Below are 57,671 nucleotides of genomic sequence, written 5' to 3' on the forward strand. Positions count from 1 at the left end.
GGATTGCAGATGACGGCGCGCCATCGCTCACGAACGGGCGTGCAGCGGAGCGAGCAGGCCACCAATCAGCGTGTTGGCCACATTCGACAGGCTCGAGCGGCTCCAGCCACTGCGCGTACCGGTAGCACTCCACACGACCTGGCCCGATGCGACATCGATCAGTTCGAACGTGAGGCCAGCCACCGGCTCGCCGTCGACACCGACCTTGTAGCGCCACTCTTCGACCGCACCGGTCAGCACGTACTTGATGTGCTGATCGCGCGCCCAGCCCAGTTGCTTCTCGCCGGTGTCGCGCTGCGCGGTGTCGAACATGGCGGTGTTCGCGCCGTCGACCGGTGCCAGGCGTACATCCGCGAAGCCGTTCGCGCGCAACACGTTGGCGGCGATCGCAGAGGCGCTGCCGCCAGCGGCCGGCGTCTCGGTGAAGTTCGCCAGCGACACCACCGCAACGGAATCCTGCGACGTCAAAGCCGGCATGCCGGTCTGCCGGATCGAGCTGCATGCGCCGAGCAACAGCGCGCAGGCCGCCAACGCGGCGGACCAGCCGGCCATACGGGACCATCCTTTCGTCTTGCTCATCGAACCACTCCTCAGTTATATCGTCGTTCTTTGCCGAATTCGTAGCTTTTGCCTACGTTATCTACGTCACATGCGCGTGGCGGCAAACCCTGCCGCCCGCCCCCAAACCCGGATCAATAAAACCAGTTGTAGCGGGCGCCGATCACCGTCACCGGCGTGCCGAGCCGCGACACGCTCTGGTGCTGGAAATACAGTGCCAGGTGATCGCCGCCGAACACCGAACCCGCGAGCCCCAGGCTGATGTCAGGTCCCCAGCCCTGCACCGAATTGTGCAGGATGCCGATATCGAAGAACGGCCGCCATGCATGCGTGTACTGATCGAGCAGGTCGTTGCCGAAGCCGAAGTACAAGCCGTACTGCCAGTAGCTTTCCGGCAGGAAGTCCCCCGCGAGAGCCGGTTGCAGTGCCGCCGGTTCGAGCCGCGAGATCAGGCTGTCGGCACCGCCGCTCGCACCATAACCGCCGTGCTCGCCGACCAGACGCAACGTGTAATCGGGGTAGCCCGTGCGGATCCGGTAGGCGATTTCGCCGTTTTCCAGCAGTCCGCTACCAATGTAATCGCGTGCCTGGCTGTAGAAGCGGTCGCCTTCGATGCTGCCCGTCATCGTGAGGCGCTGGGTCGCGCGCCACGTGAAGTCGCCGACCACGTTGTCCTTCATGCCGCCGACCTGGAGGAACTGGTCCTCGTCCGCTACCTGGTTGCGGCCAGCGTGCACGCCGAACTGCAGGTCCGAGTTGCGACCCGTTTCCGCCGCGAGTTGCAGCGTGTAGAAACTGTCGAGCGCATCGCGGCGGCCCGCCGTTATGCTGGCCGCGGAGTCGACCGTTTGCCGCTGCAGGAAGAAGCTGAGCGAGCGGTCGACAGATGGCACGTTGACGAGTTGGGTCACATCCGTCGAGTGCTGGAAGTTCTGCAATTCCGTCACGCCGATCAGGTAGTGATCGGCGATTTTCCGGCTTCCGGCCAGCGTCTGCGCGACGTAGTCGAGCGGATGTTCGACGTTGTTCACGACGCTCGCATCGATCGATTGCGGCCAGTCGAGCGTGGTCTCGGTGAGGTGCGTATGGATGTCGGTGTTGTCGGGAGCGCCCTCGAGCCCGTTGAACGCGAGCTGCTGCGCACGGCCCTGCCGGTCGGTTGCAACCGCGGCATCGATGCGATCGTCCAGCGGTAGCCGCGAGCGCTCCTGCGCGAGCAGTTGTTCCATCGCGGCGGTATCGTTTTCCGCAAGCGCGATCGTGAGGCGCGCATCGGCCGGCTGAGCGAGGCGCGCCGCGTATTGCTGGGCGAGCCAGCGCTTCGCGAGAGGATTGCCTTCGTGGGACAACGCCCACGCGATGGCGACGTCCTTGGCGACTGCTTCGCGCAACCGGTTATTCTGCTGGGTGTCGATGCCGGCATCGGGTCCCGCGCCGGGCAGGCCCTTAGCGGTGCCAAGCAACGTACGGCGCGCGAACTTCACACTATCCGACGATTGGGTGCCGGCCAACAGATCGTTCAGCATGGCGGCCGAGTCGTCGCCGGTCTGGAAATCCGATGAGAGCGTCACGCGCCGGCCGCGGATGTCCGCGAGCGTTTCAGCATCCTGTCCGGACCGGCCTCGCTGCGCGGCACGTGCCGCGCCGTGCAGCTTGGCCAGCGCCGCTTCGTCCTGCTGCAATTGCTGCCACACCTTATGGCGGATCGACCAGGCAAGGTCGGGCCGGCCCGCCAGTTCCTCTGCATCGGCGTAAGTCATCAGCCACAGCGGATCGCGCGACAACGAAGCCGACTCGCGCCGCAGATAGTCAAGCGCGAGCACCGGACGGCTCAGGCGCATCTCGGCGGCTGCGTACGGTTCCCATAGCACGGCACTTCTGTCTTCTGTGCCACGCCAGCGTTTCAAGGTCGCATCCAGCTCCGCGTCGGTGCCATAGTCGATCAGGGTCCACAGATAGGCCGCACGCAGGTCCGCAGTCGCGCCAGGCAGATCGACGGCGTGCTTCAGATCGTCGAGCGCCTTCGCGGGCTGATCGGTCAGCCGGTAGTATTCGGCTCGCACCCCGAGCACGCCCGGGGACGCGAGCGCTTCCTTGCGTTCCTGCGCTGTGAGGCTCGCCAGCAACGCGGCCACACGGTCGAGCGCCTGCGCGTCGGTGTAGTAGTAGATCGCGTTTTGCAGCGCACGCGGTGTTTGATCGCGGCGGTACTGCAATTCGGCAATCCGTGCTGCATCGATCGGATACGGATCGAAGAAATACGTCATGTCACCGAGGTCTTCCGGCGTCGTGTCGCCACCGGCGAGAAGATGGCGGTACGCTTCGTTCGCATCGGCGTCATGCTGCAACAGTCGCGCGAGTTCGGCGTAGTTTCGCCAGTAGTCCGTATCGCTGTCTTTCGCGGTGCTGCGTGCGCTTTGCAGTGCCGCGAACGAGGCACGGTAGTCACCCTCGCGATACAGCACGCTCGCCGTACGCAGCGCCGCGCCCGCGTTGCCGGGGTCGCGCACCTGCACGGCGCGGTACGCTGCGAGCGCCTGATCGTCGTGGCCAGCGCGTTCGGCGAGCGCGCCGATACGCTGATCGACGGCGTCGGCGTTGCGCCCGCGCGGCAAACCGCGCAGAAACGCGAGGCCGTCATCCGGCCGACCAAGCCGCTCGTAGGTCGCGATCACGTTGTCGACCAGCTTCAGATCGTCGGGCGATGCCTGTGCCTGATGAACGAGGGCCGCAAGATAAGCATCGTCGTCGTCGAGCATCGGCGCGATGCGCAGCACGTTTTGCCAACCAACCGGATCGTTCGACAGTTTTGCGTAGTCGAGCCAGGAATTCAGCGCGAGCATCGGGTTGCGGTCCCACTCCGCGGTCTGCGCCAGGCGCTTCGTCCACAGAACCGAGCGCGGATCGCGCTGCACCTGCTGCTGGGCGATTTTCTCGGCATTCGCGAGATCACCTGATTCGACGAACGACTGAAACACGAGGTCGGCTACCTTCGGGTCCTTGGCGTTACCCTGCGCGACGACTTCGGAGGTCGGCCTGGCTGCCGCAGCCGGCGCGGCCGCCACGGCCGCCGAGGCCAGCGCCAGCGCCGGCGCCGGGTTCGAAGCGCTGCTCGCGGCGACCCGGATCACGTGCACACCGGCTCTGCTATCTAGCGACCGCACATGCGGCGTGCCCCACCACTCGGTCGCTTCGCGCATGCTCACCGTCGCGAAACCATGGCGCGACGCAAGCGGACCATCCATATAGGCATACGCCGGCTGTGACGGCTGCACTTGCGGCTGCGCCTGCGCGTAGCGCGCGAGCATCTTCGCGTATTGATCGACGCGATCGGGCCGGTTGGCGGCGCGCGCGAGATTGAGCAACACGACGAGGGTAGCCGGATCGGTATCAAGCGCGCCGAGATGGGCATCGGCTGCCGCGAGTGCGTCGCTTAACAGATTGCCTGACTGCAACGTGCGAATCCCCGCAATGAAACAGCGCCGCTGCTCTTCCCGCGTCTTCGCCACGGCCTGCTGGCGGAACCAGGCGTCGGCCGCGGCGTGATAGTCACCCGTCTCCAAAGCGTACCGTGTGATCTGCGTATCCCAGCGCTCGCGGCCTTCAGGATCGCCCGCCGAAAGCCGCGTGTAGAGTTGCAGCGCCACATCGGGCAAGCCAACCGCAGCGCTGCGCTGTGCCAGCCATTCGAGATCCTTCGGCGCCCACGGCAAGCGTGCGGCCTGCGTCAACTGCTCGCGCAGACTCGCGAGCGCGGGGCCGCGGCGAGGATCGTCCTCGGGAATCGCAAACGTGCGCTGCTCGGCGATCGACAGCCGCAGCATCATCGCAGCCAGGCGCATGTGGCTCGAACCGAGCGCCTCCATCCGCGCGGCCACCTGCTCGGCATCGTCAGTACGGCCAAGCGACGCGTACTGCGCACCTAGCAGCGTGAGGAATTCCTCGTTCTTCGGCTGGACCTTCGACCAGGCTTCGAGGTAGGCGGCACTCAGATCACTCGGCGCCCCCACCGAGGCCACCCGCTTCTCCAGCCCACCGCGCGGCGCCGATGCGAGCATCGTCAGCGGCACCACGGCAGCGAGCACCAGGACGAGCCATGTCGGGGCGATACGTGGACGCTCATCCCGCACAGTTGACCTCGACCGGTTGATAGTTCATCTGCAAGGCCGCACTCGCGGGCGTTTCGAAACGCAGGGACGCGCCGCTACGCTGTATGGCCAGTGGCCGGCCGGCAACCTGGACACTGCACGTGCCAGCGTTTGCGAGTTGGACAAACGGCTGGTAATAACCACCAAACTCAAATGCAACACCGTGCGATGTACGTCTGAATTGACGGACATAACCGTTGGCCACGGCGATGTACGGCAGTTGTGCATTCGCCGTCTGCGCCGCGTTGGCCTGTGTGAGCGCCACTGCCGCGGCACCGTCGGCGAAGTGGATGTACGTGCCATCGGAACCCACGTAGTAGCCGGTGACACCTGCCGATGCGCGCAGATCCGGCACGCTGCCCGGGGGCGCACGCAGTTCGCGCACTTCGCCGTCGCCGCGCACTATCCAGTTCGATCCGGCGCTGCCCGCAACGCCAGCCGGCGCGACCGCACGGGCAACCGCGAAGGAACGCCAGTCAAGCACCTTGTGCGTGTAATCGGTGATCCGTACCGGCAGCACCGGCTCTTTCAGCACTGCCGAGAAAATCTGGTCGAGCGCATGCAGCGACGCGACCTTGGTGCCGCTGTACATGTGGTAGTAGATGTCGATCGGCTTGAAGCGCAACGGTTTGTCGGTCAGGTCGAAGGTTTCCAGTACCCGGGTAAAGCCGTAGAACGGGCCGAGCCAGTCGTTGGTGTAAACGTTCTCGTCCTGATTCGGCGCATACACCTGATAGGCACCCGGCCCTTTGTCGACACCGATTGGCGCGATATTGGTCCAACTGTTCGCGCTCTTTGTGATGACCGTGTCCCCGCCATTGATGTTGTCGATGCCCGCCGCGTAGACTTTGCGCACCACGATCGCGGGCGGCTCGCAGTTGCCGGGCCACTGCAGGATGACCGTCTTCTTGCCGGGCGGCGCGAGGCGCGAGTTGATGTAGTCGATCGAGCCATTGATCTCGCGATCGATATTGAACTTGTAGTTCGGGATGTTGAGCGAGAACGCCGTGTCGCCGCCGCCGCGATCGATCCGCTCACCCGTCGTCGCATCGACGTCCTCCCACTCGAACGGGTGAGAATAGGTGTGCGTGCCGATGTCGACGTACGGCAGTGCGAACATTTTGCGTGCTATTTCTTCGAGACGCGGCGAGATCTGCGGATACAGGCCCTTCGCGCCCACTTCGCCTTCAATGACCGACAGGGTCATCGGAATCTTGTAGCGCGTGAAGATCTGTTGATACAGCGCTTCGCCCGAATAGTCTGGCCCGGGGAATTCCACGCGTGACGCGAAGCCGTCGCCGTCCACGTGCGTCATGAAGAGGCGCCGGCCGTTTTCAGTCGTCACGTTCGGAGCGGGCATCTGCTGCAGGCGCAGCGCTGCCGTGAGAAACGACATGGGCTGGATCGCCCAGCGTTCCTGACCGATACCGTTCAACGACACGATCGTGTACGGGTTCATCGCGAAGCCGCCCCACGGCGTGATGGCGACTTCGTCGAGCGTAGCGTTACCCGAGCGCACGCGCAGCAGCGAACGGCTCGCGGCGCCCACCTGAATACCGGTCAGGTCGCGCGGCCCCGGTTTGGGGTCGATCTCGAAGCCGATCATCGGATCTCGCGAGACGATCTGCACCGCGTCGTTGAAGGGGCCGGCAACGGCCAGCAGATCGAGCGCCGTGCCGTCGTCCTGCTCGGCGTCGAAACCAAACTGCCCCATAAATGCGACCGGGACATGCGCCGCCATGCGCGCCTCCACCCAATTGCGCCATGCGTTGCTGTCACGCAGATCGTCACCTTGGAACCAGGCGACGACCCCGGCATACCGATCCGGCGTGATGTCGTTCGGCAACTGGCCGTTGGCGTCGGCGTACTCGACGTCGTACCCAAGATAGTTGAGCGGCGTCGCGAGATCGCGCACGCCCGGCGTTTCGTCTAGCGGCAGACCCGCAGCCGGGTCTTGCACCACCAGAATCTTGCGCGGCAGCACTTCGATCGCCCCCACGCCGACGATATCGCGGGCAGCGTCCGTCACATACGGCACCACGCCCGTCGCCACCACCGTGGCCGCTGTCGCGCGGGCGCAGGCGCGCTCGGTGCGCGGGCAATATTCGAGCGAAACGACCGGCACACCGGTCTGCTGCGTGAATGCGCGGTCGGCGGCGAGACGGCTCGCGCGGGTGGCGTCCGGCACGTCAGCGGGCAGCGTACCGGTCTCGTTGAGACCCCGCACGAGCGAATCGCCCACGACCGCGTACAACGCTTTTGCATGCGGCTGCGCCGTCCGTAGCGCATCCGGGCCCGCGACGACGAGGCGTGCATCAGGATGCGTGGCGCGAATGGCCTCGGCGGCCGCGATCGCCGCCGGCGTGTCGAGCAGGAAACCGCGATAACCGTGCTGCCACAACGGCGCGAGGCTTTGTGCAAAAGCCTCGGACGTCACACCGGAGTCGGCTGGACGCGTGCGGGCAATCCATACGGTATGCGGCAACGGATGCGCCGCCGGATCGAAGCCGCGCGCCGGATCGACCACGACGGCATCGAATGCCTGTAGCAGGTCGACCGGCGGATTAGCGCCGTAGAAGAACGCCAGATTCGGCTGCGCCGGGTGGCCAACGCCCGCGGGCGCATCTCCGGCGTGCGCGGGCTGCCAGGGCGCGAGGCTCGTCGCCAGCACCAACAACACGATCGGCACGGCCGTGCGCCAACCCGGCGCGCTTTTCGCAAGCGTGCCGCCAGTCCGTGCCGATATTGAGCAATTTGGCTTTTTAACCGGAGCGAATATCCGGGTAATCCCCCATGCCAAAGACTCAATAATCGCGTGCCCTGTAATCTGCTTATTGAGTGGCGCCACCCCCAGGGCCTCCACTCGACCGCCGAAAATCGGCGCAATCCTTGTTAGCATCTGATTTCTTATGATCGCTTTGGATGTTTTATTGGCAACCGGCGATGCACGGCCCACCCCGATGGGCCAAATTTACCGATTCGATTCAAAAACCCTGCCGATACCGACCGGCAGCATTCCAGATACGGGAAAAGCAAATGGCTGGATTCACGCTGTTGCAGACAGGATGGATCAAGGTGCGCGAGACACAGGCCGAGACTGAGATTCGGCGCGCATTTTAGCGCGTCCTTTGCGGAAGAAAAGCGGTATTTTTGCAACACATCCCCTCCCAACATCAGTCAGATCAAGGAGTTAGCGGTGAATTGCGAGAACAAGCGGGCACAATGGACCCCGCAAACGTTTTACGTACGTCAAATCGGAAGCTACGCGAACTTCGCATTTGACGATCTTTGACAGTTGAAATCCGGCGTGCACCAACGCACGGTTGTTCTATTTATTTTGTGTTACGAATATGACGCAAACGTTATCGCATGACTTCGCAAAGTGCAAACTATTCCTTTAAGGCGCTATATCTAGTCGGGAATTGCGGTTTTTTCGAAGGTCTTTTCGGTGTCTTTTCTGTGACTTTCCCGCGTGTTCTCCGACGCCATTTCCCCATCACCTTGGCACCATTGCGGTGCTATTCAAAATCGTTATTTAGTGGGATTGCGGCCGTCAGCACAACCCACAGGTCGCGCGGAAAATGCGCAATGCATAATGCGCCCCCATGAAGCGGTCCGGTCAAGCGCCAGCGCCGCGGCCCAAGCGAAACTGCGCTGCGGCGAATCTCCAACAGCCCATCGCAAAATCCGCGTCGCCCACATTCAGGCAGCGCCCAAACCGCACACCAGTCGATAGAATGCGCGATTGATAGCGTGACCCAACATTTCGAATCCCTTCATCCAGCTTTCGCCGCCTATCTCACCACTCCAGTCAAGCGTCGCATGAAGAGCAGCATCATGAGTCTGGCGGTCACCCGCCAACATCGCGTGGCGGCGTACGCCGTGGCGGGCTTCATTCTGTGTGTGGTACTGGCGACACTGCCGGTCGCCGCCCTCGCCGAGCCGCATATCGCGGCGTTCCTGCCGCTGTTCGCGATGGCCGTGTTCGCCACCGAGGGCCTTACCGCCTATCTGCTGTGGACGCAATTCGTGATCACGCGCGGGCCCTTCCTCGCCGCGCTGGCTGGCGCCTATGCCTACACCTCGGTCACCGTGGCGATCCAGTTACTGGTGTTTCCCGGTGTGTTTTCCGCGAGCGGCCTGCTCGGCACCGGAGCGCAGGGCGCCGTGTGGATCTGGGCTTTCTGGCATTGCGGCTCGCCGTTACTGATCCTCGCGGCGCTATTCGTGCGCCGCCGCTTCCCTGTGCCGGTAGCGCAGGCGAAGACGCGCCTTGTTGGCCTCATATTGGTGGGCGGTCCGGTCTGCCTGTCGCTGTTCCTTTGCTCGCTGGCTATTCACGGTGAAGCGTTGCTGCCGAAGCTGATGGACGCTCAGACCTACCAGCGGCTGATGTACAGCCCGTCGGGCCGCGGCATCGCTATCGTCAGCGCCTTCACGCTCATTTACCTCGTCGTGACCACGAGGCTGCGGACACTGCTCGACCTCTGGCTGGGCGTGGCGCTCTTCGCCGGCCTCGGCGATATCGTCGTGACGCTGGTAGCGAACTCGCGCTACAGCATGGGCTGGTATCTGGCGCGGCTCGAGTCGGTGCTGGCATCGAGCACGGTGCTGGGCGTACTGATCTGGGAGATCAGCCATCTGTACCGCGAACTGCACGCGGCCAACGCGCGGCTGAGCGAATACGCATCGCGCGACGGACTGACCGGTATCTTCAACCGGCGCTACTTTGAGGAGCGCTACCCCGCATCGCTCGCTGCGGCTAACGCAGAGCAACGCACGCTATCGATCCTGATGGTGGACATCGATCACTTCAAACGCTTTAACGACACGCTCGGCCATCTGCGTGGCGACGAATGCCTCGTTGCCGTGGCCGGCGCATTGCAGGCGAGTCTGCGGCGCGGGGCCGATTTCGTCGCACGCTTTGGCGGCGAAGAGTTCGTCGTCGTGCTGCCGGACTGTGAGCTCGAAATGGCCGCGCGTCTCGCCGAGACCCTGCATGCGGCGGTCGCGCGGCTCGCCGTCGCGGCGCCCTTCACCGATGCGGGCAGCGTGAGCGTCTCGATCGGCGTCGCCACGTTCTACCCGGGCGCGCCGATTCCGGCCGCCGAGCTCCTCGCCCAGGCCGACGCCGCGCTATATCGCGCCAAGGAAGCTGGGCGCAATCGCGTCACCGCCTGGCAAGGTGCGGCGCTTACGCTGCGTTCAGTGCACGCTCATTAGCTGTGCGACACATCGCGCCTGTCTCTCTCACCGCTCAATCGAAACCTTCTTGATCTCAAAGCGCGTCAAACCATCCTCATCGTGCGCAACCTTCACCATTGGGCACAGGAGTTGCTCCTCCAGGAAACGGCGGCACACACGCGCTGGACCTGCATCGATGCAGGCGCATAGCGACTAACGGTGGCTCGCCGTATCACTCATTCCAGCTATCCACCGAGGAGAGGCCCATGCTTCGCTACGCTGCAATTTTCTTCATCATCGCCATCATCGCCGCGGTGTTCGGCTTCGGTGGCATCGCCGCCGGTGCGGCCGAAATCGCCAAGGTCCTGTTCTTCATCTTTATCGTGATCTTCCTCGTGACCTTGCTGATGGGCGTGGTGAGACGCTGACAGTCGGCTCGCCTCGTCGGCCGCGTTGCAACGCGACGGCGAAAAAGCCGCTGTCGCGCCGCCGCATATTGCAATAGTTGCCGCTTCCTCTTGCAATAGTTGCGGCCCGGATCACGCGAGGCGAGCCCGCATCAAGGCGTCGCCGCTGCCGGATTCAGTTCCATATGCAGCACCACCAGCCAGCGCCGCGGACAATCGGCGGCGATTCGCGGCCCCGGCTGTCCGTCTCGCGTGGCTGCGACGAAGCCCTTCTCCTTCGCAAAGCCAAACGCGCGGCGCGCATCGGCCTGCAGCCACATCGAAATCAGGCCGCACGTCACAAAGCCGAACACGGAAATGATCTGCGGCGACAGGCCCGCATCAATCTGCCGCGCGAGCACGGTGAATGCAGTGGTCAGAATCTGGCTCGCTGCAATCGCAATCAGCACGACCTTGAGCATGCCTCGGAACATCATCCCTGGTCTTGGGCGCACCATCTGTTTCTTCAGTCCTTCTACTCGTTTGTTTGAGGGGTCTCGCATCGATCGCTGACGCCTTACGCTGCGCGGGCAATCTGCCGGCGCGGCAGTTCGAGGCGCTGTGACCATGTTGCGAGAGGTCCGTGCGGCCACGGCGGGCTTGCTGAGAATTGCGCTGTCGTAGCGTTTGCCGTCAAAGCGCATGAAGTCGACGATGCGAAAGCCGTGACCGCGATAGAACGCAATCAGATGCGCGGCGGGCTGTGGAGTGTCGAGAGCGAGTTCCGCGTAGCCGCGCGTGGCGGCCCAGTGATCTGCGAACGCCAGCAGCAAGGTGCCGATGCCGCGCGCCTGCCAGGCCGGCTCGACGCCGAACTGGCGCATGCTGGCGACTTCGCCGTGCCGGTACAGGTCGCAGGACGACTCCTGATCCGGCGCATACAGAGTCATCGTGCCGACGATGCGGCCGTCGCACACGGCCACGTAACAGTCGCCGCGCGTGGCCCGCGAGCGGGTGACAGCGGCGCTCTGATCGACGCAGGTGCAGTTGAGCCCCATCGCACCCAGCCGCGCGAACGCCCGGTGCAGCATGGTTGTGAGCGCATCGAACGAATCGCGCGCCGGGTCGAAGCGCCGCAGTTCGATGCGGCCGAGGCCACGCCGTACGTACTCAATCCGTTTGGGCTGTTGCAGGGCTGCGCGTTTGTTCACCTTGACCATCCAGATTCATCAGGTTGATCGAAGTGTAGGTTTGGCCGGTCATCGCCCGCAAGAAAAAATCTCGTAAAAACTGCGTGTGACGTATCGGATCACGTCGCCTAAAGCCCTGTGCGATAGATATTCAACTCATCGCCGAGGGACGTGCGCAGGGCTTGCACGGCCACCGCCCCTTACGCGTAATACTCAGCCTCATACAAGCGCTTACCGGCCTGGTCCTTCCCGGCGAGGATCGGTGCAAACTCGATCGGCCAGTCGACGCCAATATCCGGGTCGCTCCAGAGCAGGCTGCGTTCGTGCTCCGGATACCAGTAGTCCGTGGCCTTGCACAGGCACTCGGCGGTATCCGACATCACGACGAAGCCGTGTGCGAACCCCGGCGGCACCCACATCTGCCTGCGGTTGACGGCGCTCAGATGGACGCCGATCCATTTGCCGAAGTTATGCGAACTGAGGCGAATGTCCACCGCCACATCGAACACCTCACCCACCACGACCCGCACGAGTTTGCCCTGCGGGTGCTGGATCTGATAATGGAGCCCGCGCAATACGCCGCGCCGTGAACGCAAATGATCGTCCTGGACAAATTCGACATCCGCGGCCACGCCGCTCGCGAACTCATCGGCGTTGAAAGTCTCGAAGACGCTGCCCAGTTCGTCGCAGAACAGGTCCGACTCGACAATCTTGACTTCCGGAAGCGCGGTTTCTGTGACTTTCATGCTCATGCCACCGGACCGCGGACAACAACCTGCTGGATCAATACCCAGATGGCCGCGCGGCCGTCAAATGAAAACATCATGGAGACAAGCGGAACCCTGATCGATCTCACGGATGTTCTCCCTTATTAAGCATGCGCACACCGCGCCTAACAAGGTAACGCGCCTGTTTTCGTGGGGACCGCCATCTCCTAGCCGATATCGGCTCCGCGCGGATCTGGACAATGCTTTTCGCTACCGTGAGACATGACAAAAGACACTACGGCATGAGTGGCGTGATGGTGGCGATGGCTTCGCGCGTGCACCCCAAGGATTGTTGCTTCTATTCGTAAGTACCCGTCCGGCTGCGTGCGCGGTATTCGGTCGGTGAGAGCGCCATGCATTTGCGGAAGATCTTCGCCAGCCGGTCGCCGTTGCCGGTGCCGCTGCGCCGTGCAATCTTGTCCACGGGCAGTTCCGTTTCCCTGAGGAAGTTGCAGGCAATGCGCAAACGGACCTGCAGCAGATAATCCGACGGCGTGACCTGCATCTCGTGCTTGAAGCGCCGCAGAAAATTGCGCTCGCTCATCGCCGCCGCATGCGCTGCATCCGCCACCGAAACACGGCGGTCGCAGTTGTCCTCCATCCAGCGGGCCGCCGCACGGATCTTCTCGCCTACGCTCATCGTGCCGCCTTCGGCCATCCGCGGCATCAACGCCGCGCCCATGCCGGGCATCACGCGGTCAGCGACGTTGCGGGCAACATCCAGCCCAAGATCGCGCTTGATGAACATCAACGCTCGCTTGTTCGAGTCATGGCGATCGTTATCTTCGCTGAGTCCACCATTGCTCGGGACAGGCACCTGATGCGGACTCATGTGTGCAACGTCGCCGTGTTCGGCGATGTCAGCGGCCGCGAGGACTATTCGGCCTTCAGCGATGGGTTCGATGTTGCGGGTTCGGGCGCGCACTGAGTGCAGCCAGTTGAGCAGACGTTCGTCGCGTGCCGCCGCGTTGGCGCCGCATCCGCCCGCCACGAACAGCATATCGAAGCCGATGCTGTAGCGCCCGTCGACACTATCTGTCCACATCCGCGCGGACGATGAGCTGGAGACGCTGCCGCCGTCTATCGACAGAAACTGCACCTCATAAGGGGGGGCGTCGCCGTCATGCGCGGTGGCAATCTCGTTGGCCGTCTGGAACATTTCAGCCACGATGCCTGCGCCCAGCAAACCGAATCGATCGAACAACAGGATGCCTACGCGGCGCGCTACACATCTCACGTTGACGTTAGGCTTGTGCAACCATGTAGTTCTCTCGATGTCAACGGACATAGGTGGCATGATCTTCCCCTACGATGTTATGCATTGCGGGCGGAGTCTCCCGATTGTCCAGCCTTTTAATATCATCGCACTGCATCATATCTACGCCGAAAATCGCCATTGACGACAGTGACCGAAATACGCGCGATGTTGGCGGATTGCGTCGCTATATATAGATTCGCAAATTGGCAATTTCGTGCGAATGTACAACAGCTTCGCTAATCGCGACTTTTGATCCGTTTGATGTCCCATCGCGTCCGCCAGAGCAAACAGGCGCGGACGTGCGTGAAACATCAGACGAATCGGCGGTCTACTGAATGAAAACAAAGCGGTACGGCAGGCGAAATCACCGGAAGCCGGTATGTTGCGCTGCGTGTGACAAGTCGTCGGGAGGATCGTCGTATGACGGCCCGATCTGAACTTTATACCGCGTCGCAACAAGCAGATGTCGTACCAGCGTGATACAGCGGGGGTTTCGGACTGCCGCCTGTGGCGAAGCCTGTCCCAAACGCCAAGAAACGTTTCAAACGTGAACTTGACTCGACGGTCGGCGCATAACTGAGCCCACATCGTGAACGCGTCTGGTATTGATTACTTTTCTGAAAACCTTCGGAATGGCGTGTTTAGGGGCTGAAATAAAATTTGTTTCAAAACGCTACAGAGATTACCGACGCCGAAAACGTTTCAATGTTGAAAACAACATGCCGATTCAATACATCTGATTTATTTGTCGCTTCGCATTTCCAGCAGGCCACGCATACGTAATCTGTTATGAACGCGGTAGCAGCACAGCACCCACGCGCCTCCGAAGAGCAAGCACAGGTGAATCAGCTAGTTCGCATAACGTATTACTTTCGAACGCCCGCACACATCCCACTGTTTAAGATCGCACACCGCGCCCCAGTCTGGCCCCGCTTGCCCCCGCGCACCTTAAAGAATGTTTCATCAAACAATCGCCCTCTTTCAGCCTTCGCTCCGTACAGTCGTTCCATAATTTCCCCATCGTGATAGGTATGAGGAGTCAGGACATGGCAATGAGCATCGAGATGATGAACGAGTACGGCACCCATGCAGTGCGGATCGCCGTCGACGAGGCCACCGTTTTGCTCGGAGCGCAGGAAGTCGACGCAGTGATCGAACGCCTGAGTCTGATCCGTGCGGCGATGCGCCCCGAAGTGCCGAAGGAGCCCTCACGCACGCATCAGTACGTGATCGAGATGAATCCGTGCTGGCACACCGAAAAGCATCCACTCTATGACGGCGCCGTCCTGTTCATGCGTCATACGGGTTTGGGCTGGGCGGGATTCGCGCTGCCCACGCCCAGTCTCGCCAAGCTAAACGAAGCGTTGTCGAAGCATCTGGAAACGTTGGAGCAGGAAGAAGCGCACGCGTTGATGAATTAGGCCACGCTGCTTTGCTGGATGTCTGCCGGATTCACGCCGCGTCGCGCAACAGATTCTTTCGCGATTCGTGAACTGTCATGCTCATGCCGTGTTTTGTTCCGGTTTGCGCAGCAGTGTCTTTCAGAGTTCGCGCTCACCGCATGCACGCAACGCCCTATACTGGGTTGTCCGCGTAACTGCGGTCTTTTTCAAGATCTCCTTAGCAGCGCGGCTTAGTCCGCGCTCTTTTTTTGCCTGTCGCTTTTGCAAGGCGACCCGCGCATGGCGCCACCGGCGCGCGCAATGTATCCGCGCAGTTCATGAACATTGCACAAAATTAAAAAAGACTTAATCAAGCTGGCAGTCCCGTTTTACTTGCGAGCGCCCATGATGCACGCATCGTCCTTTCCTAGTCTCAGACCATGAACCAGCTACAAGCGATGCGTGTCTTTACACGCGTAGTCGATCTCGCCAGCTTCAATCTGGCCGCGAGACAACTGGGCATGTCGGCTGCCGCCGTCACGCGCAGTGTCAGCATGCTCGAGGCACACCTGAACATGCGCCTGCTCAATCGCACGACGCGCAGCCTGTCGCTCACCGAAGTCGGCAAGGAGTATCTGGACGGCTGCCGCACGATCATCGAGAAGCTCGATGAGATGGAATCGAACCTCGTGCAGACCACGCGCGACCCACGCGGCACGCTGCGCATCGCCACGCCGATGACCTTTGCCACCTCCGGACTCGGCAACCTGCTCGCGTCGTATCGCACGCTGCATCCACGCGTCGATTTCGACGTCACCACCTACGATACACATATAGACATGGTCGAAGGCGGCTTCGACGTGTGCTTCTCCGACGACCGGCGTCTCGCCAGTTCGTCGCTCGTGAGCCGCACGCTAACGAGCATGGAAGAAGTGACGGTGGCTTCGCCCACCTATCTGGCGCGCCACGGCACGCCACGCGACCCGGCCGCGTTGAATCGGCACGGCCTGCTGACCGTATCGGACGGCAGTTCGCGCACCTGGGAATTTGCGGACGCCAACGGTGTCTACCGCGTCAACACCGGCAGCGCGCTGACGGCCACCAGCAGCGCGATGGTGCGAGTCGCCGCGCTCAACCATATGGGCATCGCACTGCTACCGCTGCCGTCGGTCAGCGACGACCTTGCCCAAGGCACGCTCGTGCCGGTGCTCGAACAGTTCGAGGTCAACGGTGGCCCGCGGCATGTGTCGATCCTCTACTCCGGCCGCAACTATCTGTCTATGAAGGTGCGCAGCTTCATCGACTTCGCGGTAAGCCAGTATCGCGCCCCGGACAAGCCAGTCGCGCTGCGGGTGGTGGCTTGATGGACAAGAACCAGGGCAATCGCGAACCATGCCTAAGATACTGACGATCGAAGACGATGAACTGATCGCCGACGACATCGTACGCACCCTCACTTCAAGTGGCTTCTCTGTCGACGTGGCGCGCACCGGCCGCGAAGGCATGGCCAAGGTCATGGCAGGCGAATACGACGTCGTCACGCTGGACCGCATGCTGCCGGACCTCGACGGCCTGACCATCGTCGCCACCATGCGCGGTGTCGGCATGGAGACCCCCGTTCTGGTGATGAGCGCAATGTCCGATGTGGATCACCGCATTCAGGGGCTACGCGCGGGCGGCGACGACTATCTGACCAAGCCGTTCTCGCCCGACGAGATGTTTGCGCGCGTCGAAGTCCTCCTGCGCCGCCGTCCACGCAACGCAAAAGCCGAGACGCTGTTACGCACTGGCGTGCTGGAGCTCGACCTCGTGCGACGCCGGGTCACCCACGGCAAGCGCGAACTCGAATTGCAGCCCACCGAATTTCGTGTGCTCGAATTCATGATGCGGCACGCGGGCCAGGTGCTGACACGCACGATGATTTTCGAAGCGGTATGGGGCTGCCGTTTCGATCCCGGCACCAATCTGATCGACGTGCATGTGGGGCGTCTCCGTAAGAAAGTCGACGTGGCCGGCGAGCGGCCGCTGATCCGCACGATTCGCGGTTCCGGTTATCTGTTTGGCTGACGCACAGGCGTCACGCATACCTCACCTCCCCTACTCAAGCGCCCGTGCTGAATGCAGCACGCGGCGCTTTTTGGCGTTTACGCCGTCCGGCGGCCGGCGATTCGCCGCTCCCGCGACGCGACGCTCGCGATCTTAAACATCTAAAACTTGTTTCATTTTTTTAGAGACTGCCTGTTAGGGCCTGCTCCCCAGAATACCGTCATCGGGCAATCCATCCCTTGTGCTGGTGCTTGTCCTTACCGACTAACGCGTTCTCAGCATCACGTGTTTCCAAACGGAGCAGCTTTCGATGTTAAAAATTGTCCGGCTAGCCTTAACGCGGCCTTACACGTTCATCGTGCTAGCGTTGCTGATCCTCGTGATCGGCCCGCTATCCGCACTGCGCACGCCGACCGACATCTTCCCCGACATCCGCATCCCCGTGATCAGCGTTGTGTGGAACTACGCCGGACTGCAACCGGACGACATGGCCGGACGCATCGTCACCTACTACGAACGCACGCTCGGCACCACCGTCAACGATGTCCAGCACATCGAATCGCAATCATTCCGCGGTTACGGCATCGTCAAGATATTCTTTCAGCCGAGCGTCGACATTCGCACCGCGACCGCACAGGTCACCTCCGTTTCGCAAACCGTGCTGAAGCAGATGCCGCCGGGCACGACGCCGCCGCAGATCCTGAACTACAGCGCGTCGACCGTACCGGTACTGCAACTGGCCCTGACCAGCAATACGCTCGATGAACAGAAGCTCGCCGACTACGCGACCAATTTCATTCGCCCGCAACTGCTGAGCGTGCCCGGCGTGGCGATTCCGACTGCGTACGGCGGCAAGACCCGCGAAGTGCAGATCGACCTCGATCCGCAAGCGCTGCAGGAAAAGAAGCTCTCCGCACAGGACGTGGCGAACGCGCTCGCGCAGCAGAACCAGATCATTCCGGCGGGTACCGAAAAAATCGGCCGCTTCGAATACAACATCAAACTGAATAACAGTCCGCTCGCGCTGCAGGAGCTGAACGCACTGCCGATCAAGACGGTGGACGGCGCAACCATTTATATTCGCGACGTGGCCCACGTGCGCGACGGCTATCCGCCACAGACCAACATCGTGCGCGTCGACGGCCACCGTGCAGTGTTGATGAGTATCCTGAAGAACGGCTCCGCCTCGACGCTCGACATCATCGCGGGCATCAAGGCGAAACTGCCGCTCATTGAAGAGACGCTGCCACCCGGCCTCAAGATCGTCACGATGGGCGACCAGTCGACCTTCGTAAAGGGCGCCGTCAGCGGCGTCGCGCGCGAAGGTGTCATCGCCGCCGCGCTGACCTCGTTGATGATCCTGCTGTTCCTCGGCAGCTGGCGCTCCACGCTGATCATCGCGGCGTCAATTCCGCTCGCCGTGCTGACGGCGATCGCCGGCCTCTCGGCAATGGGCGAAACGCTCAATGTGATGACCCTGGGCGGGCTTGCACTCGCGGTAGGGATCCTGGTCGACGACGCTACCGTGACGATCGAGAACATCAACTGGCACCTCGAGCAAGGCAAGGACGTCAGGAGCGCGATCATGGATGGCGCGGCGCAAATCGTCGGACCCGCGTTCGTTTCGCTGCTGTGCATCTGTATCGTGTTCGTGCCGATGCTGTTGCTGAACGGCATCGCGCGCTACCTGTTTGTGCCGATGGCTGAAGCAGTGATCTTCGCGATGGTCGCCTCGTTCGTGCTGTCGCGCACGTTCGTGCCGATGCTCGCCCAATATCTTTTGCGTCCGCATGCCTCGGGCGGTCATGCGTCTGGTGAACTGGCGGCCGTCATGGAACCGCACGGCCACGGCGCCCATCACCACGCGCCCCCTTCGCGCAATCCGCTGGTGCGCTTTCAACGCGGTTTCGAGCACCGGTTTGAACGGGTACGCGGCGTCTACCGGATCGTGCTCGGTCTTGCGCTTACGCATCGCAAGCGTTTTGTAGTGGGGTTTCTGATCGTGGTCGGCGCCTCGTTCCTGCTGGCGCCGTGGTTGGGCCGCAATTTCTTTCCGAGCATCGATTCGGGTGAAATCACGCTTCACGTGCGCGCGCCGATCGGCACGCGCATCGAAGACACGGCCGACGAGTTCGACCACATCGAAAACGCCGTGCGCCGCGTAGTCCCGCGGGATCAACTCGCGAGCATCATCGACAATGTAGGCTTGCCCAATAGCGGTATCAACCTGACCTATAACAATAGCGGCACTACCGGACCGCAGGACGGCGACATCATGATTTCGCTGAACGAAAATCATGCGCCGACGGCCGGGTATGTGAAGAAGCTGCGTGAACTCCTGCCGCAGGAATTCCCCGGCACCACGTTCTCGTTCCTGCCGGCCGATATTGTCAGCCAGATTCTGAACTTCGGTGCGCCCGCACCGATCGACCTGCAGGTAGCCGGCCCAAACCAGGACGCCAATCAGCGCTACGCCACTGAAGTGATGCGCAAAATGCGCCTGATTCCGGGCATCGCCGACACGCGCATCCAGCAAGACTCGACCTATCCGCAATTCACGGTGTCGGTCGACCGCTCGCGGGCCGATCAACTGGGCATCACCGAGCAGGACGTCACCAACTCCGTGGTGGCGAGCCTCTCCGGCACGAGCCAGGTGTCGCCCACGTACTGGCTCAATCCCAACAACGGGGTGTCGTATCCGATCGTGGCGCAGACGCCGCAGTACCGGATGGAGTCGCTCTCTGCGCTGAGCAATCTGCCTGTCACCGGCAAGGACGGTCAGTCGCAGATCCTGGGCGGAATCGCCACCATCGAGCGCGGCGTTGGCGATGCGGTCGTCTCGCACTACAACATCGAGCCGCTCTACGACGTCTTTGCGACGACACAAGGCCGCGACCTCGGCGCGGTGGCGTCGGATATCCAGCACATCCTGCATGCGACGGCAAAGGACGTACCGAAGGGCTCGGTCGTCACGTTGCGCGGCCAGGTGCAGACGATGAACAGCGCGTTCCTCGGGCTCTCGCTCGGTCTCGTTGGCGCGATCCTGTTGATCTACATGCTGATTGTCGTGAATTTCCACTCTTGGGCCGACGCGTTCGTCATTGTCACCGCGTTGCCCGCGGCGCTCGCCGGCATCGTCTGGATGTTGTTCACCACCCATACGCCGCTCTCGGTGCCCGCACTGACCGGCGCAATTCTCTGCATGGGCGTCGCGACCGCCAACAGCATTCTGGTGGTGAGCTTCGCCCGCGAGCGTCTCGCGGCGACCGGCAACGCGCTGGTCGCCGCGATGGAAGCCGGCTTCACGCGTTTCCGCCCGGTGCTGATGACCGCGCTGGCGATGATCATCGGCATGGCGCCGATGGCGCTCGGCCTCGGTGATGGCGGCGAACAGAATGCGCCGCTCGGGCGTGCCGTGATCGGCGGCCTGATCTGCGCAACCTTCGCCACGCTGCTGTTCGTACCGGTTGTGTTCAGTCTTGTGCACCGTCGCGATGCGGCGAAGCATCCCCCTGCCAAAGATAAAGATCACCCTACTTCCGAAACCGGAGTCGTCCATGTCCACTGATATCGAAATCAATTCGCCGAAGCGGCTACGTCATCTGAAGCTGGTCGGCATCGTGGTGCTGCTCGCCGCCGCGGGGGTCGTGACGACTGGCATCTTCACCCGCGTGCATGCCAAGCAGGAAATGACCACGTGGTCCGACGAGCAGGCTATCCCGACCGTGGCCGCTTATACGCCGAGCCTCCAGGGCGCCACGCAGTCGCTCATCCTGCCGGGCCATCTGTCGGCCTTCGTTAACGCGCCAATTTATGCCCGGGTGCCAGGCTATCTGCATGCGTGGTATGCGGATATCGGCACGCATGTGAAAGCCGGACAATTGCTCGGTGTGATCGACACGCCCGATCTCGACCAGCAATTGCTGCAGGCCAAGGCCGATCTGGACAATGCGCAGGCGAACGAAAAGCTTGCAGCGTCTACCGCCAAACGCTGGACCGAGATGCTCAAGCAGGATTCGGTCTCGCAGCAGGACACGGATGAAAAGACCAGCGACTTCACCGCCAAGCAGGCCAGCGTCGCGGCGGCCCAGGCGAACGTGAACCGGCTCGAAGCACTGGAGTCGTTCAAGCGCATCACCGCGCCGTTCGACGGCATCGTGACCGCGCGCAAGACCGACATCGGCGACCTGATCGACGCGGGCGGCGGCGATGGTCACGAACTCTTCACGGTGTCCGACGCGCGTCAGTTGCGCGTCTACGTAAGCGTGCCGCAAAGCGACGCCGCAGCCATCAAGCCCGGCATGACCGCGACGCTGACAGTACCAGAACGTCCCGGCATGAAGTTCGACGCGAAACTGGTCGACACCGACGATTCGATCACGCCGTCCTCGGGCACGCTGCTCGTGCAACTGGAGGTCGACAATCAGAACGGCATGCTGATTCCGGGCGAATACACCGAAGTACACTTCGCCATGCCGACCAATCCCCACTCGCTGCTGATTCCGGCCAGCTCGCTGATTTTCCGGCAAAGCGGCCTGCAGGTGGCGGTGGTCGGCAAGGACAATCACGCAATCCTCAAGCCCGTCACGATCGCCACCGATCTGGGCACCCAGGTCGAAATCGGCTCGGGCCTCGACGCCAACGACCCCGTGATCGACAACCCGCCTGACTCGATCGCCACGGGTGATGCGGTGCGGCTCGTGAGCAACCACGCCGCCAACGCGCCCACCACCTCGCTCGCCGAGCATCGCGACGCGGAGCGCGCTCATGGTTGAGTTTAAGTTCAAGCGTAGCCTGTGCGTCGCGTTGGCGGTCACCGCGCTGTTTAGCGGCTGCTCGTTCGCGCCGACCTATCAGGTGCCGCCCACTGCGATCCCGACGGCCTTCAAGGAGGGCGGCGCGTGGCGGCTGGCGAAACCCGCCGATCAGGTACCGCGCGACACATGGTGGCAGGTGTATCACGACCCTGTCCTCGACAAGCTCGAGGTGCAGGTGGCCGCGGCCAATCCCGATGTTGCCGCGGCCGTCGCGCGCCATGACGAGGCCGTCGACTTTCTTGCGCAGGCGCGCTCCGGCCTCTTCCCGACGATCGGCGCGGCCGCCAACATATCAAGCAACCGGCAATCCGACAACCGGCCGCTGCGTGGCTCGAATGAGCCATCGGTCTATGGATCGAATACCGTCGACGTCGGCATCAACTACGACCTCGATCTGTGGGGCCGCGTACGCAATGAAGTCAGCGCAGGCCGCGCGGCAGCACAGGCTGCCGACGCCGATCTCGCTTCCGTATGCCTGAGCCTGCAAGCGAGTCTGGCCGACGCCTACTTCAATCTGCGCGGACTCGATGAACAGCAGCAGATCCTCGCGGACACGATCACCACCTATGAGCGTGCCCTGAAGCTGACGATGAGCCGTCACACCGGCGGCATTGCCTCGGATCTCGATGTGTCGCGCGCGCAAACCCAGCTCGCATCAGCGCGCGCGGCGGCTGAGGACGTCAAGGCCCAACGCGCGTTGTATGAGCATGCGATGGCCTCGCTGACTGGCGTGCCGGCCTCGTCGTTCTCTATCACGCCGTCGACCGGGCTCGCGTATCTGCCGTCGATTCCGACCGGTGTGCCCGCCGCGCTGCTGCAGCGGCGTCCCGACATTGCAGCCGCCGAGCGGCGCGTGGCGGAAGCGAATGCGAAGATCGGCGTTGCCAAGGCGGCGTTCTTCCCGGACGTCTCATTGGGACTCGACGGCGGCTTCCAGAGCAACACGCTGTCCCCCTGGATCATGGCGCCTGACGAAATCTGGTCGATCGGTCCGAGTCTCGTGATGACGCTGTTCGACGGCGGCCGTCGTGAAGCCATGACGCAGGAGGCGCGCGCCAAGCTGGCGGAGAACGGCGCCAAGTACAAGTCGACCGTGTTGCTGGCGTTCCAGCAGGTCGAAGACAATCTGGCTCAGCTGCATCACCTGGGTGACGAAGCCACACAGGAGAACGAAGCACTTACCGACGCGCAGCGTACCTTGAACCTGTCCATGTCGCGCTACCGCGATGGGGTGGTCAGTTATCTGGATGTGGTGACCGCGCAGACCACTGAACTCAATACGCAGATCCTCGCGCTGAACGTGAATACGCGGCGTTTGCTGGCTTCGGTGGGGTTGATCGATGCGTTGGGCGGGGGGTGGTCGGCCGATCAGGCTGCGATGGCGGCAGCGCCCGCCGCGCCGGTGCAGGCGCAAGGACAGCCGGTTGCAGCAAGCAAGCTGGCCGATGCCAATTGAACATGAAGTTAACGCGAGAATAAATTTCCTTTCACGTTCATACCATCGACCCGCTATACCGCCGCGACTATCCTTCTTATCAACAGGACAGCGAATCGATTCGTACCCTGGGCCGACCAACCCGAAGTGACCTGACGAAACCATGAAAACCCGCACCTTACTCAAACGCGCTGTGCTCTACGCGCTCGCCGCAGCCACCGCCGGACTGCTCTTATCCGGCTGCGCCTCGGCAGGTCCCAACGCCGCCAACGGCTGCGTCGGGCCGCCCGACTTCTGCCAACCTTATTTCGGTTCGTGAACGTAAAAGCGCGCTCCTCAGACGGGTGAGCGCGCTCGCTTCGTTGTCCTCTACGGCATCTTAAGCGGATTCAGTCGCAATCTGATAGCCGTAACGGCTGACCGTTTCGATGTGGACGCCCGGCAGTTGCTGCGCGAGTTTGCGCCGCAGCCGCGAGACCACCAGATTGACGCTCGACGGATCGACGTCGTCCTTTTCCGGCCACGCATAACGAATCAACTGCTCGCGCGGCACCGGCGCGTTCGGTTGACGCATCAGACATTCGAGCAGCAGATACTCGCGCCGGGTCACCACCAGGCGGTGGTCGCCGTCCACCAGTTCGCGCGTCAGCGGATTAAGCGTCAACGTAGCACTCGTGGCGGCCGCGGCCGCCAGCTGCTCATGCGCGGCGCGCGAGACGGCCGTACGCCGCAGCGCCTGCATCCGTTCATGCATTTCGATGAACGAATATGGTTGCCCGAAACAGGCGTCGGCGCCTGCGCGCAGTGCCCGGGTGCGGTCCTGAGCACCGCACTGGCCCAGCACGACGACAATCGCCGCACCCGCACCGGCCTCGACGAATTGCGGCAACGCTGCCAGCAAGGCTGCATACGACGGTGGGTCGAGGGACATCACGACGATCGCGTCGAACGCTTCCTGAGTCGCGAGAAACGCACCGTCGCGCAGGTCCTCCGCGCGTTGCAGGCTGTGTGCACTCTCCTGCAAGGCCTTATAGAGCCATGCGGATTCGGGATGAGGTGCGGCGACGAACAGGATGCGCATTCAGCCACCTGTTAAAGCGGGATGAAAAGCGAAATAGTTAGCGGGACCGGTCATGCAAGCGTCCTCGACCAGCATTCTATGCTCACGCACGCGCCAGGTTCAGCGTTGCCGATGCGCAACGTAAAGTCATGCACGCGGATTACTGCCGAGACAATACTGAGCCCCAAACCCGAGCCTGCCAGGTGGCGCGTACTCTCGCCGCGATAAAAGCGTTGCAGCACGGCGTCGCGCTCATCCAGCGGGATGCCAGGCCCGTTGTCGATGACCTCAACCAGCGGCCCCGCAGGCGTTTGGCGGAGCACCATGCGCACGGCCCCGCCTGCCGGCGTGAACTTGAAAGCATTATCGAGCAGATTGCTGAATGCTTCGAACAGCAGCGCCCGGTCGCCGTGAATCGCCGGCACGGCTTCGGATTCGACCGCAAAGCTCAGGGAGCGAAGCTCGGCGAGCGGCTCATACAACTCGCCGACCTCCTCGACGAGCGCCTGCAGTTCCACCTCGGCAAAACCGCCGCGGCGCTGCAGGGTGCCGATCTCGGAGATGCGCAGCATCGCGCGAAAGCGGTCGAGCAGCGCATCGGTCTCGCTGCGGGCACGCTCCACCAGAGTCGACAGGGCCACGTCCTCGAGGTTGTCCGAGCGCTCGGCGATGTGTCCCAGCAAGGTCCGCACATGGGCAAGCGGTGTACGCAGATCGTGGGCAATGCCGTCGCAGGCGCCCTTCACCTCGTTCATCAGACGCTCGACTTCCGCCAGCATGTGATTGACCAGATGCGCCAGCATGTCGATCTCATCACGGCCGCCAATCGGCAGACGCTGGCCTAGATCGCCCTGGGCGATCTTCAGGGTCACGCGGCGAATCGCCTTCAGACGGCGCATTTGCCGCACGCTCAGGGCGAGGCCGCCCACGACCCCCGCCACGAGGCAGAGAATCCCGCCGCCGATCAAGGCGTTGATGATGGTCTCGCGAATCCGCAGGATGTGCGTGAGATCGCGCGCCAGCACGAGGGTTTCGCCGTCGCTGCGGCGCTCAGCCATCGCGCGGACTACGGGCGTGCGCTCGCCGCTTATCACCTGCAAGGTGTGATGGAGCGTCATGCCACTGCGATTGGGCGGCAGATTGGGCGGAATCGTAAGCACGTCGCCGGCGAGATGCTGGCCGTCGGCCGAGAACAGCCCATAGTAATTAGCGTGCATCCGCTCGTGCTCGAGCCGGCGATGAATCGCATCGGCCAACTCCGTATGGGGCATCGAGTCGAAGTAGATGAACTGCCAAGCCATCACGACGTCGGTCTCGTGCTCCATGTCGCCCGTCACCGCCCAGCCGATAAACCCCAGCAGCGACATCACGGAAATGGAGAAGATCACGGCATACACCGTGATCAGACGAAACGTAGTGGAATGCCAACGGCGCCCCAGAGCGGATTGCGTGGGGAAAGAGTTGTCCGTCAAGATGGTCTGCTCACGCGAGGATGTAACCCGAGCCCCGCACGGTCTGGATCATCTGCTTGACGCCGGGTGGGTCGATCTTCTTGCGCAGGCGGCCCATGTGCACGTCGATCAAGTTGGTGCCCGGATCGAAGTGGTAGCCCCACACCGCTTCGAACAGCATGGTGCGGGTAATGGTCTGGCCGGCGTGGCGCATCATGAATTCGAGCACCCGGTATTCGGTCGGCAGCAGCACGATCTCTTCACCGTCACGCTGAACCTTGCGCGAGATCAGATCGAGTTCGAGGGGGCCGACGCGCAACGTCGTTTCGAACTGGGTCGTCGGGGTTTGACTGCGGCGCAGCAGGACCTCGAGGCGCGCGGTCATTTCTTCGGGGTCGAAGGGTTTGGTCAGATAGTCGTCGCCGCCCGCGCGCAAGCCGCGCACACGTTCGTCCACATCGCCCAGCGCGCTCAGCATCAAAACCGGCGTATGAATGCCGATGCTGCGCATGGTGGTGAGGATCGTGAGCCCGTCAACGCCCGGCAGCATGCGGTCGAGTGTGATGACGTCGTACTCGTCGCTCATGGCGCGGGCCATGCCGTCGCGGCCGTTGGCCACCCAGTCCACGGTAAAGCCGCGGCTCTTCAGTTCACCGACGATTTCGTTAGCGGTGATCTCGTCATCTTCGATTGTCAGCACTCGCGACATGATGATTTCACGCGTAGCGGCGAACTCGGCCAACTTGAGCGGCGTGCGCGACTGGTTATCAGTAAAGGTACATGATGCCATATTCGGCTTGCAGGTTGAGCGGGTTGAGTTCGGCACCGGCGGCGCGCGAGGCGCCGCAGCGTGGGTGGGTTCAGCGATGTTCACAGGCTACGCGCGCGTCTGTAACTGTCACGCATCGGCTTCATTAAAAAATATTTAAGTTCGCGGACGGCGTCAGCACCGGCGGGGGCGAGCGGGCGGCGCATGGTTTAGCCGCCTGTGCCGCCACATCCTGAAGATGAACGATCCTTCATGGTTACGAGGGCGAAACGGTATCGCCCATCCACTAGCCTGTTTGCATCGGGCGGCCCGTTGCGGTTGCCCTCTTACGACCTGATCCGTGGAGGATGCAAACATGAAACTCGCAACACGTACTGTATTGATGGCCCTGCTGCTCGCAGGCAGCGCTTCTGCCATGGCTGCCCCGGGGCTCACCCCGCAGCAGTGCAATTCGTATCCGTTCACGCATACCCAGGGTCCGGTCACGCACAAGCAACTGATGGGCGAACTGGGAGAACTGGAAGCGGCGGGCTACGACCCGACCGCCAACAATGACCTCTACCCCGCCGACATCCAGGCGGCCGAGGCGAAAGTGCAGGCCGAATACCGCGCCGACTGCATGCCGGCTGCATCCATGACGAATGCGCAGGGAACAGGTACCGCAACGGCGCCGTCCATGATGGGCGCCGCGAATTCGGCCAGCTAATCGTGAATCGGGCAGGCACAACGCCTGCCCTGAAAAATATCCTGCTGCCGGCAGCAGACATTCCCGTCTCTGCTCATAGCCGGCCAAGCGCGTTCATTGCGCCTGCTGCGCCTGTGCTGCTCTCATAGTGCGCAAGCGCCGGCTTCACCACGCGCGAACTGCGCGACGCAGTCCCGCACCTGCTTCAGCTCCCCCTCCGGTTCACGCCGCATTACGTTTTTTTCCTCGTGCAGTCAACCGCCTACCTGCTTTAGAATCGAGCCGTGCAGCGCCGATTGTAAATGCGGCTTTTGATCGCGCCGTAAATCAGTATTAACGCCAGCCTGCATAACCTTACAACCGCATTCGGCATACTGTTGAACGCAAACGGATTTTTTGCCCGAATCATTCCTGGTTGTAAGCAAACTGGCGCGGCAGCCTGTGAGCGATTAGAGCGCCCCCTCTAAACACAGTATGCCCCCATCAAAAAAAGTTTGACGCGCGATTTTGAACTGATATCGTTCCGTCGCAGGAATCACAGCCGAGAAGCGCTGGCCTGTGAAAATCGTGTGACGTTCGAGCATCTTTTCGTCCGTCGCAGCCTGCGTCAAACCGAAGGGGATGCATCAAATACCGTCTATTAGTACTTCCACGCAGATAGATTACGAGCTATTTCCGCTCATCCCCGCGGATCGCTCAGGATCTATCCGAAGCGGGCATGCGCTTTGCACACAGAGACGGTATGACGCCGTCGCAACCCGGGATATGAATTGAAGGCATAAGCCTTTGGATCCGGTCGAGTGGCACGGCGACACCCCATCTGGAGTCCAAAAGAATGTTGCGCGCCCTCATCGGTGCTGAAGTAAACAATGTTTCGAAGTAGCAAGAACGCTGCAGTCACGGAAATGGGCGGCTCACGCCGGGAGGAACGAAGGTGGTTATGAAAGTTGAAGGGCAGTTTCCGGCGGGCTCGTCCCCGGTTCAGAGAACCGGGCGCCCGCGCGAGTTCGGGAAAAAGCAGCAGAACCCCGTGCGCCGCTTTGGCGGTATCGCCGCCGTTCTTCTCCTCCACATAGTGCTGATTTATGCACTGCTCAACGGCCTGGCGACCAAGGTGGTGCAGGTCATTCAGCACCCGATTGAAACCAAGATCATCGAGCCGGTGAAGCCGCCGCCCCCGCCGCCGCTGCCGACCGTGCAGCTGCCGCCACCGAAGTTCGCGCCGCCGCCGCCGCCGTTCGTGCCGCCGCCGGAGGTCAACGTGCCGACCCCGCCGCAACCCACTATTACGCATCAGGCCGCACCGGTCGTGGCCCAGCCCGCGCCGCCGCCGGCCCCGCCCGCCCCGCCGACGCCGTCCAAGCCGGTCAGCGCACAGGTTGACGTGGCGTGCCCGAACTCCGATCAGGTCCGCTCATCCGTGGTCTATCCGAAGGAAGCTCAGGAAAACAACGTCACGGGTGACGTACTCATCGAATTCGTAGTCGATCCGCAGGGCCATATTACGGATGAGCGTGTCGCTAAGTCGTCGGAAGACTCTTCTCTCGATCGCGCGGCGTTCAATGCTGTAAAGAAGTTTAGTTGCGTTTCCCAAGGCCAACCCGTCCGTGTCCAGGTTCCGTTCAGCTTTAACCTGAACTGAGCCCCACGAACTGAGCGGTACCGGTAGCGATTTATTTATTAGTCACGTTGTACAAGTTCAACGCATGAACTGGAGCAGACATGAAAAAGCGTTCTCTCGCCGCAGTGGCGGCAACCATGGTGTTCGCCGTAACCACGGCGACGACCGTTGTCGCACCGCAAATTGCTTACGCGCAAGCTAGCGACGCAACCGCAACTGCAGCCGCATCGGCTGCCGACACCACGCCGACGGCTGCACCCGCAGCTGCTCCCGCGGATCAGGCCGTGCCGCCGCCGGCACCCGCCACCTCGGAAACCGTCAGCAACCCGTACGGCCTCGGCGCCCTGTGGAAAAACGGTGACTTCGTTGCCCGCTTCGTGCTGATCCTGCTGGTGATCATGTCGATGGGTAGCTGGTACATCATGATCACGAAGTTCTTCGAGCAATACCGTGCTAATCGCCGCTTCAAGAGCGCGGACGAACAGCTGTGGACCGCTCCTTCGCTCGCGGAAGGCGCAAAGCTGCTGGACGAAGCATCGCCGTTCCGCTTCATCGCTGAAACCGCGATCGACGCCGGCGAACACCACGACGAAGCGCTGCTCGAAGCCGTTGATCGCAACACCTGGATCGACGTGTCGGTTGACCGCGCGATCACCAACGTGTCGAACCGCCTGCAAGACGGCCTCGCCTTCCTCGGTACGGTTGGCTCGACAGCACCGTTCGTTGGTCTGTTCGGTACGGTCTGGGGTATCTATCACGCACTGACGGCAATCGGTATCGCCGGCCAGGCTTCGATCGACAAGGTCGCAGGCCCGGTGGGTGAAGCGCTGATCATGACGGCAATCGGTCTGGCTGTCGCTGTTCCTGCCGTGCTGGGCTACAACTTCCTGGTTCGCCGCAACAAGTCGGTGATGGAACGTGTGCGTGGCTTCGGTGCTCAACTGCACACCGTCCTGCTGGCCGGCGGCAAGAAAGCGAAGCGTCCTGTTGCAGGTCAGAAGGCTACGCTGGTCGAACAAGCGGGGTAAATCATGGCTATGAGCGTTGGGCAAGAGGGGGATGAGGACGAAGTCATCTCCGCCATCAACACCACGCCGCTAGTCGATGTGATGCTGGTTTTGCTGATCATCTTCCTGATCACGATTCCTGTTGTTACGCATACGGTGCCGGTGAAGTTGCCGAATGAGGCAGTCCAGCCGCTGCAGACCACGCCCAAAAGTATCGTGATCGCGGTCAACCGCGATGGCGATTTCTTCTGGAACGAGAAGCACGTGGATGCAGCGACGCTGCTCACGCAGTTGAAGACGGTGTCTGTGATGCAGCCGCAACCGGAAGTCAACGTGCGTGGCGATCAGAACACGCGTTACGAGTTTATCGGCCGCGTGATCACAGCGTGCGAGCGCGCGGGTATCGCCAAGGTGTCATTTATCACTGAGCCGCCGCCGCGCGGAGGCTAAGTTGCTTTGGATGGGACCACAGTAAGTGCCAAAGCGCTAACTGTGGTCGACAGGAGCCCACTATGGGAATGAACGTATCTTCGGGCAGTGGCGGCGAACCGGATGTGATGGTCGACATCAACACCACGCCGCTCATCGACGTGATGCTGGTGTTGCTGATCATGCTGATCATCACGATTCCGATTCAGACGCACGCCATCAAGATGAACTTGCCGGTCGGCAACCCTCCCCCTCCGGCGGTGCAGCCTGAGGTGGTGCAGATCGATATCGACTTCGACGGCACGATGATGTGGAACGGCACGGTCGTACCCGACCAGGCCGCTCTCAACGCCAAACTGGCTCAGGTTGCTGCTGAGCCGGTGCAGGCCGAGATCCATCTGCTGCCGAACAAGCTGGTGCCGTACAAGGACGTCGCGGCTGTGCTGGCTTCGGCGCAACGCATCGGTGCAACGAAAATCGGGCTGATCGGCAACGAGCAGTACATGCAATAAGGATGTGGGAGTGCTAATGATCCATCAACGGTTCAAGCGTGCCGTGATTGCGGCCGCTTTCGGGGGGCTGTCTGCCCTCGTCGTGCTGCCGAACGCGTATGCCGCCGACACACTGCGTCCCGAAGTGGCCAAGCCGCTCAACGCGGCGCAGGATTCGTACCGGGCTCACAAGTATCAGGACGCGCTGGCGAAGATCGCTCAGGCGGATGCCGTGCCGAACAAGACGTCATATGAAAGCTATATGATCGAAGAGATGCGCGGCGCCGCGGCGGCTGCAGCCGGCGATTCCAGCACCGCAGCCAAGGCCTACGAGACGCTGCTGGCTTCCGGCAAGCTGACGGGCGCGGACGAGCAGCGCACCACCGCTGCCCTCGCCGGCATCTACTTTCAGGAAAAGAGCTACCCGCAGGCAATCAAGACTGCGCAGCGTTACCTGAAAGCCGGCGGCACGGATCCGGACATGCGGGTCTTGCTCATCCAGTCGTACTACCTGTCGGGCGACTGTGCCAACGTGGTGGGCCTGCTCAAGCCCACCGTGGACGCACAGGCGCGCGCCGGCCACGCGCCGGACGAGTCGCAGTTGCAGTTGCTGGGTACGTGCGCACAGAAGTCCAACGATTCGGCCACCTATCGCGGTGCGCTCGAAAAGCTGGTGGCGTACCACCCGAAGCAATCGTACTGGGACGACCTGTTCTCCGCGATTCGCAACAAGCCGGGCTACGCGTCGAGTCTCGATATCGACACCTATCGTCTGCGCCGTGCTACCGGTTCGCTGACGACAGCTGACGACTATATGCAGATGACGCAACTGGCGATCGTTGCGGGCACCACGGTTGAAGGCAAGCAGGTGATCGACCAGGGCTTCTCGTCCGGCGTGCTGGGTCACGACGCCGGTGCGGATCGCGAGAAGCGCCTGCAGGCACTGGCTGCGAAGCGTGCGACGAGCACGGTCGACAGCAACGGTGTGCCGATTCCGCCGTTTGACGCAGCGTTCAATCAGGTGTTCGCGGGTCAGGCTCAGCAGGGTCTGGCGACAATGGAAGCTTTGATTGCCAAGGGTGGCCTCGAACATCCGGATCAGGCGCAACTGCATCTGGGTGAGGCGTATTTCATCGCTGGTCAGAAGGCGAAGGCAGTTCAGGCGTTCAAGGCCGTCAAGGGCGACGATGGATCGGCTGATCTGGCGCGCTTGTGGATTCTGGTGGCGTCGAAGTAAGCGCCCCTCTCCTCTTCTGTTGCACTGCTGTATCTCGCGCCGCAAACTGGACTCTCGAAGTCTCGGTTTGCGGCGCGATTCTTTTTGTACTCTCCTCCCCCGGTTGTTCCCATCACAAGGCGTCGTTAGGCCGCCTTTACCTTGGTTCCTGCGTCGCAGTCCAACTGCCCTCCTGCGTGCCGGGTTAAACCAATCTCGGCTCAATTTCTGAATCTTGAATCATTCTTGAGTCATTCTTAGACCATTTTGACCCATTTTCGGGGCATTTCGATCTAAGATCGGTTCCACGAACAATCCTCAGGCAACGGGCCTGCCCAACCCATTTCGCGCGGCCCATCGCAACGCCATTAGCGAGTGGTGAGCCGCGTCGTCCGCCAAGGTCATCCCTCAAGGAGGCCGTCGCTGAGTTTCAGCTCCCGGCGCAAGACGCCGAGCGGCTCACCGAAACAGTGAAAGGTGACATCGCCCGCCTCGGCGAACACAACTTCGCTCGTTACCGGTTGACGCTCAGGGAAGTGACGCGTTGGATCGAAGCAGGTCGGCCGCTAACCGAATAACGTGGCGCGCGGCCAGCCTCCCGTCACCGCGAGCCGACCGCGCCGCCCCTCCCCTGCTCACTTGCTGCTGGTTTCCTGCTTCTCCATCTCGCGATCCGTGCGCGTCGGCCGCGCCGGATCCGGCTTATTACGCTCATCCGTGGCAGCATGTTCAGGCCCAGCCGGACGCCGGCGCCGCCTTTGTGTGAGCGATACCACCGCATAAAACGCCACCGGCGCGAACACCAGCCCGAGCAAGGTCGCCGCCAGCACACCGCCGAACACGCCGGTGCCGATCGATTGGCGGCTCTCGGCCCCCGCACCGCTCGACACCACCAGCGGCGCCACACCCAGCAGAAACGCCGCCGAGGTCATCACAATCGGCCGGAAGCGCGCGCCTGCTGCGTCGATCACCGCACGCGCCAACGGCAAGCCACGGGCGTGCAGATCGCGGGCAAACTGCACGATCAGAATCGCGTTCTTCGCCGACAGGCCGATCACCGTGATCATCCCCACCTTGAAGTACACGTCGTTCGGCATGCCGCGCATCAGCACAGCCGACACCGCGCCGATCACCCCAAGCGGCACCACCATCAGCACTGCGAACGGAATGGTCCAGCTTTCGTACAGCGCGGCCAGCGCCATGAACACAGCCAGCAACGACAAGCCGATCAGGAGCGGCGTCTGCTTCTCGGCGACGGTTTCCTCCCGTGCCGCATCCACCCAGTCGTACGCGACGCCCACCGGCAGTGCCGCAGCAGCGAGCCTCTCCATCTCGGCCATCGCCGCGCCCGAGCTATAGCCACGCGCTGCGCGGCCGCTCACGTCAAGCGATGGATAGCCGTTGTAGCGCGACAGCGCCACCGGCCCGACGGTCCACGTGCGTGACGCGATGGCCGACAGCGGCACCATGTTGCCCTGTGCGTTCTCCACCGACAGCGCCATCAAATCGTCGTCGGTCATGCGCGTCGATGCATCGCCTTCCACCACCACACGCCGCATGCGCCCGGACGCCGGAAAGTCGTCCACATACGTCGAGCCAAAGGTACTGCCCAGCAGATCGGAAATCTTGTCGAACGAGACGCCCAGTGCATAGGCCTTGGCCCGGTCGATCGTCAGTTCAATGCGCGGCGCATCGGGCAGATCTTCGGAGTGCACGTCCGCGAGTGCCGGATCCACCTTGGCCTTCGCAAACAGCGCCTCACGCGCGGCCTTCAGGCCGTCGAGCCCTACCCCACCGCGATCCTCGAGCCGGAACACAAAGCCGTCCGAATGGCCCACGCCCGGCACCGATGGCGGCAACTGGGCGTCCACCTGACCATCGAGAATGCTCGTGAACTCCGCGTTCAACTTGTCCTGCAAGTCCATCGCGCTGAGCTTGCGCTTGTCCCAGTCCTTCAGTTCAACGAATGCCATGCCGACGTTCTGACCCGTCCCCTGGAAGCTCCAGCCGATCAGGCTCGTCACGTGCGCGATCTCAGGGTGGCGATGCAGAATCGCCTCGACGCGCTTGATCACCGCCAGCGTGCGCGCCTGGGTCGAGCCCGCCGGCAACTGGATCATCACCTGCAATTGACCCTGATCCTCGGTGGGGAGAAAGCCGCCGGGCATCTGCCAGTAGAGCAACCCGCAGATGCCGACCAGCACCGCATACACGACGAGCACCCGCCCGATCCGCTGCACGGTGCGGGTAGTGAGCCAGCGATAGCCGCGCGACGCGCTATCGAAACCTTCGGCAAATCTTGACGCGCCACGCGCGAAGAAGCCGCGCAGGCCACGACGGGCCTCACGCTGATGCGGCGTGGTGCCAGTCGGCTTCAGCAGATTGGCGCAAAGCGCCGGCGTGAGCGAGAGGGCCATGAACGACGACACCAGCATCGAGGCGATCATCGCCACCGAGAACTGCCGGTAGATACCACCCACGCTGCCCGGGAAAAACGCCATCGGCACGAACACCGCGGTCAGCACAGCGGTCACGCCAACGATCGCGCTGCCGATCTGCGACATCGCCTTGCGGGTCGCCTCGCGCGGCGGCAAGCCCTCCTCTTCCATCACGCGGTGCACGCTCTCGACCACCACGATCGCGTCGTCGACCAGAATGCCGATCGCCAGCACGAGGCCGAACATCGTGAACACGTTGATGGACAGACCGAACGCCCACATGGCCAGAAACGCGCCCATCAGCGTGACCGGAATCACCACCGTCGGCACCAGCGTGTAACGCAGGTCGCGCAGGAACAGCCACATCACGAAGAACACCAGCACCACGGCTTCGATCAGTGTGTACACCACCTCACGAATCGCGATCTGCACAAAATGCGCGCTGTCGAAAGGGATTTCGACCTGGACGCCGGGCGGCATGCTTTTGGACAGCTCGGCAAGGCGCGCGCGAATCGCATTCGAGGTTTCCAGCGCATTGCCACGCGGTCCTAACTGAATCCCCACGGTTGCCGACGAGCGGCCGTTCAGGCGCGACCAGAACGAGTAGTCGTCACGGCCGAGCTCGACGCGCGCCACGTCGCGCAGGCGCACGGCGGAGCCGTCCGGCTTCGCCTTCAGCACGATCAGACCGAACTCTTCAGGCGATATCAGCTGACCCTTGACGCTCACCGAAGCAACCAGTTGCTGCCCCGGCACAAATGGCGCGTCGCCCAGCGTGCCGGCCGTCACCGTGGCGTTCTGCGCCATGATCGCGGCGTTCACGTCGCCGGCGGCAAGGCCATATTCGCGCAGCTTCATCGGATCGATCCAGATCCGCAACGCCTGGTCCGAGTCCCACAATTGTGCCGAGCCGACGCCGGGTGCGCGTTTCAGTTCGCGCATCACGTAGCGGTTCAGGTAATTGCTCAGTTCGGTCGAATCGCGCGTGCCGTCGGTCGAGGTCAGCGCGACCAGCATCAGAAAGGTGTTCGACGCCTTGAACACGCTGATGCCGTTCTGCACGACCTGCTGCGGCAGGCGCGGCTCGACCTGCTTCAGACGGTTCTGCACGTCGACCATCGCGATGTCGGGATTGGTGGCCGGCGAGAAGGTCGCGTCGATTTCCAGATTGCCCTGACCGTCGCTGCTGGTTTCGTAGTACAGCATACCGTCGGCGCCATCGAGACTTTCCTCGATGATGCTGCCCACGTCGCCGTCGACCACCTCAGTCGCGGCGCCCGGATAGCTCGCCGCGATCACGATGCGCGGCGGCGACAGGCGCGGATATTGGGCAACAGGAAGTTGCGGAATGGCTAGCGCGCCCGCCACGATGATGGCGAGCGCGACAATCCAGGCGAAGACCGGTCGGTCAATAAAAAATGAGGGCACTCAGGCTTCCTGTCAGTGCTGCACGAAGGACGGCGCGTCAGCGAGGCGCGCCATGTGCAAAACATCGGCCAGCACGCCGTCGCGCATCGCATAGCCGCGCGAGCGCCCCTCTTCGACAAAACCGAAACGGCGGTAGAGGGCAATGGCCGGCGCGTTATCGGTGAACACTGTCAATTCGATGCGGCGCAGGCCAAGCGAATGGTCGGCGCATTCGACGAGCGCGGCCATCAGTGCCGTACCCACGCCGCGCCCTTGCCAGGCGTCGTGCACAGACAACCCGAGGCCCGCGCTATGCGCACGGCGCGGTGGCGCAACCACCAGACCGGCATGCCCCACTACACGACCATCCAGTTCCGCACACAAGGCAATGGAATTCGCAGGCAAACCGGCGAACCATGACGCCATGGCTTCAGGCGTGCGGTACCCCACGGCCAACGTTCCGCGCCGGACACCCGGTTGACTCGTGATGTCGGCGATCGCTTCCATGTCCGACGCTTCGCATACGCGTACGATCACGCGCGGTGTTGTCCCTGCCTCTCTCTCAAACCTCTCGCTGCTCGTGTTCATTATTTTGGTCCGTTGCGAATGGCATCGGCTCACGCAACCGTGCCATGAAGTAGCAATCGATCAGCACTCCGTCGCGTAATGCGGCGCCGCGGTGCGTTGCTTCTACTTCGAAACCGTACTTCCTGTACAGCGCAATGGCCGCCTGATTGTCGGTGAACACATTGAGTTCGACGCGACGCAGACCGAGCCACTGATCGGCAAGATCAAGCATTTCTGCGATCAACGCACTGCCGACCCCGCGGCCATGCCATGCATCGTGCACGCCGACGGAGATCGTCGCCGTATGGGCACGGCGCAGCAAGCCCCGTGACAATATTCCGAAGCCGACCAGTATATCGCCGACCACTGCGGCAATGGCCACCTTGGAAGAGTCTAATTTTTCGAGCCACGCGCGCGTCTTTTCGAGGGTCGGATACGGCGCAGCCGGATTGCCATGCAACATCGCGGGCTGCAACTCCAGCGCGTGGAGCTGCGCCGCGTCCGCTACGCGTAGGGCGCGTAGCGTCAAGCTCTCAGATAGTGATGTTGTTGTTATGTTTTTGCCCATCCACTTACAGTGTCAGTTCGAACGAGCGCGCGAGTAAGCCCGGCAGATGCATGCCGCCGGTGCCGCGTTCGCCCCAGGTAGAGTCGCTCAGCAGCAATTCGGGCTGGGCGCCCAGCCGCTCCAGTTGATCGCCGAGCAGCCGGTACATGCTGTCGTCAAAACGCATAGCGTCCACCGGCGCGACGATCTGGCCGTGCTCAACCCAGAAGGTCGCAAAGCGCGTCATGCCGGTCAGGCGGCAATTCATCCGGTCCGAGAAATTCACGTACCAGAGATTGCCGATATAGAGGCCCGTATCGAGCTGCGCCAGCACATCGTCTTCGGCGAGGTCGCCGCCTTCCATCGACAACGCCACCGGTGCTTCGGAGTCCAGCGCACCGTTGGGTTGCAGACCGTACTCGCGGGCGCTGCGCGCATTGGTCAGACGCTCCACGCTGCGGCCGTCCTGAATCAGCGGCACACTCGCGCGCAGATAACCGTCTTCGTTGAAACCCGGCGTGATGCCGAGGCTCAGATCTTCGGTCAGCGTCACGCGCGGATCCAGCGCAACCTCGCCGGTGTGCAGCTTGAACAGTTCGCTGCGCGAGGTGGCCTGCGCGCGGGCGGAGAAACCGCCCCATGCAGTCACACCTAACAGTTCCTCGAGCGCGGCCGGTGCCAGATACGAACGATAGCGTCCCGGAGACAGCGCGCGCGGCGTAAGCGCGAGGATAGGCAAACGCGCAGCGGCCTGCTCGACCTTGCGGGCGAAGGTCGCGTCGCTCCAGTGGTCGCCTGCGTAGCTGGTCTTGATGGCGCGGCCGCTCGGGTCGTAGAGCGACCAGCTAAAATTGAAGTTGCTGACTTCATACCAGCCACGGCTGCCTTTCGTCGAGGCGAAGCCGCGCACAATCGTGCCGCCGGCGTAAAAGCCTACGAAATCTAGCCCCTTCGCACATTCGGCAACCGTACGCACCAGCGCCTGCGGGTCCGCCACCTTGCCGTCCCGGCGCGTCGAGCGCTCCCACTGCGAGGTGTTGAACAGCAGATGGGGATCGTCCGGCGCATCGCGCAACCCTTCGCGCAATGTGCCGAGCGCGTGACGCACGTCCTGCAGGTCGGCGTCGGCATCGCCGCACACCGTCAGCGTCGAATAGGCCTGGCGCGCGCCGTCGATCAGGCGCAGCGTCAGCTTGCCTTGTGAGACGCTGCCGATCTGCCGTACCTTGCCCGCGTTGAAGCGGATGAAATCGGACTGTTCTGCGGAGAACGAGGTCAGCGTGATTTCGCCGCCTTGCTGCGCGCACTCGATCGCATCGGCGAGCAGCAGAAAATGGCGATGCCAGTCCACCGCTGTCGCGCCCTGCAACATCAGCGAGTCGCTCATCATGCGCCTCCGAAGACGTCGATATTGCTGAACACGCAAGCAGGCGACGCATGGCCGACGCGAATGATCTGCGCCGGCTCGCCCTTGCCGCACATCGACGTGCCGAACACCTGGCGGGTGCTCGCGTTACCGACCGCAGAAAGACTGCGCCAGAAATTCGCCGAGATACCGCGATAGTTAGGCTGCTTGACGACCTGGGTGAGCTTGCCGTTCTCGATCAGTTGGCCGAACTCGCAGCCGAACTGGAACTTGTTGCGATGGTCGTCGATCGACCACGACGTGTTGGTGCGCATCAGAATTCCGTGTTCGATATTGGCGATCATCTCGTCGAGCGACTGGTCGCCCGGTTCGATATTCAGATTCGCCATCCGGTCGATAGGCGGCCGGTTCCAGTTCGACGCGCGCGAATTCGCCACGCCCGGCAGATGCGCGCGCTGCTGCGACAGCGCACCGCCCAGCGGCCGCTCCAGCAGGCCGTCGCGGATCAGGTAGTGTTTCTGCGCCGCGGTGCCGTCGTCGTCGAAGGCGTAGGACGCCGCTTCTTCGCGCAGTTCCGGATCGAACGTGACGTTTAGCAGACCTGAACCGTACTGGTAGCTGCCGAACATCTCCGGCTTCACGAAGCTCCAGCCGGCGAAATTGCGCTCGTCGCCGAGAATGCGGTCCAGCTCGAGCGGATGGCCGATCGATTCGTGGATCTGCAGCATCATCTGGTCGGGCATCAGCAGCAGATCGCGCTTGCCCGAAGGGCAATTCGGCGCGGCCAGCAATTGCAGCGCCTCGTGGGCGACACGCGCGCCGGCACCGTCGAAGCCGTAACGCGCCAGCACTTCGAGACCGCCCTGCGCGAGCGTCCCGTAGTTGCCTCCCAAGGTGCGCACCTGGGTATCACCATCGGCATGCGCGGCGACGCTCAACTGCGGCATCACGAAGCGGAAATGCTGGTCGATGCGCACGCCGTCGCCGGTAATGTAAAGCTGGTCAGTATGCGTGACCTGCACGCTCGCCGTGCGCTCGACGATGCGCGGATCGATATTGGCGGCCGCGCATTCGCGCGCCAGCCGGTCGAGCCAGTCGCGCCGGTTCGGCAACGCATGCTCGACATTCGGCGACACATAGCGGCCGCTGGTAGCAGGACGCGCGATCTCGCGATGGTCGATCAGCGACAGCGTCCCACTCGCTTTGGCGCGTGCGGTTGCAATATCGAGCGCCGCCTGCAAACCGGCTGCCGAGAGGTTGGCGCTCGCCGCATAACCGGCGCCCGCGCCAACGTATGCGATCAGCATGGCGCCGCGGTCACGCACGGTACGCAGCGGCTGCGCGACATCGTTGCGGACTTCGTGATCGTCGATCGTTTCGTCGACGATGCGCAGCGACCAGAAATCCGCGTCGCTCTTCAGCGAGCGGGCAGCTTGCGCCCACCTTTCGTCAATCATGCGATTTTCTCTTGGATATCGGATTGCGGCGCCATCATCGACGAGGCCAGCAACGACTGGGTATAAGGGTGCGACGGCGCGTGCAGCACATCCATCGTATCGCCCGCTTCGACAATACGGCCCGATTTCATCACGATCACACGATGCGCCATCGCCTTCATCACCGCGAGATCGTGGGTGATGAACAGATAGCTCAGCTTGTACTTTTTCTGCAGATTTGTCAGCAGATTCAGCACCTGCTTCTGGATCGACACGTCGAGCGCGCTGGTCGGCTCGTCGAGCACCAGCAGTTCGGGTTCGACCGCGAGCGCGCGCGCAATCGCGATACGCTGACGCTGGCCGCCGGAGAACTCGTGCGGATAGCGCAGCATCGATTCGACCGGCATACCCACTTCTTCGAGCAACGTCCCCACGCGGTTGCGCCGCGTTTTGGCGTCAATGTCGGGACGGTGCAGGGCAAGGCCCTCGCCAATAATCTGCTCGACCGTCATACGCGGCGACAGCGAGCCGAACGGATCCTGAAACACCACCTGCATGCGCGAGTACAGCGCGCGCTTGGCCTTGGCGTTTTTCAGCGACGACAGCGCCAGCCCGTCAATATCGATCGTGCCGGCGGCGGGATGCTGCAGGCCAAGCACCGTGGCCGCGAGCGTCGATTTACCCGAGCCCGATTCGCCGACGATGCCGAGCGTCTCGCCGCGGCGCAAGCTCAGGTCCACATCGTGCACCGCGCGGAAGGTCGACTTGCCGAAAATCGAACGCAAGCCTTTCGCCGATACGTGATAGTCCACGGCCAGCCCCTTGACGTCGAGAATCTGGCGCGCGCCCTCTTCAACGTCGTCGATGCTACGCTGGGGCTCGCTGTCCAAAAGACGCTTCGTATAGGGATGCTGAGGATTCGAAAACAGGGCCTGCGTCGTGTTGGTTTCAACCAGCACGCCCTTTTCCATCACCGCCACGCGCTGCGCGAAGCGCTTCACCAGATTCAGGTCATGCGTGATCAGCAGCACGGCCATGCCGCGCTCGGCCGCTTCCTGTTCCTGCAATTCGATCAGCAGATCGACGATCTGCTGGCGCACCGTGACGTCCAGCGCGGTAGTCGGTTCATCGGCCAGCAACAGACGCGGCCGGCACGCGAGCGCCATCGCGATCATCGCACGCTGGCGCTGGCCGCCGGACAACTGGTGCGGGAAGCTGTCGATGCGACGCTCTGGCTCAGGAATGCCCGTGCGGCGCAGCAGTTCGATACCACGCTCGCGAGCCGCATTCGGGCGCATGCCTTCATGCAGCCGCAGGCTTTCGGCGATCTGCTTGCCGACCGTGTAGAGCGGATTCAGTGCCGTCATCGGCTCCTGGAACACCATCGCGACATCCGCGCCACGAATTCCGCGCATCTGCTGCTCGGTCTTCTGCAGCAGGTCTTCGCCGTCGAGCAGCATGCGGCCGCTCAGTTTTGCCTCGCTCACGAGGCGCAGGATCGACAAGGCGGTCACGCTCTTGCCCGAGCCCGATTCGCCGACCAGCGCCACACGTTCGCCGCGCGCAATCGACAGACTCAGTTCCTGCACCGCGACTTTCTCGCCGAAGCGCACCGAGAAGCGGTCAATTTCCAGCAAGGGCTTGTTCAAAGGCTTATTCATTACTTGCCACCCCCAAATGCCGAGCCGCGCGTGCGTGTATCGAGCGCGTTGCGCAATGCGTCGCCCATGAAGGTCAGCAACAGCAGTGTGATCACCAGCGCCGAGAACGCCGAGATCGAAATCCACCATGCATCGAGGTTGTTCTTGCCTTCGGCCAGCAGTTCACCGAGGCTCGGCGTCGGCGGCGGGACACCGAGGCCGAGAAAGTCGAGACTGGTGAGCGACAGGATGGCCGCGCTCATGCGGAACGGCAGGAATGTGATTACCGGAGTCAGGCTGTTAGGCAACACGTGACGCCACATGATCTGCCAGTTCGACAGGCCCATCGTGCGGGCAGCCTTCACGTAGTCGAGCGAACGGTTACGCAGGAATTCGGCGCGCACGTAGTCCGACAGCACGAGCCAGCCGAACATCGACAGCAGGATGAAGAGCAGCCACAGCGTCGGCTCGAAGATCGAAGCAAAGATGATCAGCAGATACAGGTCCGGCATCGAGCTCCAGATTTCGATCAGGCGCTGCCCGATCAGGTCTGTGCGCCCGCCATAGAAACCCTGCACGGCGCCGGTCAACACGCCGATCGCCACCCCCGAGATGGTCAACGCAAACGCCATCAGCACCGACAGACGGAAGCCGTACAGCAGTCGCGACAACACATCGCGGCCGAACTGATCGGTGCCGAGCCAGTTGCTCGACGACGGTGGCGCCGGATACGGATGCGCCGCGAAGTAGTCGATCGTGTCGTAGTGGTAATGATTCGGCGGATAGACCGCGAAGTTGCCGTTACCCTGAATGCGCGAGCGAATATACGGATCGAGGTAATTGGTACCCGCCGGGAAGTCGCCGCCAAAGATCGTCTCCGGATAGTCCTTCACGATCGGAAAGTAGTAGTGCCCTTCGTAGTGGACGACCAGCGGCCGGTCGTTGGCAATGACTTCGCCGAACAGGCTGATCACGAACAGAGCGCCAAAAATCAGCAGGCTCCAGTAACCGAGACGCTGGCTCTTGAAACGCAGCCACGTGCGCCGCCACGGCGACACCGACGCGACGAGCGTGACGGCCGACGGGTCAACGGCCCAGGCGGTTGAATTGGATGCGGGGGTCGACGAGGACATAGCAGACGTCAGCAATAAGTTTGGTTACAAGACCGATCAGCGTGAACAGGAAAAGCGAACCGAGTACGACCGGGTAATCGCGGCGGATCACGGAGTCGTAAGACAGTTGGCCCATACCGTCGAGCGAGAACAGGGTTTCGATCAGCAGGTTGCCGTTCAGGAACGCGCCCACGAAAGCGGCGGGCAAACCTGTCAGCAGCGGAATCGCAGCGTTGCGCAGCACGTGCTTCCACAGCACGTCGCGCTCCGGCGCCCCTTTGGCTCTTGCGGTCAGCACGTATTGCCGGCCAATCTCCTCAAGGAACGTGTTCTTGGTCAGGATCGTGACGATGGCAAAGTTGCCGACCACCGAGGCGATGACAGGCAGCACGATGTGCCACAGGTAATCGAGAATCTTGCCGACTACGCTCAGGTCCTGGAAGTTATCCGAGGTCAGGCCGCGCATCGGAAACAGCTGCCAGAAAGTGCCGCCGCCGAATAGCATCAGCAACAACACGCCCAGCACGAAGCCCGGAATCGCGTAACCCGAGAGCACCAGCACACTGGTGACCGTGTCGAAGCGGGAGCCGTTGCGCACTGCTTTCGCAATGCCCAACGGCACCGATATCAGGTAAGTGAGAAGCACCGTCCATAAGCCGAGCGTGATAGACACCGGCAGCTTGGATTTGATCACGTCCCACACGCTGTCGTGCTGATAGTAGGACTGCCCAAGATTGAAGGTCGCGTAGTTCTTCATCATCAGGAAGTAACGCGTGAGCGGCGGCTTGTCGAAGCCAAACTGCTTCTTGATCTGCTCGAGCTGCTGCGGGTCGACGCCCTGGCTGCCGTGATAGCCGCCACCGCCCGCCCCCGCCTCTCCGCCACGGCTTTTGCCGTGGCGGAGTTGCGTCATCACCTGTTCGACCGGCCCACCCGGCACGAACTGCGTGACGACAAAGGTAAGGGTCACGACGCCGATCAAGGTCGGCACCATCAACAACAGACGTCTAAGAATGTAAGCAAGCATGGTGAACCTCAGTTTGCTGCGGACGGCGAGGAAACCGGCGTGGCCGCGCTGAGTGCGGCCTGCGGTTTCTTGTACCAGTAGTTGATGACCCAATCCTCGTACTGATACGAGTCCGGCACGATCTTCGGGAAGCCCAGCGTGGTCTTGTAGCCAATTCGCCCGTCCGGTGCGAAATATTGCGGCACCAGGTAGTACGAGTTGACGAGCACGCGATCGAGCGCACGAGTCGCCGCTTCCAGATCCTCGATCGTCGTGGCCGCGAGCACGTCGTGAATCAGTGCATCAACGGCCTTCGACTGAATCCCCGGATAGTTTTCCGAACCCACCTCGGTCGCGGCCTTGCTGCCGAAACGGCGCTCCAGTTCCGCGCCCGGAATCGTGACCGGGTTATAGATGTAGGTGGTCATGTCGTAATCGAAATTGTCGAGCCGCTTCTGGTACAGCGCGCTGTCGATTTCACGCATATGGGCCTGGATGCCGAGCATGCCGAGCGCCTGCATGTACGGCAGGATCAAGCGGTCCATGCCAGGCTCATCGTCGATGATCTCGATGGTCATCGGATTGCCATTGGCATCGCGCAGCGCGCCGTCGCGGTAATGCCAGCCAGCTTGTGCCAGCAGATCGCGAGCTTCGCGCAAATTACCGCGCAGCGAGTCGGGCGCCAGCGTCGTGGGTTGTTTCAACATAGGACCGAACGCTTCCGGCGGAATGCTGCCGCGCAGCGGCTCGAGCAATGCCAGCTCTTTCGCGCTGGGCATACCCTTTGCAGCGAACGGACTCGCGTCGAAATAGCTTTGCTCACGACGATACTGACCGTAGAACATCATCCGGTTCATCCAGTCGTAATCGAACGCCAGACTCAGCGCGTGACGCACCCGCACGTCCTTGAACATCGGCTTGCGCAGATTGATCAGGAATCCTTGCATCTGCGCCGGGCCGTCAGGGAAAGCGCCCTGCTTCAGCAAACCATTGTTGAAGTTCTTGCCGACGTATTTGCGCGCCCACTGGGTCGCGCTATATTCGACATGCACGTCGGCGTCGCCGGCCTTGAACGCTTCCAGCATCGTGTACTGGTCAAGGTAGAGCCTGAAGCGGATCTGATCGAAGCGGAACATACCGCGACGCGACGGCAGATTCGCGGCCCAGTAGTTCGGGTTGCGCCGATAGTCGATGTCCTTGTCGTTCTTGCGTTGCTCGATCAGATACGGACCGCTCGCGATCGGCGGCACGGTAGAGATCTGGTCGAACGGCGGCCGCTTGCCGTCGGGCGTCATACCCCATTTCGGCGAAAACACCGGGATGTCGCCGGCAATCAACGGCGCATCGCGCTCCGGACGCGTGAAATCGAAGCGGATCGTCAACTTGTCGATCACCGTGGCGCTCTTGATCACGGAGAACTGTGAGTTCAGGAGCGGCGATGCCTGAGGGCTTTTCAGCGTATCGATCGAATATTTGACGTCCGCGGCGGTAATCGGGTCGCCATTGGAGAAGCGCGCGGCAGGATTGATGTGGAACGTCGCGGAAGTCAGGTCGGGCGCCACCTCGACGTCGTCCGCAATCAGCGCATATTCTGAGGCGAGTTCGTCCCAGCTACGCTGCATCAGCGTGTCGAACATCAGGTTCTTGATGTCCGGCGCGGGCGCGCCACGGACCAGAAACGGATTGAGCGAGTCGTAGCTCTGCAGCTGGTCGTAGTTTTCGAAATTGAGCGTGCCGGTGTTGGGCGCGTCCGGATCCGCATAAGCGAAATGCGTAAAATTGGCGGGGTATTTGGGCTGATCGTATTGAGCGATCGCGGAAGCGGCGTGAGCCGGCGTGACGGCCAGGCCCAATGCGCCAAGCAGTGCGGCAGCGAAAACCGGCGCGGCGCGCCTGGCGGCTTGCCGTGTCGCCGATGCGCACGAGATCGTCCATGCAGCGCGCGGCAACCGAAACTTCACAAGTCTCATCATCAGTATGCGTAGGTCGCGCGCCGGCTTATGGCCAACGCACGGTTCGTCGGATCGACCAAGGCGATGCCAGCGGCCATCGTCCAGATCACTTAAGGCGTCGCATGGCGCCTTGGGTTATGGGTTAGCGTCGACCGCGGGGCCTGAACGAAACCGCCCCGTCGCCGACAACAATCCCTGCGTTCTTCTCGCGCTGGCCGGGTCGGCATGACGGCAGTGCAGGCAATGCTGGCCGCGGCGACGTACGGAGAAGCTCACAGTGTGCTACTTAAAAAAAAGAGTCGCTCCAGCGGCACAAAGAATGCCGGAGCGACCAATCGTCAACAAGCTTACAACTTATTAGAACTTATACGTTGCACCGATCTGGGCGAACACGCCAAGGTAGTTGTACACCGAAGTGTCGTAACCACTTTCGTCCAGCGTGCCGTTCGCGAAGATCGGATCATACGGAGGGGTGCGGTTGAAAATGTTGTCCACGCCGCCGTAAATCGTCCAGTGCTTGAAGCCCGAGTACGACACCATCAGGTTGAACTGGCTATACGAGCCGACTTTGTTCGGAGCCGGGGTCGGGAAAAGATTCTGCGCGTACGGACCCGTGAACTCCCACGTCAGCTGGGCATCCCACTTGTGGTAATTCCAGTCGACAGAGGTGTTGCCCTTCCAGCGCGGGAAGCTGCCGCCGAACGGTTGCGTGATGGTGAAGTTGTTGCCCGCGCCGTTGATCGGTGCGCTGCCCGGCGAGCCGAGCTTGAAGCTGTTCACGTACGCCCAGTCAGCCGCGAGGGTGAACGTACCGACCGCCGTCGGCAACGCCTGACGCAGCGTGCCCTCGAAGCCGTTCGTGTCGAGGTAGCCCAGGTTCTGGTAAGGAATCACCGCATAAATCAGGTTGCCGTTCGCGTCGGTAACCTGCGACGAAGGCGCGCCCTGACCGATCACGTTGTCAACACGAATCTTGTACCAGTCGAAGCCGACGTCGGTCGTACGCGTGGGCGACACTTCGAAGCCGATGTTCAGGTTCTTGGTGCGCTCAGGCGCCAGATTCGGGTTACCTTCTGTGATCGACGTGTAGTTCTGGCCGGTCTGCGAATCCACCTGGATACCGATCGTCTTCGACGCGCTGTCTTCAACGAACGTCGGCGCACGGAAACCGCGGCTATACGACGTGTACATCGTCAATGCCTGCACCGGCTGATAGCGCAGGGCAAAGCGCGGCGAGAACGCACCGCCGACATCGCTGTAGTGGTCGTAACGGCCCGACTGGCTGAACGTCAGGTTTCTCAGGAGCGGAATGTCGACCTGGTAGTACACGGCCGCCACGTTGCGCTGACCGTTTACCGTCTCGAGGTCAGGGCTGATGACGGTGCCTTGCGCGTACTCGTAACCCGGCTCGATTATTTCGCTCTGGTGCGTGAACTGCGCACCGAAACCGACGCCCACGTCACCCGCAGGCAGATGGAACAGGTTCGGCGTCGAAACCGTCGCGTCGACCGTATCGAGCTTCGAGATACCCAGGTTGTTGGCGTTCTGGTACAGGCCGTTCAGTCCGTTCGGCGTCGCCGCCGGATTGCCGAAGTCGAACACGCCGTTCTGGTAGATGTTGGTCAGCGCGTTCACGTTCAGCTGGCCGCCGTACGTGTTCGACACCGTGCTTTGCGAATGGCTGAGCGAGGTCGACCAGTCCCAATCGCCGTACGGCAGGCTGAACGAACCCTTCAGGCCGGTCGCCGCGCGGTAATAGTTGGCGTCCGTGGTTTCCGACACAGCGTGCGGGAAAGCGTACGTCAGCGGCGTGTCTACGCCAAACGGGTTGTACTGGTTGCTTGCCGGCACCGTGAAGTTGAACGGCGAGACCAGCTTCGTCGCCGGGTTGTAGACCAGCGCGGCGCCCTGCGGGCTGCCGACCACCGGCACACCGTCGTTCTGGGTGCTCGTGTTGTTGCTTTCCAGCAAATCCGCGTACGCCGACATGGTGTCGCTGATCTTGAAGTCAGCGTGAACCTTGACGTTGTAACGCTCCATCATCGGAGCGATGGAGGTGTCGTTCGCCGTGTTGTAGCTACAGACCGTACCTGCTGAGCCCGCGGTCAGCGAGTTGGTGGCCGCCGGGCGTGTCGTGCCGCCGCCGGCGCAGCCGCCCGTCGACAATGCGCTGCCGTCAGGCATATTCCAGTACGACGGCGAGAGCAGCGAAAAGCCGCCCGGATGGCCGGTAAAGTCCTGATTCTGCGTCGAATCGCGGTCGGCCAGCGTGGAGCCGTTGTCCTTGTAGGCGCTTGCCGCGACGGTGACGTTGAAGCGATCCGAATTCAGATCGCCAAAGCCGGCGAGTACGCCGAACTTGTAGGTGCCATTGCCCGCGCTGTTGCTCACCGAGCTGCCGAGGCCGCCGTCGAGCTGCAGACCCTGGAAGTCGTGCTTGGTGATCACGTTGACCACGCCGGCAACCGCGTCCGAGCCGTATTGCGATACGGCGCCGGTTTTGACGATTTCGATCCGGTCGATGTCGTTCAGCGGCAGCGTGTTCAGGTCGAAGAACGAATCGACGCTGTTCGAGAAGAACGCGAACGGCGCAACACGTTGGCCGTCGACCAGAACGAGAGTGTATTTTTCGCTCAGACCACGCAGCGCGATACCGGCGGCGCCCGCAGCGAAGTTGGACGTCTGGCCTTCGCTCCAGCTATTGGCGGAGTTGGCCGAGGTCTGACGCAGGAAGTCGGAGACAGTGGTCGAACCGCTGTCCTGGATATCCTTCTGCGAGACAACCTGAACCTGGTTGAACCCGACCTTGTCCGTCTGGCGGATCAGCGAGCCCGTTACCTGGAACGTCTTCAGTTGCTTGACGTTCTTGTCGTTCGTCGCTGCTGCCGTGCCCGAAGCCGCTGCCGGAGCAGCCGCAGCTGCGGTGCCCGATGCCGCCGCAGCCGGTGCTGCCGGCTGGCTTTGCGCAAACGCCGGAGCGGCGATTGCGGTCGTCAATGCTACTTCGGCCCAGATTATTCTTCTGATGGCCAACGCCAATGCCCTTTGTTTCATTTTCCCCTTCTCACTCGTCAGTAAGGCCACACACTTGTTGTGTGAAGAGAGTTCTTTTGAACCTCTCCACTTGAATTGCGGCGAGTCTCGCCACGTTCTGCCAAAGTTGCCCCGCGGTCGTATAACTCCACAAACCGAATAACGTCTAGCAGCGAGATAGACGGGGCACTTCGACTTATTTAATTTCGGACTACTAAAAACTTACTAATTTATTGTTTAATCTTTCAAATTCATTTCAGTCGTGTTGCGTACGGGCTCATGACCGAACCGTGCACTACCAGACTCGTACTGCATCTTCTAGCTACGGGTTAACCTGTAGGACTACTTATGGATAGATTCCGACCAACCCATCTCAAACACAAGGCACTGCATCTAAAACAATCTTGGTGTCCCGACCCAGACAAGCACCGTCTCTTCGCCTGCGGTGTTAGCCCATGCGTGCGGGACGGTTGATTCGTAATGCGCCGTGTCACCGGCCTGCAATATGAACGTCGTACCTTCGAGTGTGAGAGCGATCTGCCCGCTCATCACGTACAAAAATTCTTCCCCTGCATGCGTCGTAACTTCCGACGGTTGCTGACCGGCGGGCATCTTCACCAGAATCGCTTCCAGCTTGCGGTCCACCGACAGGTTCGTCAGCCTGCCAAAGAGGTTGGCCGAATCGGCAAACCCGAAAAACTTCAGGTCCTCGCCTCGACACACAGACTTGGCTTCAGTCGGCGTCTCGACGAAGTACTGAACCGTCACACCCAGCGCTTGTGCGATACCGACTAGCGACGTGATCGACGGTGTGGCCTGCCCCCGCTCCACTTGCGACAGAAACGGTTTGGAGATGCCTGCCGCTTTCGCCGTTTCATCGAGCGTGCGCTTGAGCCGTTGCCGCAACGCGCGAATCTTGCTGCCTATTGCGAGTGCGGCTGATGCCTTCTTATCAAGTGGCGGAACCATAGCAAGACAGAATCCAGTAGTCAAAATTTGTTTGATGTAAGCAAATTAAGTTTCATTGAAAGCGCGGCGTCGGACGCGAAGTCGGCTGAAAAATTGGGTGGACGTTCGCCCGTGGTGAAAACCGGATGGGGCCGGTTACCTGGGCAACGGGTAAATTCATCCAGCGTCCTGGAAGGTTGAATGCACAACTAAAGTGCGAGTGCATTCCCTTCCGGCCTGGAATCATTGAATTGACGATCGAAATTGGTGCGCACGGAGCCGGCAAAAAACTCGCCGGTTCGGCGCGGGCGCTTTGATGCGCTTGATGAATCGGACGATATCAAGACAAAATCGTCCGTCAAACTTTTTTTGATGGGAACAGACAGTGTTTAGAGCATTTCCTCCAATTACGAGGTGAACTCTAGTCACAGAAGCAGGTGTAACCCGTTCCGAGATTGAGCGGCACTGTCAACCGCAAGCCGGGAAAACCCTCGTCGCAAATTTGCGACAATGGCCCTCCCTTCGGCCTCATCCGTGTGTGCCTTCGCCAACTTGAACCGATGCGGTCAACTGGTTAGCTCCACGTTCCAGCACAGGACGCAATGCAGCCCCGGTATGGCTTTCGCGCACCCGCACCAGTCCTTCCGGATTCGTGGCCGCGACGATCGAGCCACCGCCCACACCGCCCTCCGGACCGAGGTCGATGATCCAGTCGGCTTCGGCAATCACGTCAAGGTCGTGTTCGATGACCACCACGCTGTGACCACCGTCCGCCAGGCGGTGCAGCACGCGAATCAGCCGCGCCACGTCCGCCATGTGCAGCCCGACTGTCGGCTCGTCGAGCACGTACAACGTATGCGGCGCCTTCTGTCCGCGCCGCGTGATGTCGTCACGCACCTTGCTCAACTCCGTGACGAGTTTGATACGCTGCGCTTCGCCGCCCGACAGCGTGGGCGACGGCTGCCCCAGGGTTAGGTAGCCGAGTCCCACGTCCTTCATCAATTGCAACGGATGCGCGATGTTAGTGATCGGCGCGAAAAACTCGACGGCTTCGTCGATTTCCATGGTCAGCACGTCGCCGATATTCTTGCCGCGCCAGGTGACCGCCAGCGTCTCCGGGTTGAAGCGCTGGCCGTGACAGACGTCGCACGGCACCTTCACATCCGGCAGGAAGCTCATGCCGATGGTCCGTACGCCCTGGCCTTCGCAAGCCGGGCAGCGGCCCTCCCCCGTATTGAACGAGAAGCGCGAGGCCGTGTAACCGCGGGCGCGGGCTTCAAGCGTGCCGGCGAACAGCTTGCGGATCGCATCCCATACACCTATATAGGTGGCCGGACACGACCGCGGCGTTTTGCCGATCGGCGTCTGGTCGACTTCGAGCACGCGGTCGATGCTTTCCCAGCCCGTAATCGCGTCGCAGCCTTGCCACGCGTGTGTGACGTTCAGTTGCGCGCGCGGTGCGCTGCGGGCGAGCACGCTCGAGCGGCGGTTGGTGGCCGGTTCGTCTTGCGCGGCCTTGCGGGCACGGCGGGTAGCCGGCGACGACAGCACCGAGCGCCCCACCGCATCCAGCAGGTTAGCCATTAGCACGTCGCGGGCAAGCGTGGACTTGCCTGAGCCACTCACGCCCGTCACCGCCACGAGACGCGACAGCGGCAGCCCCACGGTGACGTTGCGCAGGTTGTGCAGTTTGCCGCCGTGCACAGTCAGCCATTGTTCAGGCACCGCCGCAGCGTTTTTGGTCTTTGGCTTGACCGTGCGGCGCGGCTGCAACGGATGCACGATCGGGTTGGCGAGGAACTGCCCGGTTACCGAATCCGCTTGTGCCGAGAGATCCGCCACACTGCCCTGTGCGACCAGCGTGCCGCCTCGCTTGCCCGCGCCTGGCCCGATATCGATGATGTGATCGGCGCGCCGGATCGTGTCCTCGTCATGCTCGACCACCACCAGCGTATTGCCCTTCTCGCCGAGCTTGCGCAGCGCGTTGAGCAGAATCTGGTTGTCGCGCGGATGCAGCCCGATGGTGGGTTCGTCGAGCACGTAGCACACGCCTTGCAGGTTGCTGCCCAGTTGCGCCGCGAGCCGGATGCGTTGCGCCTCGCCGCCCGACAGGCTCGGCGCCGCGCGGTCGAGGCTCAGATAGCCGAGCCCCACTTCCTCGAGGAACTGCAGGCGGCTGCCGATCTCGCTCACCACGTCGCGAGCAATCTCCGAGTCGCGGCCCGACAGTTCCAGCGCGTCGATCCAGCGGCGCGTGTCGCTCACCGTCCATTGCGCGACATCGACGATCGGCTGCGCGTCGAACGTAACTGCGCGTGCGGTCGGATTCAGACGCGTGCCGTGGCAATCCGCACACGGCTCGTCGACCACGCCTTCCGGCTCCTGCTCTTCCGACGGCAAGCTCTGTTCACGGCCGCGGCCGTCTTCGGCGATGACCGTGTCGTCGTAGGCGGCGCGCTGTTCGCGCGTGAGCGCGAGGCCCGTGCCAACGCAGGTCGTGCACCAGCCGTGCTTGCTGTTGTACGAGAACATCCGCGGGTCCAGTTCCGGATAGCTCGTGCCGCACACCGGACAGGCGCGTTTGGTGGATAGCACCTTGACCGCGCCGAGCTTCGCCGTGGCACGGCCGCTCGTCAACGCGTTCTGCAAGCCGTCCAGCGGCGCAAGCAGGTGCATGACGCCCTTGCCGAGCTCGAGCGTTTCGTCGAGCAGGCGGCGCAGCTCCGCTTCGTTATCGGCCGAGACCACGACGTCCGCCACCGGCAGTTCGATAGTGTGTTCGCGGAACCGGTCGAGCTTGGGCCACGGGTCGACCGGCAGGAACTCACCGTCCACCCGCAGGTGGGTGTTGCCGCGCGCCTTCGCCCACTTGGCGAGGTCCGTATAGACGCCCTTGCGGTTGACCACTAGCGGCGCCAGGAAACCGACGTGTTCGCCCTTGTGATCGCGCAGCAGTTGCGCCGCGATCGACTCGACACTTTGCGCGGTCACCGGCGTGCCGTCGTGGATGCAATGCTGTAGCCCGAGCTTGACGTACAGGAGACGCAGGAAGTGCCAGACTTCCGAGGTCGTCGCCACGGTACTCTTGCGGCCGCCACGCGAGAGACGCTGCTCGATCGCCACGGTTGGCGGGATGCCGTACACCGCATCGACCTCGGGACGTCCGGCCGGTTGCACGATAGAGCGCGCATAGGCATTCAGCGATTCGAGATAACGACGCTGGCCTTCATGGAACAGGATGTCGAACGCGAGCGTCGACTTGCCTGAACCGGACACGCCGGTAATGACGTTGAACTTGCCGTGCGGAATATCCACGTCGAGCGATTTCAGATTGTGCTCACGCGCGTTGACGATGCGCACCACGTCCTCGCCTTCGACAGCACGGCGCGCCCGCGCCGCCGTCAGCGCCTTTTGCAGCGGCATGCCTTGCGATGCGGGCTCGGCGGCCGCGTTCATGGCCTCATCGTATTGGAGCAAGGCCTGGCCGGTGTAGGACTCCGCGCAGGCCTTGACCTGCTCCGGTGTACCGGCGCACAGCACCCTGCCGCCGGCGTCACCGCCTTCCGGCCCCAGGTCGATCAACCAGTCCGCCGCGCGGATCACGTCGAGGTTGTGTTCGATCACGATCAGCGAATGGCCGCCCGCTAGCAGCTTGCCGAACGCCTGCATCAGCTTGGCGATATCGTCGAAATGCAGGCCCGTGGTCGGCTCGTCGAACATGAAGAGTCTTGCCGCGGGCGCCTGTTTCGCGCTGCGGGACGTGCTGGCCTGGGCCGTTTCCGCGAGGAAGCCCGCCAGCTTCAGGCGCTGCGCTTCACCACCGGACAAGGTTGGCACCGGCTGGCCGAGTTTCACGTATTCGAGGCCCACGTCGACGATCGGCTTGAGCACGCGCAGCACTTCCGCATCCGCAGCGAAGTACTGGATGGCTTCACTGACCGTCAGTTCAAGCACGTCGGCAATGCTCAACGCACGCGCCGGCGTGCCGCGTTCGATCTTCACTTCGAGCAGTTCAGCGCGGTAGCGCCGGCCATCGCAATCCGGGCAGCGCAAATAGACGTCGCTCAGGAACTGCATCTCGATGTGCTCGAAGCCCGAGCCGCCGCAGGTCGGGCAGCGGCCATCGCCCGAGTTGAAGCTGAACATGCCCGGACCGTAGCCGCGCTGCTGCGCGAGCGGCACCTTGGAAAACAGTTTGCGGATCTCGTCGAACGCGCCGACGTAGCTCGCCGGATTCGAGCGCGCGGTCTTGCCGATCGGCGACTGGTCGACGAACACCACTTCGTTCACCTGTTCCGCGCCGACGAGACGCCGGAACGCACCGGGAGATTCAGTCGCGACGCCGAGATGGCGCGCCAGTGCCGGATAGAGCACGTCCTGCACCAGCGTCGACTTGCCCGAGCCCGAAACGCCGGTGACGCAGACGAGACGCTGCAGCGGGATCTCGACAGTCACGTCCTGCAGATTGTGCTCGCTCGCGCCTTCGAGCACGATGCGCGGCGTGTCCTTCTTCACTGGCCGGCTCGACCAGTGCGAGACGTCGGCCACATGGCGGTGGCCACCGAGATATTCGCCGGTGAGCGTGCCGGATGAGCGGATGTCCTCAGGCGCGCCGTCATAAATGATCGTGCCGCCACGTTCGCCAGGCCCCGGACCCATGTCGATCAGGCGGTCCGCCGCGAGCATCACCGAGGGATCGTGTTCGACGACTACCAGCGTATTACCCGCATCGCGCAGGCGGTGCATCGCTTCGACGATCCGGTTCAGGTCGCGCGGATGCAGCCCGATGCTCGGCTCGTCGAGCACGAACAGCGTCTTGGTCAGCGAGGTGCCGAGCGCCGTGGTGAGGTTGATCCGCTGCACCTCGCCACCTGACAACGTACGGCTTTGCCGATCCAGTGTCAGATAGCCGAGCCCGACATCGCACAGATACTTCAGGCGCGTGCGCACCTCGGCCAGCAGCAGCTTCAACGCGTCGTCGAGCAGCGCGCTTGGCAGGCTCAGGTCGTCGAAGAAGCGCCGGATCCGCTCGATGGGCAGCAGCATCAGATCGTGCACAGTCAGGCCCGCCAGCGCTTCAAGCTGCGCGCGGTTCCAGTCCACGCCGCGCGGCAAGAAACGCAGCGCCGGATCCAGCACGGCGTCTGCATTGGACTTGGTGCCGAGGCGCCACAGCAGCGATTCGGTCTTCAGACGCGCGCCGCCGCAGGTCTCGCACGGCGTGTAGCTGCGGTACTTCGACAGCAGCACGCGAATGTGCATTTTGTACGCTTTCGATTCGAGGTATTCGAAGAAGCGCTTCACTCCATACCAATGGGTCTGCCACTTGCCGTTCCAGTCGGGCGAGCCGTTGATGACCCAGTCGCGCTGCGCCTGCGTCAGCTCGGACCATGCCGTATCGCGCGGAATGCCGGCCTTCGCCGCATAGCGCATCAGGTCGTCCTGGCACTCTTTCCAGGCGGGCGTCTGCATAGGCTTGATGGCGCCGCCGCGCAAGGTCTTGCGCGCGTCCGGAATCACGAGACCGAGATCGACGCCGATGACACGCCCAAAGCCGCGGCAGACCTCACACGCGCCATAGGCGGAATTGAACGAGAACAGCGCGGGCTGCGGATCGGCGTAGCGCAGGTCGCTGTCCGGGTTGTGCAAGCCGGTGGAGAAGCGCCAGATCTGCGGCTCGGCAGACTCTTCCGCCGCTTGCGGCAACACGTAGACATTGACGCGGCCGCCGCCGCGCTTCAAGGAAGCTTCAATGGCTTCGACCGCGCGGCCCTTCTCGACCGCGCTCAGGCGAAAACGGTCCGCCACCACGTCGAGCAGCTTGCGCGGGCCGGTGGGCGACTGGACCTCGCGCTGCGCCTGCACGCGCGTGTAGCCGCTCGCGGACAGCCACTGCTCGACCTCTTCCTCTGTCGCGGATTCCGGCAGTTCAACCGGAAACGTGACCACGAGGCGCGGGTCGTCCTGCACGGTGCGCGCCACCAGGTCGGCGTAGATCGTCTCCGGCGAGTCGTGCCGCACGGCCTGCGCGGTCTTGCGGTCGAACAGTTCGGCCGCCCGCGCGTAGAGCAGCTTCAGATGATCGTTGAGTTCGGTCATCGTGCCGACCGTGGAGCGCGAACTGCGCACCGGATTGGTCTGGTCGATCGCGATGGCGGGCGGCACGCCGTCGACGCGGTCCACCTGCGGGCGGTCCATGCGGTCGAGGAACTGGCGCGCGTAGGCGCTGAAGGTTTCGACGTAGCGCCGCTGCCCTTCCGCGTACAGCGTGTCGAACACCAGGCTGGATTTGCCGGACCCCGACGGGCCGGTTACGACCGTCATCTCGCCTGTGTGCAGGTCGAGATCGAGGTTCTTGAGGTTGTGCTGACGCGCTCCGCGAATGCGGATTTTTCCTGTAGATGACAATTTGTCCGACCGTCTGAATGAGTAGGCCACATCTTACGGCCGCTTCGCGACCGACGTGATTCACCGCGCCCGACCATACGGATCAATCGCCGCAGGGCGGATTTGAAGGGAATACTATACTGTATATTTATACAGTTTTCCATCGACGGTGCGAGCGCGGGATGTAGGAGCGGCGCAAGTGGCGCCTGCTTGTGCTGTCAGGGGGACGGCCGGGAATGCAACGTAAGGCACCGATAGTTTCGGAAAGCCCTATCAAGTCAAGGACTTGCTACGATGCGCGCGATAGATACGGGGGACCACAACAATGAGTCGCGTTATCAAGGTGCTATTGCTGGCGGGGCTGCTCAATCTGCAAGGGTGTGCGTCGTCGGTCGAGTCGTTTGCGACGGGGGCCGTAATCGGCGCGGTGGCCGGTGTGACCGCGCTGACCTGCGCGGTCGTGTGTCACTGACCAGCCGCGCGCAAGCCACTAAAACGCCTCCGCCCTCGCCGCCTGCGCCGTAGCCGGCTTTTTCCGCTCGAGTGTCGTGATGCAGATCAGCGAGATCGCGGCAAGCACGCTATAAAAAACCGCCAACGGCCACCACTGGCCCGGATAACGATGGGCGAGAATCGTGCCGATCAACGGAGTGAGGCCACCCGCCAGCGCGGCGCACAACTGATACGACAGCGAGATTGCTGAGTAGCGCACCCGCACCGCAAACGCGTTCGCCATAAAGCCGGCCATCACCGCATACGAACTGGACATGCACATGACGGCGAGCGCAATGCCGATCACGATCGCCACCGGCCGCCCGCTCGAGACCAGCGCGAACATCGGATAAGGCGAGAGCATGGCCAACGCCGCCGCACCCTTCAAAAATCTTCCGGTACCGATGCGCTGCGCAAACCACCCGGAACCCAGTTGCGTGAACAACTGAATGAACGCAACCACGAACAGGCAATCGAGGATCAGCGCGCGGTCCAGACCAAGCGTCTGCGTCGTGTAGTTCAGCATGAAGGTGTTGACGAACCACGCGCCCGCCACGCCGATCACGTTCGCACCCAGACACAGCAGCAGCGTGCGCCACGCATCGCGCACCACTTCGGCAGCCGGCAACGCCGCGACACGGCGTTGTTCCTTGAGCGCCGTGAATTCCGGCGACTCGCCGACGCCCATGCGAATCAGCAAGCCGACGATCAACAGCACCGCGCTGGCGAGAAACGGCAGCCGCCAACCCCAGGTCATGAACGCGACCTTGTCCATCGAGGCAACCGCGCGAAACGCGATCAGCGACAGGATCAGCCCCGCAGGGCTGCCCAGTTGCGCAAACGACGCGAAGAACGTCCGCCGGCCCTGCGGCGCGTGCTCGCTCGCCATCAGCACGGCGCCGCCCCATTCGCCGCCAATTGCGATGCCCTGCGCGACCCGTAGCAGGACGAGCAACACCGGCGCCAGCACGCCCGCGCTCGCGTAGGTCGGTAAGAAGCCGATGCCTACCGTGCCGACACCCATGATCGCCAGTGTCGCCACCAGCGCCATCTTGCGGCCGATGCGGTCGCCGAGGTGACCGAACAGCAACCCACCGAATGGTCGCGCGAAAAAGCCCACCGCGAAGGTACCGAACGAGGCCAGGGTGCTGAAGAACGGCTCGCTGCCCGGGAAAAACAGCTTGCCGAAAATCAGCGCGGAGGCCGTCGCGTAGATGTAAAAGTCGTACCACTCGATCGTGGTGCCGACGAAGGCCGCGGCAGCGGCGCGCGCAGGCTGCGTGCCAGTAGGATGGTCTTGTGGCTGGGGGGTCATGTCTGTCTCCGTGATCGTTATTTAGGTACTGCCCGTCGTTTGACGTATTCGACGCCTTCGACGTAGATGGCGCCTTCGACGCATCTGGCGCGGCCTCTGGGTGCCGTCGCCAATCATCGTCCGTG

General features: G+C 62.4%; 38 protein-coding genes. 16 read left to right on the forward strand and 22 right to left on the reverse strand.

Annotated elements, in window-relative coordinates:
* Window positions 1-27: 27 nt before the first annotated feature.
* From P3T40_RS32265 to P3T40_RS32275, 3 genes are all read right to left on the reverse strand, one after another.
* Window positions 28-579, reverse strand: coding sequence for a penicillin-binding protein activator LpoB (locus tag P3T40_RS32265; RefSeq protein WP_429271776.1), 552 nt, complete (start codon window positions 577-579; stop codon window positions 28-30).
* A 113-nt stretch (window positions 580-692) separates the two neighbouring features.
* A complete protein-coding gene (locus P3T40_RS32270; RefSeq protein ID WP_429271777.1) occupies window positions 693-4,688 on the reverse strand; it encodes a tetratricopeptide repeat protein in 3,996 nt (1,331 codons plus the stop codon).
* Window positions 4,678-7,395: a sugar ABC transporter gene (locus tag P3T40_RS32275; RefSeq protein WP_429271778.1), complete on the reverse strand. Its 2,718-nt coding sequence runs from the start codon at window positions 7,393-7,395 to the stop codon at window positions 4,678-4,680. Before P3T40_RS32275 ends, P3T40_RS32270 begins: the two co-directional genes overlap by 11 nt.
* A gap of 1,133 nt (window positions 7,396-8,528) precedes the next feature.
* On the opposite strand from P3T40_RS32275, the gene P3T40_RS32280 reads away from it, so the two are divergent.
* Both P3T40_RS32280 and P3T40_RS32285 read left to right on the forward strand, forming a co-directional pair.
* Window positions 8,529-9,929: a sensor domain-containing diguanylate cyclase gene (locus P3T40_RS32280; RefSeq protein ID WP_429271779.1), complete on the forward strand. Its 1,401-nt coding sequence runs from the start codon at window positions 8,529-8,531 to the stop codon at window positions 9,927-9,929.
* A 227-nt stretch (window positions 9,930-10,156) separates the two neighbouring features.
* On the forward strand, window positions 10,157-10,318 hold the full coding sequence (locus tag P3T40_RS32285) for a DUF1328 family protein (RefSeq protein WP_074265082.1): 162 nt from the start codon (window positions 10,157-10,159) through the stop codon (window positions 10,316-10,318).
* 131 nt (window positions 10,319-10,449) lie between these two features.
* Here P3T40_RS32285 and P3T40_RS32290 read toward each other — a convergent pair whose 3' ends face one another.
* From P3T40_RS32290 to P3T40_RS32300, 3 genes are all read right to left on the reverse strand, one after another.
* Entirely contained in the window at window positions 10,450-11,487 is a 1,038-nt protein-coding gene (locus P3T40_RS32290; RefSeq protein WP_429271780.1) for a GNAT family N-acetyltransferase, read from the reverse strand.
* A 179-nt stretch (window positions 11,488-11,666) separates the two neighbouring features.
* The gene (gene rfbC, locus P3T40_RS32295; RefSeq protein WP_429271781.1) at window positions 11,667-12,218 is read right to left on the reverse strand and encodes a dTDP-4-dehydrorhamnose 3,5-epimerase; all 552 of its coding nucleotides are present in this window, start codon (window positions 12,216-12,218) and stop codon (window positions 11,667-11,669) included.
* 313 nt (window positions 12,219-12,531) lie between these two features.
* A complete protein-coding gene (locus tag P3T40_RS32300; RefSeq protein WP_429271782.1) occupies window positions 12,532-13,530 on the reverse strand; it encodes a helix-turn-helix domain-containing protein in 999 nt (332 codons plus the stop codon).
* Between the two features lie 1,013 nt (window positions 13,531-14,543).
* Here P3T40_RS32300 and P3T40_RS32305 point away from each other — a divergent pair.
* The 7 genes from P3T40_RS32305 to P3T40_RS32335 all read left to right on the forward strand — a co-directional run bounded on the left by P3T40_RS32305 (window position 14,544) and on the right by P3T40_RS32335 (window position 23,490).
* Window positions 14,544-14,912, forward strand: a complete 369-nt coding sequence (locus tag P3T40_RS32305) for a hypothetical protein (RefSeq protein WP_429271817.1) — start codon at window positions 14,544-14,546, stop codon at window positions 14,910-14,912.
* Between the two features lie 401 nt (window positions 14,913-15,313).
* Entirely contained in the window at window positions 15,314-16,237 is a 924-nt protein-coding gene (locus P3T40_RS32310) for a LysR family transcriptional regulator (protein WP_429271783.1), read from the forward strand.
* Between the two features lie 28 nt (window positions 16,238-16,265).
* A complete protein-coding gene (locus tag P3T40_RS32315; RefSeq protein ID WP_429271784.1) occupies window positions 16,266-16,940 on the forward strand; it encodes a response regulator transcription factor in 675 nt (224 codons plus the stop codon).
* Between the two features lie 289 nt (window positions 16,941-17,229).
* Entirely contained in the window at window positions 17,230-20,487 is a 3,258-nt protein-coding gene (locus P3T40_RS32320; protein ID WP_429271785.1) for an efflux RND transporter permease subunit, read from the forward strand.
* On the forward strand, window positions 20,477-21,694 hold the full coding sequence (locus P3T40_RS32325) for an efflux RND transporter periplasmic adaptor subunit (RefSeq protein ID WP_429271786.1): 1,218 nt from the start codon (window positions 20,477-20,479) through the stop codon (window positions 21,692-21,694). The genes P3T40_RS32320 and P3T40_RS32325 overlap by 11 nt, the downstream gene beginning before the upstream one ends.
* The gene (locus tag P3T40_RS32330) at window positions 21,687-23,192 is read left to right on the forward strand and encodes an efflux transporter outer membrane subunit (protein WP_429271787.1); all 1,506 of its coding nucleotides are present in this window, start codon (window positions 21,687-21,689) and stop codon (window positions 23,190-23,192) included. The genes P3T40_RS32325 and P3T40_RS32330 overlap by 8 nt, the downstream gene beginning before the upstream one ends.
* 142 nt (window positions 23,193-23,334) lie before the next feature.
* A complete protein-coding gene (locus P3T40_RS32335) occupies window positions 23,335-23,490 on the forward strand; it encodes a hypothetical protein (protein ID WP_429271788.1) in 156 nt (51 codons plus the stop codon).
* A 60-nt stretch (window positions 23,491-23,550) separates the two neighbouring features.
* Here P3T40_RS32335 and P3T40_RS32340 read toward each other — a convergent pair whose 3' ends face one another.
* The 3 genes from P3T40_RS32340 to P3T40_RS32350 form a co-directional block, all read right to left on the reverse strand.
* Complete coding sequence (locus P3T40_RS32340; RefSeq protein ID WP_429271789.1) at window positions 23,551-24,252, reverse strand: winged helix-turn-helix transcriptional regulator; 702 nt, start codon at window positions 24,250-24,252, stop codon at window positions 23,551-23,553.
* A gap of 50 nt (window positions 24,253-24,302) precedes the next feature.
* Window positions 24,303-25,598, reverse strand: coding sequence for an ATP-binding protein (locus tag P3T40_RS32345; RefSeq protein ID WP_429271818.1), 1,296 nt, complete (start codon window positions 25,596-25,598; stop codon window positions 24,303-24,305).
* Window positions 25,599-25,713: 115 nt separating this feature from the next.
* Complete coding sequence (locus P3T40_RS32350) at window positions 25,714-26,391, reverse strand: response regulator transcription factor (RefSeq protein WP_429271819.1); 678 nt, start codon at window positions 26,389-26,391, stop codon at window positions 25,714-25,716.
* A 415-nt stretch (window positions 26,392-26,806) separates the two neighbouring features.
* Between P3T40_RS32350 and P3T40_RS32355 the strand changes: the two genes are divergently transcribed.
* The 6 genes from P3T40_RS32355 (at window position 26,807) to P3T40_RS32380 (ending at window position 31,921) form a co-directional block, all read left to right on the forward strand.
* Window positions 26,807-27,157 (forward strand): DUF4148 domain-containing protein, encoded by a 351-nt coding sequence (locus tag P3T40_RS32355; RefSeq protein ID WP_429271790.1) that lies wholly within the window; start codon window positions 26,807-26,809, stop codon window positions 27,155-27,157.
* A gap of 919 nt (window positions 27,158-28,076) precedes the next feature.
* Entirely contained in the window at window positions 28,077-28,778 is a 702-nt protein-coding gene (locus P3T40_RS32360; protein ID WP_429271791.1) for an energy transducer TonB, read from the forward strand.
* Window positions 28,779-28,858: 80 nt separating this feature from the next.
* On the forward strand, window positions 28,859-29,785 hold the full coding sequence (locus P3T40_RS32365) for a MotA/TolQ/ExbB proton channel family protein (protein WP_429271792.1): 927 nt from the start codon (window positions 28,859-28,861) through the stop codon (window positions 29,783-29,785).
* 3 nt (window positions 29,786-29,788) lie between these two features.
* Entirely contained in the window at window positions 29,789-30,214 is a 426-nt protein-coding gene (locus P3T40_RS32370; RefSeq protein WP_074265116.1) for an ExbD/TolR family protein, read from the forward strand.
* 62 nt (window positions 30,215-30,276) lie between these two features.
* Window positions 30,277-30,705 (forward strand): ExbD/TolR family protein, encoded by a 429-nt coding sequence (locus tag P3T40_RS32375; protein ID WP_429271793.1) that lies wholly within the window; start codon window positions 30,277-30,279, stop codon window positions 30,703-30,705.
* A gap of 16 nt (window positions 30,706-30,721) precedes the next feature.
* On the forward strand, window positions 30,722-31,921 hold the full coding sequence (locus P3T40_RS32380; protein WP_429271794.1) for a tetratricopeptide repeat protein: 1,200 nt from the start codon (window positions 30,722-30,724) through the stop codon (window positions 31,919-31,921).
* 614 nt (window positions 31,922-32,535) lie between these two features.
* On the opposite strand, the gene P3T40_RS32385 is transcribed toward P3T40_RS32380, so the two are convergent.
* The 12 genes from P3T40_RS32385 to uvrA form a co-directional block, all read right to left on the reverse strand.
* Window positions 32,536-35,766, reverse strand: coding sequence for a multidrug efflux RND transporter permease subunit (locus tag P3T40_RS32385; RefSeq protein ID WP_429271795.1), 3,231 nt, complete (start codon window positions 35,764-35,766; stop codon window positions 32,536-32,538).
* A 12-nt stretch (window positions 35,767-35,778) separates the two neighbouring features.
* Window positions 35,779-36,333 (reverse strand): GNAT family N-acetyltransferase, encoded by a 555-nt coding sequence (locus tag P3T40_RS32390; RefSeq protein ID WP_429271796.1) that lies wholly within the window; start codon window positions 36,331-36,333, stop codon window positions 35,779-35,781.
* On the reverse strand, window positions 36,308-36,841 hold the full coding sequence (locus tag P3T40_RS32395) for a GNAT family N-acetyltransferase (protein ID WP_429271797.1): 534 nt from the start codon (window positions 36,839-36,841) through the stop codon (window positions 36,308-36,310). The genes P3T40_RS32390 and P3T40_RS32395 overlap by 26 nt, the downstream gene beginning before the upstream one ends.
* Window positions 36,842-36,884: 43 nt before the next feature.
* Window positions 36,885-38,246 carry a TldD/PmbA family protein gene (locus P3T40_RS32400; RefSeq protein WP_429271798.1) on the reverse strand — a complete coding sequence of 454 codons (1,362 nt, stop codon included), beginning with the start codon at window positions 38,244-38,246 and terminating at the stop codon, window positions 36,885-36,887.
* Window positions 38,246-39,682 (reverse strand): TldD/PmbA family protein, encoded by a 1,437-nt coding sequence (locus tag P3T40_RS32405; protein ID WP_429271799.1) that lies wholly within the window; start codon window positions 39,680-39,682, stop codon window positions 38,246-38,248. The genes P3T40_RS32400 and P3T40_RS32405 overlap by 1 nt, the downstream gene beginning before the upstream one ends.
* Window positions 39,679-41,322 carry an ABC transporter ATP-binding protein gene (locus P3T40_RS32410; RefSeq protein WP_429271800.1) on the reverse strand — a complete coding sequence of 548 codons (1,644 nt, stop codon included), beginning with the start codon at window positions 41,320-41,322 and terminating at the stop codon, window positions 39,679-39,681. Before P3T40_RS32410 ends, P3T40_RS32405 begins: the two co-directional genes overlap by 4 nt.
* The gene (locus tag P3T40_RS32415) at window positions 41,322-42,434 is read right to left on the reverse strand and encodes an ABC transporter permease (RefSeq protein WP_429271801.1); all 1,113 of its coding nucleotides are present in this window, start codon (window positions 42,432-42,434) and stop codon (window positions 41,322-41,324) included. Before P3T40_RS32415 ends, P3T40_RS32410 begins: the two co-directional genes overlap by 1 nt.
* Window positions 42,388-43,440: a microcin C ABC transporter permease YejB gene (locus P3T40_RS32420; RefSeq protein ID WP_429271802.1), complete on the reverse strand. Its 1,053-nt coding sequence runs from the start codon at window positions 43,438-43,440 to the stop codon at window positions 42,388-42,390. Before P3T40_RS32420 ends, P3T40_RS32415 begins: the two co-directional genes overlap by 47 nt.
* Window positions 43,441-43,448: 8 nt before the next feature.
* Window positions 43,449-45,389, reverse strand: a complete 1,941-nt coding sequence (locus P3T40_RS32425) for an extracellular solute-binding protein (RefSeq protein WP_429271803.1) — start codon at window positions 45,387-45,389, stop codon at window positions 43,449-43,451.
* Between the two features lie 339 nt (window positions 45,390-45,728).
* Window positions 45,729-48,425 carry a TonB-dependent receptor gene (locus P3T40_RS32430; protein WP_429271804.1) on the reverse strand — a complete coding sequence of 899 codons (2,697 nt, stop codon included), beginning with the start codon at window positions 48,423-48,425 and terminating at the stop codon, window positions 45,729-45,731.
* Window positions 48,426-48,797: 372 nt separating this feature from the next.
* Window positions 48,798-49,373 carry a helix-turn-helix domain-containing protein gene (locus P3T40_RS32435; protein ID WP_429271805.1) on the reverse strand — a complete coding sequence of 192 codons (576 nt, stop codon included), beginning with the start codon at window positions 49,371-49,373 and terminating at the stop codon, window positions 48,798-48,800.
* Between the two features lie 507 nt (window positions 49,374-49,880).
* Window positions 49,881-55,760, reverse strand: a complete 5,880-nt coding sequence (gene uvrA, locus P3T40_RS32440) for an excinuclease ABC subunit UvrA (protein WP_429271806.1) — start codon at window positions 55,758-55,760, stop codon at window positions 49,881-49,883.
* A gap of 304 nt (window positions 55,761-56,064) precedes the next feature.
* On the opposite strand from uvrA, the gene P3T40_RS32445 reads away from it, so the two are divergent.
* Window positions 56,065-56,211 (forward strand): hypothetical protein, encoded by a 147-nt coding sequence (locus P3T40_RS32445; RefSeq protein WP_429271807.1) that lies wholly within the window; start codon window positions 56,065-56,067, stop codon window positions 56,209-56,211.
* A gap of 18 nt (window positions 56,212-56,229) precedes the next feature.
* Here P3T40_RS32445 and P3T40_RS32450 read toward each other — a convergent pair whose 3' ends face one another.
* A complete protein-coding gene (locus P3T40_RS32450) occupies window positions 56,230-57,546 on the reverse strand; it encodes an MFS transporter (protein WP_429271808.1) in 1,317 nt (438 codons plus the stop codon).
* Between the last annotated feature and the right edge of the window lie 125 nt (window positions 57,547-57,671).

Source organism: Paraburkholderia sp. EB58, assembly GCF_050436665.1.
Taxonomy (GTDB): domain Bacteria; phylum Pseudomonadota; class Gammaproteobacteria; order Burkholderiales; family Burkholderiaceae; genus Paraburkholderia.

Excerpts from the sequence above, each read along its gene's own strand:
- P3T40_RS32370 (WP_074265116.1), top strand. The coding sequence starts at position 29,789 with ATGGCTATGAGCGTTGGGCAAGAGGGGGATGAGGACGAAGTCATCTCC.
- P3T40_RS32355 (WP_429271790.1), top strand. The coding sequence starts at position 26,807 with ATGAAACTCGCAACACGTACTGTATTGATGGCCCTGCTGCTCGCAGGC.
- P3T40_RS32420 (WP_429271802.1), bottom strand. The coding sequence starts at position 43,440 with ATGCTTGCTTACATTCTTAGACGTCTGTTGTTGATGGTGCCGACCTTG.
- P3T40_RS32430 (WP_429271804.1), bottom strand. The coding sequence starts at position 48,425 with ATGAAACAAAGGGCATTGGCGTTGGCCATCAGAAGAATAATCTGGGCC.
- P3T40_RS32305 (WP_429271817.1), top strand. The coding sequence starts at position 14,544 with ATGAGCATCGAGATGATGAACGAGTACGGCACCCATGCAGTGCGGATC.
- P3T40_RS32410 (WP_429271800.1), bottom strand. The coding sequence starts at position 41,322 with ATGAATAAGCCTTTGAACAAGCCCTTGCTGGAAATTGACCGCTTCTCG.
- P3T40_RS32285 (WP_074265082.1), top strand. The coding sequence starts at position 10,157 with ATGCTTCGCTACGCTGCAATTTTCTTCATCATCGCCATCATCGCCGCG.
- P3T40_RS32380 (WP_429271794.1), top strand. The coding sequence starts at position 30,722 with ATGATCCATCAACGGTTCAAGCGTGCCGTGATTGCGGCCGCTTTCGGG.
- P3T40_RS32315 (WP_429271784.1), top strand. The coding sequence starts at position 16,266 with ATGCCTAAGATACTGACGATCGAAGACGATGAACTGATCGCCGACGAC.
- P3T40_RS32320 (WP_429271785.1), top strand. The coding sequence starts at position 17,230 with ATGTTAAAAATTGTCCGGCTAGCCTTAACGCGGCCTTACACGTTCATC.
- P3T40_RS32435 (WP_429271805.1), bottom strand. The coding sequence starts at position 49,373 with ATGGTTCCGCCACTTGATAAGAAGGCATCAGCCGCACTCGCAATAGGC.
- P3T40_RS32300 (WP_429271782.1), bottom strand. The coding sequence starts at position 13,530 with ATGCCACCTATGTCCGTTGACATCGAGAGAACTACATGGTTGCACAAG.
- P3T40_RS32375 (WP_429271793.1), top strand. The coding sequence starts at position 30,277 with ATGGGAATGAACGTATCTTCGGGCAGTGGCGGCGAACCGGATGTGATG.
- P3T40_RS32335 (WP_429271788.1), top strand. The coding sequence starts at position 23,335 with ATGAAAACCCGCACCTTACTCAAACGCGCTGTGCTCTACGCGCTCGCC.
- P3T40_RS32360 (WP_429271791.1), top strand. The coding sequence starts at position 28,077 with ATGAAAGTTGAAGGGCAGTTTCCGGCGGGCTCGTCCCCGGTTCAGAGA.
- P3T40_RS32350 (WP_429271819.1), bottom strand. The coding sequence starts at position 26,391 with ATGTCGCGAGTGCTGACAATCGAAGATGACGAGATCACCGCTAACGAA.
- P3T40_RS32405 (WP_429271799.1), bottom strand. The coding sequence starts at position 39,682 with ATGATTGACGAAAGGTGGGCGCAAGCTGCCCGCTCGCTGAAGAGCGAC.
- P3T40_RS32345 (WP_429271818.1), bottom strand. The coding sequence starts at position 25,598 with ATGTCGCTGCTGGGGTTTATCGGCTGGGCGGTGACGGGCGACATGGAG.
- P3T40_RS32450 (WP_429271808.1), bottom strand. The coding sequence starts at position 57,546 with ATGACCCCCCAGCCACAAGACCATCCTACTGGCACGCAGCCTGCGCGC.
- P3T40_RS32445 (WP_429271807.1), top strand. The coding sequence starts at position 56,065 with ATGAGTCGCGTTATCAAGGTGCTATTGCTGGCGGGGCTGCTCAATCTG.
- P3T40_RS32280 (WP_429271779.1), top strand. The coding sequence starts at position 8,529 with ATGAAGAGCAGCATCATGAGTCTGGCGGTCACCCGCCAACATCGCGTG.
- P3T40_RS32365 (WP_429271792.1), top strand. The coding sequence starts at position 28,859 with ATGAAAAAGCGTTCTCTCGCCGCAGTGGCGGCAACCATGGTGTTCGCC.
- P3T40_RS32340 (WP_429271789.1), bottom strand. The coding sequence starts at position 24,252 with ATGCGCATCCTGTTCGTCGCCGCACCTCATCCCGAATCCGCATGGCTC.
- P3T40_RS32310 (WP_429271783.1), top strand. The coding sequence starts at position 15,314 with ATGAACCAGCTACAAGCGATGCGTGTCTTTACACGCGTAGTCGATCTC.
- P3T40_RS32400 (WP_429271798.1), bottom strand. The coding sequence starts at position 38,246 with ATGAGCGACTCGCTGATGTTGCAGGGCGCGACAGCGGTGGACTGGCAT.
- P3T40_RS32330 (WP_429271787.1), top strand. The coding sequence starts at position 21,687 with ATGGTTGAGTTTAAGTTCAAGCGTAGCCTGTGCGTCGCGTTGGCGGTC.
- P3T40_RS32390 (WP_429271796.1), bottom strand. The coding sequence starts at position 36,333 with ATGAACACGAGCAGCGAGAGGTTTGAGAGAGAGGCAGGGACAACACCG.
- P3T40_RS32415 (WP_429271801.1), bottom strand. The coding sequence starts at position 42,434 with ATGTCCTCGTCGACCCCCGCATCCAATTCAACCGCCTGGGCCGTTGAC.
- P3T40_RS32425 (WP_429271803.1), bottom strand. The coding sequence starts at position 45,389 with ATGAGACTTGTGAAGTTTCGGTTGCCGCGCGCTGCATGGACGATCTCG.
- P3T40_RS32265 (WP_429271776.1), bottom strand. The coding sequence starts at position 579 with ATGAGCAAGACGAAAGGATGGTCCCGTATGGCCGGCTGGTCCGCCGCG.
- P3T40_RS32325 (WP_429271786.1), top strand. The coding sequence starts at position 20,477 with ATGTCCACTGATATCGAAATCAATTCGCCGAAGCGGCTACGTCATCTG.
- rfbC (WP_429271781.1), bottom strand. The coding sequence starts at position 12,218 with ATGAGCATGAAAGTCACAGAAACCGCGCTTCCGGAAGTCAAGATTGTC.